The following is a 48,509-nucleotide window of genomic DNA, read 5'->3' as shown; positions in this document are numbered from 1 at the left end:
GAGGACGTGTACAAGATCTACGCCGAGAGCTTTCGCAGCACCGACCACCTGCACCGCATCCAGCAGGAGGCGCAGGCGGGGCTGGCGAAGGTGTTCGCGGGCTGACGAACGCGGCTGGACGTGGGCTCGAAGGGGGCAGGCGATTTAGAATCTGGGAACAACCCCATGCACGGCGGTCTCGGAGGATGGCTTGCCCGGAGAAACCGAGGGAGCGACCGTCGGCCACGGAAGAAACGGGCTATTGCCTGCCTTCCACACTGCGGCCAAGCCGTCTATATATCTGGGCAGCGGATTCAGCCGTTTTGCCACAGGAAAACGACCATGGCCGATATCACGGTCCATCTCGACGACGAACTCTATGACAAGGCTTCGCGGGTCGCCAGACTTGATAATTTGAGCGTGAAAGAACTCGTCGAGGACGTCATGCGCCGTCATCTGGACTACGTTGAGGTCGTGGCGGATTTTTCGAAAATGCCGCCGCTCTCGCTCGGGAACTATGAACTTCATCGCGATCCCGATGAAAGCGATGAGGATTACGCATTCCGGCGCTCACTTTTTCAGTGAGTCGTGAATGTCTCCGCCCTTTCGTCGCGGCGACATGGTCTGGAGCTACTTTCCTTTCGCCGAAACTCCCGACATGCCTGCGCGGACGCGTCATGCGGCGATCATCATCGGCGCCTTCTCGGCGACCGACGCCTCCAACACGTTGAGACGCCCAGTGCCGGCGTATGGGGCCGCGGTCGCGGTTTACACTTCCTCAAAAGGCAGGAAATTCGACGACAACCTGCCGATCGGAGTTATTCAGGTGTCCCTGGACAGGGTACGTCAGAACAGGAATAACGCAGCATTCTTCATCGATACCCGGGTCCGCGCATATCTTCCGATCCACACGGACTATTTTCCCGATCTGAATGCGCCTAATCATGGTCTGATCACGTCCATCGATCCGGGATTGTTCAGACGGATCATGGAGGAGTTTGCGCGAGTGAACGAGCGAGCGCGAGAGCAGATCGTGGCAGTCGGACCGCTTCGCCCTCGTTGATGTCCGAAACTCGAAGCCAGCAACCAACGACGAGAACCGCAAACGAGATGACCAGCGCCCATTCGTCACCATATCCCGAATTCGACTACATCGTCGTCGGCGCCGGTTCCGCCGGCTGCGTGCTCGCCAACCGGCTGTCGGCCGATGGCAGGCATTCGGTGCTGCTGCTCGAGGCCGGGCCGAAGGATTCCAACATCTGGATCCACGTGCCGCTCGGCTATGGCCGGCTGTTCAAGGAGAAGAGCGTCAACTGGATGTACCAGACCGAGCCGGAGCCGGAGCTCGGCGGACGGCAGGTGTTCCAGCCGCGCGGCAAGACGCTCGGCGGCTCGAGCTCGATCAACGGTCTCTTGTACGTGCGTGGCCAGCACGAGGACTACGACCGCTGGCGCCAGCGCGGCAATGCTGGCTGGGGCTATGACGACGTGCTGCCCTATTTCAAGAAGGCGGAGAACCAGGCGCGCGGCGCCGATGCGTTCCACGGCACGGGCGGCCCGCTGCCGGTGTCCGACATGGTGCAGGTCGAGCCGCTGTCAAAAGCCTTCATCCAGGCGGCGGTCGAGACCGGATTGCCCTACAATCCCGATTTCAACGGCGCCTCGCAGGAAGGCGTCGGCTTCTTCCAGACCACGACGCGCAACGGTCGCCGCGCATCCACCGCGGTCGCCTATCTCGGCCCCGCGAAGGGCCGCGACAATCTCAGGATCGAGACTTCTGCGCAGGCCTGCCGCATCCTGTTCGAGGGCCGTCGCGCCGTCGGGCTCGAATATCGGCAAGGCGCGGATGTGCGCCGCGCGCGGGCGCGCAAAGAGGTGCTGGTGTCGAGCGGCGCCTACAACTCGCCGCAGCTCCTGCAGCTCTCGGGTGTCGGGCCAGCGGACCTCCTGCGCAAGCACGGCATCGACGTGGTGCTCGATGCGCAGGGCGTCGGGCACGATCTGCAGGACCACATGCAGGTGCGCATCGTCATGCGCTGCGCGCAGAAGATCACCCTCAACGACACGGTCAACCATCCGATCCGCCGCACGCTCGCCGGTGTGCGCTATGCGCTGTTCCGCCAGGGGTGGCTGACGATCGCGGCCGGCACGGCGGGCGCATTCTTCAAGACCAATCCGCGGCTCGCCTCGCCCGACGTCCAGGTCCATTTCCTCCCCTTCTCGACCGACAAGATGGGCGAGAAGCTGCACGATTTTTCCGGTTTCACGGCGTCGGTCTGCCAGTTGCGCCCCGAAAGCCGCGGCAGCCTGCGCATCAGGAGCGCCGACCCGATGGCGCCGCCAGAAATCCGCATCAACTACATGTCGACCGAGACCGACCGCACCACCCATGTCGAGGCGCTGAAACATCTGCGCAGAATCCTCAACGCGCCGGCGCTGAAGCCGTTCGTGGTCGAGGAGGTCGATCCCGGCGCCGGGGTCGCAAGCGACGACGAACTCCTGGACTTCTGCCGTCAGCGCGGCAGCACCATCTATCATCCGACCTCGACCTGCCGTATGGGCAATGACGCGCTGGCGGTGGTCGACCAGCGGCTGCGGGTGCGGGGGCTGGAGGGCCTGCGCGTCGTCGACGGCTCGGTGATGCCGGATCTCGTGTCGGGCAATACCAACGCGCCGATCATCATGATCGCCGAAAAGGCCTCCGACATGATATTGGAGGATGCGCGGTAATCCCCGCGCTTCCTCGAGAAGGAGCATACGGCTTGGCACCTCGATTCCGCATCGGCACGCGCAAGAGCGCGATGGCGCTGGCCCAGACCGAGGAGATCGCGCGTCGCCTCGTCGCCGCCGTGCCCGGCATCGACGTCGAGATCGTCAAGTTCGACACCACGGGAGATACCGACCAGACCAGCAAGCTGTTGCCGCATGGCGGCAAGGGCGGCGCCTTCGTGGCGCAGATCCGCGCCGCCGTCGTCGCGGGCGAGCTGCAGGCGGCGATGCATTCGCTCAAGGACGTGCCGGGCAACGAGGACACGCCGGGGCTCGTGATCGGCGCCACGCTGTCGCGCGACCCGCCGGGCGATGCGCTGGTGCTGCGCCAGGGCGTCACGCTGGACGCGCTCCGGCAGTCGCGCGGCAAGGGCTTCAAGCTCGGCACCAACGCGGTGCGGCGCGCGGCCTATGCACGGCGGCTGTTTCCGGACATCGAGGTGATTCATTTTCGCGGCGCCGCCGACACCCGCGTGCGCAAGCTCGACAATGGCGAGAAGCAGCGGCTGCCGGACGGCGGCGCAGTGGGACCGGCGGATGCGCTGATCATGGCGCGCTCCGGCCTCGACCGCGTCGGTCTCGCCGATCGCATCGCCTACGAGTTCACGCCCGACGAAATGCTGCCGGCGGCCGGCCAGGGCATCGTCGCGGTGGAATGCGCCGCGCGGGACTGGGGGAGCCGGGGCATTCTCGCGGCGATCGACGACCCCGCGGCGCATCTCTCCGCCGATGCCGAGCGCGAGGTGCTCTGGGTGCTCAACGGCCACTGCAATTCGCCGGTCGCGGGCTTCTCGACGATTGTGGGCGATCGGATGTCGCTGACCGCATCGGTGCTCGACCTCTCCGGCAACACCATCATCGAAGCCTCGCGCAGCGGTCCGGCCGACCGGCCGCGCGAACTCGGCCGCGCGGTCGGGCTCGAATTGCTCGCCAGGGGCGCCGCCGGGATCATCGAGCGCAGCCGGCCGCGCTGAGCTCTCAGCCGCGCAGGCGCTTCAGCATCCGCTCGACGTTGGCGATCGGCGTTTCCGGCTGGATGCCGTGACCGAGATTGAAGATCAGCCGGCCCTCGCCGTAATTCGCCAGCACGTCGTCGACCGCGCGATCGAGCGCTTCGCCGCCGGTGATCAGCACCAGCGGATCGAGATTGCCCTGGACCGCGACCTTGCTCTGCACCCGCTCGCGGATGAAGGACGGCTCCGCCGTCCAGTCGATGCTGACCGCATTCACGCCGGTCGTCTCGACATAGGCCGGCAGCAGCGCGCCGGCGCCGCGCGGAAAGCCGATGATCCTGGCATCCGGCGCCCTGGCGCGGACGCCTTCGACGATGCGCCGCGTCGGCTCGATCGACCAGCGGGCGAATTCGCGCGGAGGCAGCACGCCCGCCCAGGTGTCGAAGATCTGCAGCGCGTCGGCGCCCGCGGCGAGCTGCGCCAGCAAATAGTCGATCGAGCTGGCCACCAGCACGTCGATGATCTCGGTAAAGGCCCCGGGATGCCGGTAGGCCATGATCCGCGCCGGCGCCTGGTCCGGCGTGCCCTGGCCCGCGACCATGTAGGTCGCGACCGTCCACGGCGCGCCGCAGAATCCGATCAGCGCGATCTTCGGATCGAGCGCGTGCCGCACCCGGCGCAGCGCCTCGAACACCGGCTCGAGCTTGTCCATGTCGGCGCGCCGCGAAAGCGAGGCGAGCTTGGCGGGATCGTCCAGCGGATCGAGCCGCGGACCTTCGCCGACCTCGAAGCGCACGGAGCGTCCGAGCGCGTAGGGCACGACGAGGATGTCGGAGAAGATGATCGCCGCGTCGAAGCCGAACCGGCGGATCGGCTGCAGCGTCACCTCGGCTGCAAGCTCCGGCGTGAAGCAGAGATCGAGAAAGCCGCCGGCGCTGGCGCGCACCTCGCGATATTCGGGCAGATAGCGGCCGGCCTGCCGCATCATCCACACCGGCGGGATGCGCTGCTTCTGGCCCGAGAGCACGTCGAGGAAGGGTTTTGCGGGGGGCACGAAATGTCCTGGCTTGGGGAGCTGCGGCTCCTGATACACCGCCGCTGCGGCATGGCCAAGCGGAACACGGGAACCAGCCGAAACCGGCGGCGTTGACCAGCCAACGGAGGATTTTCGATGGTCCAGAAATTCAATCCCGCGCCGCACGACAAGCATGCCGAGGACCCGCGCGAGGCGCTTGCCGCGGACCTTGACGCGCATACCAGGCTTCAGACCGGGCTGGTCGACACCTTTCCGGCGTCCGACCCCGTCGCCGCCACCCAGCCGACGCCGTCCAAGGCCGACGCCGAGGCCGAAAACGCCTCGTTGTGGAACAAGGTTAAGGCCATCTTCAGCTGACGCCGGTCGACTCCGAATTCCGATAGAGCCGATAACGGATCGTTAGCGATCAAACGACCGCCGTGGCCGCAAGGATGCGCATGGGTCCGGAATCGGCGGCGCCCTTCAGGCTTCGATAAGGGAAGCGTTGGATTTTCCGCTCGCTCGGAGAACCCTGCGCGATGGACGTCACCACCCACAGAGCCGGTTTGAAGCGCCTGCCGTTGCGGGCCGCCGCGTTCGTCGCGCTGGCCTGCACCGCCATTCTCGGCATGAGCGGCTGGCGCGAGTGGAGCGCGCGCGACTCGCGGCTCAGGAGCGCCGAGGCGGAAATGGCGAACGTCGCGCGCTCGCTCAATCAGCACGCCGAGGACAGCCTCGACCTGCTCGATTCCGGCGTGGTCGGCGTCGTCAGCCGCCTGGAGATGGACGGCACCGATCCGGTCACGATCGCGAAGCTCAACAACGTCTTCGAGGCGCGCAAGAAAGCGATCGACCGTGTCCACAGCTTCGCCGTCGTCGACAGCCAGGGCAAGTGGCTGACGCCGTCGGGCGGGACGAGCAGCACGCTCAGCGATGATGAATTCTTCCGCTACCATCAGCTCTCGCCGCGGCGCGAGGCCTTTGTCGGTCATCCCGTCAAGAGCCTGATCGACGGCGTATGGGTCATCACACTGTCGCGGCGCTTCAACCGTCCGGACGGCAGTTTCGGCGGCGTGGTGCTCGCGACCATGAGCGCCGACTACCTGTCGCACTTCTATCAGCAGTTCGAGATCGGCCGGAAGGGCACGATCTGGCTCGCCCACGCCGACGGCATGATCATGGCGCGCACGCCGGACAACGCGATGCATGTCGGGCGCAGCATCGCCGACTCGGCGCTGTTCCGCGATCCGGGCCTGCAGCGGCCGGACGGGTCCTATCACTTCAAGTCGCCGGTCAATGGCGTCGAGCGCGTCAGCTTCTTCAAGCGCAGCAGCCGCTTTCCGCTCGTCCTGGTGGCCACCGTCGAGAAGGAGGAGTTGCTTGCGCCCTGGCGGGCGGCCGCGATCTCCAGGATGGGGTTCGTGTTCGCGCTGGTGCTGCTGATCGCCATCATCGGCGCGGTGCTGGTCCGCCAGTTGCAGAGGGGCCAGCGCATGGCGGCAGCGCTGGTGGAGAAGGAAGCGCATTTCCGCCTGCTCGCCGAAGGCTCGAGCGACATGGTGACCCGCATCGGACTCGACGAGCGAGTCCGCTACGTGTCGCCCTCGTCCATCCGCGTGCTCGGGTGGCGCTCCAGCCAGCTGGTCGGCACCCCGGTGCTGGCCGGCGTCAATCCGGAAGACCTGCCGGAGGTCCAGGCGATCGTCGACGCGATCAGGCGCGGCGAAAAGGAGGAGGCGCGGATCGTCTATCGGAACGCGCATCGGAGAAAGTCCGAGGTCTGGCTGGAATCGACGATGCGGGTGACGCGCAAGGTCGATGGCAAGATCGACGGCGTGGTCGCGATCACGCGCGACGTCACCGAGCACAAGAATCTGGAAAACAGGCTCGAGACGCTGGCCATCGAGGACGCTCTCACCGGGCTTGCCAACCGCCGCCGCTTCGACGAGCGCCTGACCGAGGAATGGGCGAGGGCCTACCGCGACCGCTCCAGCCTCGGGCTGCTGATGATCGATCTCGACCGTTTCAAGTCCTACAACGACCAGTACGGACATCCGGCCGGCGACGAATGCCTGCGCATCCTGGGCGGCATCCTCGCCCGCGAGGCGCACCGGACCACCGATCTTGCCGCGCGCTACGGCGGCGAGGAATTCGCCGTGTTGCTGCCCAACACCGACGCGGCCGGCTGCGTGCGGATCGGCGAGCGCATCCTGCAGGCCATCCGCGACGCCGGCATCGCCCATCCGTCCAACCTGCCGTCGGGACACGTGACCGCCTCGATCGGCGCCACCGCCTGCCGCCCGGCGCTCGAGCGGACGGCGGGACAGGGCTCTCTGGTCCACGCCGCCGATCAGGCGCTCTACAAGGCGAAGCAGGGCGGGCGCGACCGTCTCGTGGCGTCGGGCGAGCTCAGAAACCTGATGGCGGTAGCCTCAGGCCGGTAGCCGGCGCATGGCGCGTCAATAATGCGGCGGACGCTCATTGGCGGGGCCGGGTGCGTTGGCTTCGGCCTCCTGCAGGCGATCCCTGAGCTCGGAGATATGCCGCGTCAGGGCGTCGATCTGCTTCCATTGCGCGGTGATGGTCTCGTTCAGGGTCTCGATGGTGTCGTCCTGATAGGCCAGCCTCGCCTCCAGCGCATCGATGCGCTCGCCGAGCGCCTTGATCTCATTCATTATCGGCGCCTTCCCTTGCTCGCTCGCGCAGCCCGTGGCCGAGCGCGACCCGTTCGTCGAACACGAAGCATTCGCCGCGCCAGCGGCTCTGCGCTTCCGGCACCTCCTCGAGATATCTGAGAATGCCGCCCTTGAGGTGGTAGACCTCGGCAAAGCCGCGCGCCAGCAGATGCGCGCTCGCCTTCTCGCAGCGAATGCCGCCGGTGCAGAACATCGCGATCCTGCGGTGCCTCGCCGGGTCGAGATTTTGCGCGGCAAAATCCTTGAACTGGCCAAAACTGCGCAGGCCGGGATCGATCGCGCCCTCGAACGTGCCGATCGCCACCTCGAAGGCGTTGCGGGTGTCCAGCAGGACCGTGTCGGGCTCCGCGATCAGCGCGTTCCAGTCGGCCGCATCGATGTAGATGCCGACCTGACGCGTCGGATCGGCGGCGGCGTCGCCGAGGGTGACGATCTCCTTCTTCAGGCGCACCTTGAGCCGTCCGAACGGCATCGCTGCACTGGTCGAGAACTTTAATTCGAGATTGTCGAGCCGGCCGCCGAACAGGGCGCCATGGGCAAGCTCATGGGCGAGGGCGTCGATCGCCGCATCGGTGCCGGCAAGCGTGCCGTTGATGCCCTCCTGCGCCAGCAGCACGCTGCCTTTCAGGCCGAGGCCATCGCAGAACGCACGGAGCGGTTCGCGCAGTTCGCGAAAATCGGGCAGTGCGGCGAATTGGTAGAAGGCGGCGACCTCGTAAGCCATGGGTCCGTTTAGCAGGCGGGTGGCAGCGGGAAAACCCGCGTGACGCTGGGGCCCCGACGCGGTCCCATTCGCCGGGCGGATGGCAGCCATTTCCCTGGTATGCCAGCCATTGCCCCGCCGGGCCTGAATGTGCCATGTAGACGCCGGTTTTCGAAGACCGCGCACGGCGCGCGGCAGGGGCAAAGAGCAGAAACGGCATGAGAAGCTTCCATTTTCCCGGCAGGTCCACGGTCCACGCCCAGAACGCGATGGTGGCGACCTCGCATCCGCTAGCCTCGCTCGCCGCGATCGAGGTGCTGCGCGAGGGCGGCACCGCGGCGGACGCAGCCGTCGCGGGCTGCGCGCTGCTCGGTGTGATCGAGCCGCAATCGACCGGCATCGGCGGCGACTGCTTTGCGCTGATCCAGCCGCGCGGTGAGGGCAAGATCACCGCCATCAACGGCTCCGGCCGCGCGCCCAAGGCGGCGAACTGCGAATGGTATCTCGAGCGCAAGATCCATGCGGTGCCATTGACCTCGGCGCATGCAGTCTCGGTCCCCGGCGCGGTCGATGCCTGGGCCACCATCCTGCGCGACCACGGCAAGCTCGGGCTCGACCGGCTGCTGCAGCCGGCGATCAAGGCGGCGGAGGAGGGCTATGTGGTCGCGCCGCGCGTCGCCTTCGACTGGAAGAACCAGTTCGAGAAGCTGAAGAACGGCACCAACACCCAGCGCTATCTGCTGCCGCACGGCAAGCCCGCGGTCGCCGGCGACGTCATCCGCCAGCCGGAGCTCGGCAAGACGCTGCGCACCATCGCCAAAGACGGCCGCGACGCCTTCTACAAGGGCGCGGTCGCCGAGGACATCGTCGAGACGCTGCGCGGAATCGGCGGCCTGCATACGCTCGATGATTTCGCCGCCCACACCACCGAGGTGACCACGCCGATTGGCACCCTCTACAAGGGCCACGACGTCTGGCAGTGCCCGCCGAACGGACCCGGCATCACGATGCTGGTGATGCTGAACATCCTGTCGCGGTTCGACCTGACGAGGTTCGCCCCGCTCAGCGTCGAGCGCTTCCATCTCGAGGCGGAAGCCGCCCGCATCGCCTACATGATCCGCGAGCAGCACGTCGCCGATCCCGCCCACATGAAGATCGACGTCGCAAAGATCCTTGCGAAGGAATATGCCGACGAATACATCGGCAAGATCCGCATGGACGGCATGCTCGATCTGCCGAATGTCGCCCCGCCGATGAATCCATCGACCATCTACATCACGGTCGTGGACAAGGACCGCAACGTCTGCTCCTTCATCAACTCGATCGCGCACTCCTTCGGCTCGGCGATCGTCTCGAACGGGACCGGCGTTCTGCTGCAGAACCGCGCCGGCGGCTTCCGCATCCAGCCCGGCCATCCCAACTGCATCGCCGGCGGCAAGCGCCCGCTGCACACCATCATCCCGAGCCTCGTCACCAAGGGCGGCCGCGCGCTGATGCCGTTCGGCGTGATGGGCGGCCAGTACCAGCCGGTCGGTCAGACCCGCGTACTGACCAACATGCTCGACTATGGCTGCGACGTGCAGGAGGCGATCGACATGCCGCGCGGCCTGCACTACGAGGGCGTCTATCAGCTCGAGGACGGCGTGCCGGCCGCGATCGTCGAAGGCCTGAAGAAGCTCGGCCACAAGACCACGAGCGTGGTCAGCCCGCTCGGCGGCGGCCAGGCGATCTGGATCGACTGGGACAAGGGCACGCTGACCGGCGGTTCCGATCCGCGCAAGGACGGCTGCGCGCTCGGCTATTGAGCGGGAATGCGCCAGGCGAAGTTCCTCGCGCGATCAGAAAAAGTTGACGACAGCGCGCGGCGGCCCTCAGGTCGCCGCGCGATGCCGCGCGGAACGGAGTTCAGCGCCCCAAGTTAACGGACGATGAGCGGTGCAGGCATGCGCCGCTTCTTCTCGAAAGCGGCGGAGGCCGTCATGCCCGACAAATCAGGTTCCCGACATCACGGATTCGATCGTCGCACCTTCATGGCCGGAGCGGCCGGCAGCGCGCTCGCCCCGTTGACGGCGCGGGCAGCCGCGCAGGACGCGCGCTCGCCCGTCGTGCAGGATCCCGTATTGCCGGTCGACGTGACGTTGCGCGTGAACGGGGAGGATCGGCATCTGCGCATCGACGCGCGCACCACCGTGCTCGATGCGCTGCGCGAGCATCTCGGCCTCACCGGCAGCAAGAAGGGTTGCGACCACGGCCAGTGCGGGGCCTGCACGGTGCTGATCGGCGATCGGCGCGTGGTGTCGTGCCTGACCCTGGCGCTGTCGGCGGAGGGGAGGGAGATTACTACCATCGAAGGTCTCGCCAGTGGCGAGCGGTTGCATCCGATGCAGCAGGCCTTCATCGACCAGGACGCGTTCCAGTGCGGCTATTGCACGCCCGGGCAGATCATGTCCGCGGTGGCCTGCGTGAAAGAAGGGCATGCCGGCAGCGAGGCCGATATCCGCGAATACATGAGCGGCAACATCTGCCGCTGCGCCGCCTATCCCAACATCGTCGCAGCCGTGAAGCAGGCCGCGCCCGAAATCATGAGGGGCTAGGCCATGCGATCCTTTTCCTATCAGAAGGCCACCGATCCCGGTGCCGCGCTCCGCGCGTTGAACGCCGCCGCCACGGACAGCAGGCCGTTGACCGAAGCCGCGGCCCAGCCGCTCGCCGGCGGCACCACGCTGCTCGACCTGATGAAGCTCGACGTGATGCGGCCGGCGAGCATCGTCAACATCACGCCGCTGGCGCGGACGTGGTCGGCCGTCGACGCCGGCGTCGACGGCCTGCGCCTCGGCGCGCTGGCGAAGATGTCCGACGTCGCCGCCCATCCGGAGGTCCAGCGCAGCTATCCGGTCGTCGCCGATTCGCTCAAGCTTGCTGCGAGCCCGCAGCTGCGCAACATGGCGACGCTTGGCGGCAACGTCCTGCAGCGAACCCGCTGCAGCTATTTTCGCGACGTCAGCTACGCGAACTGCAACAAGCGCAACCCCGGCTCGGGCTGCGCCGCCATGGACGGCGTCAACCGCATGCATGCGGTGCTCGGCACCTCGAACCAGTGCATCGCGACCTACCCCGGCGATTTCGCTCAGGCCCTGATCGCGCTGGATGCGATGGTCGAGATCACCGGCGCCTCCGGCACGCGGAGCATGCCGTTCGCACAGTTGCACAAGGCGCCCGGCAACTCGCCGCAGATCGAGACGTCGCTGCAACCGGGTGAGCTGATCTCCGCCTTCACGGTCTCCGGCCGCTGGCCGCGCTCGCTCTACCTCAAGGTCCGCGACCGGCAATCCTACGAGTTCGCGCTGTCCTCGGCCGCGGTCGCCCTGGACGTCCAGGACGGCGTGATCAGCGATGCCCGCGTTGCGCTCGGCGGCGTCGCCACGGTGCCCTGGCGTGCGCGCGAAGCGGAAGCGCTGCTGAAGGGCCGCAGGTTCGATGATGGCCTCGCGCAGCGCGTGGCGGAGGCCGCCTTCGCGGATGCGACTGGAAGGCGGCACAACGGCTTCAAGATCGCGCTCGGCCGGCGCGTGGTGGCCCGCGCGCTGCAGCAGGCCGTAACGATGGAGATCTGACCATGACCACTGCCGCTCCCGAACCGAAGGGCAATATGGGTCAGCCGGTGCCGCGCTACGACGCGGTCGCGAAAGTCACGGGGAGGGCGACCTATGCCTCCGATACGCCGCTCGCCAATCCCGCCTATGCGTTCCTGGTCACCAGCGCGATCGCGAAGGGGCGCATCGACGGTTTCGATCTCGCCGACGCCCGGCGGGTGCGCGGCGTCATCGAGATATTCACTCACGAGAATGCTCCGAAGCTGAAGGAGTCGAAGCTGTTCAGCAACGGCGGCTATGCCTCGACCACCATCCAGCCGCTGAAATCGGCCGACATCGCCCATGACGGCCAGATCATCGCCGTGGTCGTGGCCGACAGCTACGAGGCCGCGCGCGAGGCCGCCTACCGCGTCAAGGTGAACTACGCGGCGGCGATGCCGGCGGCGACCTTCGACTCGCCGGGAGCGACGGCGGCGGCGGCGAAGGGGCAGAACGGCCAGTTCAAGGAAGATCCCAGGGTCGGGGACTTCGCCAGGGCTTTCGACGAGGCCGAGGTCAAGCTGACGGCCGCTTACGAAACACCCACCCAGCACCACAATCCGATGGAGCTGTTTGCGACCAGTTGCGCCTGGACGGGCGACGATCTCGTGATCTACGAGCCGAGCCAGTACGTCCACGGCCTGAAGAATGGCGTGGCGGGACAGCTCGGCATCGACGCCGACAAGGTGCGTGTGGTCAATCCCTATGTCGGCGGCGCCTTCGGCTCGAAGGGCTCGATGACGCCGCGCACCGCCATCATCGCCGGCATCGCGCGGCGACTGAACCGGCCGGTCAAGCTGGTTCCGACCCGCGACCAGGGTTTTACCATCGCGACCTATCGCGCCGAGACGCGCCACGAGATCCAGCTCGGTGCCAGCCGCGACGGCCGGCTGCTGGCGCTGCGCCACGAGGGCATGGAGGTATCGTCGCGTCCGGACCCCTATTGCGTCGGCGGCACCAAGACGACGACGCGGCTCTATGCCTGTGCGAACGTCGACAGCCTGGTATCGATCGTGCGCGCCGACCGCAACACGCCAGGTTTCATGCGCTCGCCGCCTGAAGTGCCGTATCTGTTCGCGCTCGAAAGCGCGATGGACGAGCTCGCGGTCAAGCTCGCCATGGATCCGATCGAGCTCCGCCGCATCAACGACACCGCCAACGAACCGATCGACGGCAAGCCCTACACGTCGCGTTCGCTGATGGCGTGCTTCGACGCCGGCGCCAGGGCGTTCGGCTGGTCGCAGCGCTCGCCCGCGCCGGGCTCGATGAGCGACGGCGACTGGCTGGTCGGCTATGGCTGTGCCGCGACCTGCTATCCGACCCAGATGGCACCGGCGGCCGCGCGCGTGCGGCTGCAGCGCGACGGGCGCACCCGCGTCGAGATCGCCGGTCACGAGATCGGCAACGGCGCCTATACGGTGATCGCGCAGGCCGCCGCCGAGCGGCTCGGCGTGCCCCTGGAGAAGGTCACGGTCCATATCGGCGATAGCGACCTGCCGCCGGCTCCCGTTGCCGGCGGCTCGAACTCGACCGCCAGCACATGCTCGGCCGTGATGATGGTGTGTGACAAGGTGCGCCAGCGCCTGTTCAGGGCGCTGTTGCCGAACGAAGGTCTCGCGGACAGGGCCAAGGAGACCGTGGGCATCGGCCAGACTCCGGCAACGCAGGCGGCGAGAAGCGGCCAGCCACTCGATCGCGACAAGGCGTTCGAGGCGCTCGGCGCCGACGTGGTCGAGGACTACGGCGAATGGAAGCCGGACGGCGCGCCGCTCGATTCCTTCCACGCCATGCACCAGGGCCAGATGCGCATGGTCGGCGGCGACAAGATGAAGGGCGCGATCGCCTATGCCTTCGGCGCCGAGTTCGTCGAGGTCAGGGTCAACCGCTTCACGCACGAGATCCGCGCGCCGCGCCTGGTCGGCGCCTTTGCCGCCGGCCGCATCATGAATCCGCGCACCGCGCGCAGCCAGCTGATGGGCGGGCTGATCTGGGGCATGTCGTCGGCGCTGCTGGAATCGACCGAGATCGACGCCCGCACCGCGCGCTACGTCAACGACAATTTCGCCGACTATCTCGTACCGGTGAATGCCGACGTGACCGACGTCAAGGTCATCATGCTGCCGGAGCAGGACCATCGCATCAATCCGGCCGGCGTGAAGGGGCTCGGCGAGCTCGCCAATGTCGGCACCAACGCCGCGGTCTGCAACGCGCTCTACCATGCCACCGGCCAGCGCATCCGCAAGCTGCCGGCGCGGCTGGAAAATATCGAGATTTGACCGCTGGAAACTCCCGACGCGTTGCGCTAGACAGCCTTCCGCTTCGAACGGAAGGTGTCAAATGCAGCGTTTTCGGTGCGCGCTTCTCGCCATCGCCTCGGCCCTCGCGATCAGCGGAGTGTCCGATTTCGTCTCCACCACGGCGTCGGCCCAGACCGCAGGAAAGACCATGACCACAGCCTCAGGCCTCCAGATCATCGACAGCGTCGTCGGCACCGGCGCCTCCCCCAAGCCCGGCCAGATCTGCGTGATGCACTACACCGGCTGGCTCTACGAGAACGGACAGAAGGGCAGGAAATTCGATAGCTCCGTCGACCGCAACGAGCCGTTCGAGTTTCCGATCGGCAAGGGCCGCGTGATCGCCGGCTGGGACGAGGGCGTCGCCAGCATGAAGATCGGCGGCAAGCGTACGCTGATCATCCCGCCGCAGCTCGGCTACGGCGCCCGCGGCGCCGGCGGCGTCATTCCGCCAAACGCGACGCTGATGTTCGACGTGGAATTGCTGGGAGTGAAGTGACGGCGCAGCCGTAACAAAATCACACGGAAAGACCGGCTCTTCGGCCGGTCTTTCCATTCCGTCCCGCATCAGCCGTCAATCGGCCGCGCGCTTGGCGGCGCCGGCGGCACGATCGATCGCCTCCTTCGCGGCGTCCTTGGCATCGCCCATGGCCTGCTGGCCCTTGCCCTTGATTTCCTGCACGATGCCTTCGCCCTTCAGGCGGTCGGAACCCGTGGCTTCGCCGACGCCCTGCCTGGCCTTGCCGATGGCCTCGTTGGCTGCGCCCTTGATCTTGTCGCTCGTGCTACCCATGAAACTCTCCTTGCAGTTTGCTCGGCAGGACAACGCTGGAGGCCCGACGAGGTTTCGTTTTTGCCGTGGTCCGAAGCTGCCGGATTGGCTAGCGTGCGGCACGAGCGTGCAGGACAGGAATACGAGACATGAGCGGTCATCACGGCCATTCCGACCACAGCCATGATCATGGCCACGACAACCTGTTTTGAACCGAGCCGGAACATGAAGATCATGGTGGCGGGCGCCGGTATCGGCGGCCTTGCGGCGGCCCTGTGCCTCGACGAGAAAGGATTCGAGGTCGAGGTCTTCGAGGCCGTCGATGAATTGCGGCCGCTCGGCGTCGGCATCAACGTCATGCCGCATGCGTCCGGCGTGCTGCACGCCCTGGGGCTTGGCGCCGCCCTTGACGACATGGCGATTCGGACCCGCGCGATCGAGTACCGGACGCGGTTCGGACATTTGATCCAGTCGGATCCGCGGTCGGTCGAGGCGGGATTTGCCTATCCGCAATATTCGGTGCACCGGGGCGAGTTGCAGTTTCTGCTGCTCGATCAGGTGCGCGCGCGGCTCGGCCGTGATGCGGTCAGGGCCGGGAAGGCCGTGAGCGGATTTTCACAAGGTGAGCGCGGGGTGACCGTCGCTCTTGCGGACGGTACTTCGCGCGAAGGGGATCTGCTGATCGGCGCCGATGGCTTCCGCTCCAGGGTCAGGCAGCAGCTTCATCCCGCAGAGGGGCCCGCCCACTACGAAGGCACCATGATGTGGCGCGGCGCGCATCTGCAGGCGCCCTTTGCCGACGGCCGCACGATGTTCATCGCCGGCGACCATGATGTGAAGTTCGTCTGCTATCCCATCAGCAATCGCGCGGCGCGCGACGGCAAGGCGCTGGTGAACTGGGTGGCCGAGGTGCGCGACGACCGGCCGCGCCCGGCGCAGGAGGCGGACTGGACGCGCGAGGGCGACAGGAACTTCATCGCGCGCTTCGCCGATTTCCGGATGCCGGACATGGACATTACCGCGCTCGTCAACGCGACGGAAAGGATCACTCTCTATCCCATGATCGACCGGGATCCGCTGCCATGGTGGACGGAGGGACGCGTGACGCTGCTCGGCGACGCCGCCCATCCCATGTATCCGATCGGCGCCAACGGTGCGTCGCAGGCCGTGATCGATGCGCGGGCGCTCGCGGACGCGCTGGCATCCCAACCCGGACCGGACGGGCTTCTCGCTTATGAGGCGCAGCGACGCCCAACCACCGCGAACGTGGTTCTGAACAACCGTGGGTCAGGACCGGAGCGGGTGCTCGACATTGCCGCGGCGCGCGTGAAGGGGCCCGACGACCGCATCGAGGATCTGATTTCCGCCGCCGAACTGGAAGAGGTCGCTGCGAGCTATCGAGCGGTTGCAGGTTTCGAGAAGAAGCCGGTCTCGGCCGCATAATGTGCGGCATCCACTGCCGGCTGATGTCGAGGCGGCTTTAGTAGTTGATCCGCAGGCCCACGCCGCCGTGGATGGTGTTGCCGACCGGCTGCGGGCCGAGTGTGCCGTTGACGAAGAGGTCGGCGATCCAGCCCTTGGCGAAGCGGAAGCCGAGCCGGCCGCCATATTCGAACCAGCCCTGGTTGCCGATGGTCGGCACGACGACGCCGTTGCCGGTGACGGTGGCGACGATGCCGGAATGGGTGGCGAAGGATTGCACCCAGCCGCCGTTGACGTTGGCCTCGACCGAGCTGCCGTAGAGATGCGTCCACTGGCCGCCGATCTTGACCAGGCTGGTGCGGTCGGTGCCGTCAGCGATCGTGGCGTCGAACGGATTGAAGGCTGCGGCCGGATCGGTGTAGCCGGAGACGCGCTGCCACAATTGCCAGACCTCGATGGAGCCCGCGACCTCGTCGCGTGGCGACAGCCGGCTGATCCAGCCGGCGCGGCCATAGACTGCGTAGTTGGAGCTGTTGGTCGCGCTCGTCACCATCACCGGGCCGAAGCTGGTATTGTAGCTGCGGGTGTAGCGCACCTTCTCCCAGGGCGAGAGCACGGTGCCGATGTCGAAGAACGGCCGTGACGAGCCCCAGTCGGTGAAGTCATAGCGCAGCGCGAAGGCGCCGATCGGCGCGCTGGTGACGTGGTAGCCGCCCTCGTCGTACTGCGTATAGGCGATGCCGGCGAGCAGCGACAGATTGCCGGTGAGCTCCTTGCGGCCGTGGATGCCGGCCGAGAACGATCCCGCCGAGCCGAAGGCGCTGAAGCAGTCGCTGCAGTTGACCTGCTCGTTGACGCCGAGCAGCACAGAGCCGAGCACCCGGTTGGTGATCATCTGGTTGAAGCGCTGGTTGGCGAGGTCGCCGATCGAGCCGCCGCTGGAATCGGCGCCGGTCGGCGTTGGCGATGACGAGGGGTAGGGCGAGGGGCTTGGCGCCGGTGTCGGACATTCGCCGTCGCAGGCCGCTTGCGCCGCTGCGGGGCGCGTGTCGGCCGCGGTCAGCGCGAGGCTGGCCGCTGCGGCCAGCACGGCGGCGAGAAGCAGGGAGCGGAGCTGGATCTTCGCCATGGTCAGCGCCCGCACAGCATGCCGTCGTCATGGACGGCGGGCGCGATGGTCGGCGAGGCATCCGCGTACTGGTTGACGGAGCAGAGCCCCGCCGCGGCGGTGCAGGTCGCGGCAAAGGTCCAGGGCGGCGTGCCGGTCTTGGCGATCGTGATCTTGCCGCCCACCGAGGTGATCACCGCGGTGTCGCCGGGCTGGGTGAGCTGGATGCACTGCAAGCTCAGCGTGCAGACCGTGGAAAGACCGTCCTGCAGCACCACGATCGTTCGGCCGCGCTGGGACAGGATGTCCAGCGTGGTGCCGCGCACGCCGATGGTGGCGAGCGGCGTCGTGATCTTGTAGGCCGCCTTCTCCGAATGTCCGGTGACGAAGCGGAACGCGCCGGTGGTCATGCGGATCGCGACGTCGCGATAGCTGTGCTCGTCGTCGAACACGGTGCGGTCGAGCTTGAGCGTAGCGCTCGGTCCGAGCGACAGGTTGGTGCTGTCGGCCATGACGAAGCGCGCGGCGCTGTCGGCGCCGGTGCGCACGGTCTCGTCGCGCAGCATGCCGTCGCCGACATTGATCCGGGTCGCGGCCGATCCGGCGAGGCGCACCACCTCGTTCTGGATCACCACGGCTTCGCCGACGCGCGTCTGCGCGAGGGCGGGTGCGCAGAGGACGACGGCCAACGACAACAATGCAGGGAAAAAGGTGCAGTGACGCAGGTTCATTTCACGACCGATCGATCTGTCCCGTATCGTACCGGATCACGTGCGCCAACGTTGTTGTAATATTATCACAAGCAGGGCCGGACGCGCGCGATGGCTAGTGACAGCGGTGCCGGAATGCGTTCAATGCGCAGGCCAGAGAATTTTTCGTCCGCGGTGACGCAAATTTGCCACGCAAGGTTTCCCCACGGCCAGCGCCGGATCTGCCTTCGCCGCCCGAGATGTCGCGAAGCGCCGTGATCGCTGTCGCGATTTTCCTATGCGCGCATCTGATTCTGCTGATCGGCGTCTCGACGCCGGAAAAGTTCGTGTTCGACGAGGTGCATTACGTTCCGGCGGCGCGGCAGATGCTGGAGCCGTCGAGGCCCAGGCCGGTGCTCAATCCGATGCATCCGCCGCTCGCCAAGGAGCTGATCGCGCTCTCGATCGCGGCCTTCGGCGACAATGCGCTGGGCTGGCGCTATCCGGCGACGCTGTTCGGCGCGCTCGCGATCGTCGCGGTCTATCTCGGCGGGCTCGCGCTGTTTTCCGCCCAGGCGCCGGCGATCGCGGCGGCGCTGATCGCCTTCCTCAACCAGATGCTGTTCGTGCAGTCACGCATCGCGATGCTCGACGTCTTCGCGCTCGCTTTCGGCCTGCTGGCCTCGGCGGCTTTCATGCACGGCTTTCGCCAGAGGCGGCCGCATCGCCTGTTCGCGCTCGCAGGCGTCCTGTTCGGGCTTGCGGCCGCCTGCAAATGGAGCGGATTGTTTCCGCTCGGCGTCTGCATCGTCATCGTCGCGACGATCCGCCTGATGCAGGCCTGGCGCACGACCTTCGCCGACGCGCGGCCGGACGACTGGTATCGCCCCGACCTCTGGCCGGAGTTCAGGGCGCAGCACTTTGCGCTGTGCTTCGCGCTGCTGCCGGCCGCCGCCTATCTCGCGACCTTCGTGCCGCTCTACGGCCTGTCGCCGGCCGACCTGATCGAGGCGCAGCGGCGGATCTTCGCCGACAACACCACCACCGCGATTGCGGGCCACACCTATATGAGCTCGTGGCCATCCTGGCCGTTCCTCGCACGCCCGGTCTGGTTCCTGTTCGACAAGACGGCGGAGGATCGCATCGCCGCGGTCGTATTCCTCGGCAACCCGCTGGTGTTGTGGCCGGCGCTGCTCGCGCTCGCGGTCTGCCTGCGCGACTTCATCGTCGCGCGGCGATGGGACGCGTTCCTGATCCTGGCGTTCTATTTCGGGCCGTATCTCGCCTGGGCGCTGCTGCCGCGCACGCTCGGCTTCATCTACTACTATCTCCCGTCGGCGACCGCGGCGTCGTTCGCGCTGGTCCATGCCCTGCGGTGGGGAAATCTTCCGCGCTGGCTATTGTGGGCCTATGTCGCGGTCGCAGCCATCGGCTTTGCCGCGATGCTGCCGATCTCGGCGGCCTTCGTCGGCACCTCGATGCAGACGTTCAACCGCCTGATGCTGTTCCAGGGCTGGATATGACGATGCGTCCGCCGCGAGCATGATCCCGGAAAAAGCGTGTAGCAGTTTTCCGAAAGGATCATGCTCGAATGGCAGGCGCGGCAGGCGGAGCATCGCTGCCGCGATCACTGCGACGCCGCCGTCTTGGTGTCCATGTTCACGACCTGGACGCGGCGGTTGATCGGATCGGCGCCGTTGGCGGCGTCCTTCAGCTTGGTCTTGCCGTAGCCGACGGTGACGAGGTCGCTGCCGGTGAGGCCGTACTTCTCGACCAGGTAGCGCTTGATGGTGTCGGCGCGCCGCTCGGAGAGATCCTGGTTGAACGGATCGCTGCCGATCGCGTCGGTGTGGCCGGCGACCACGAAGGTCGAGCCCTTCAGGGCCGGATCGGACAGCGCCTTGCCGAGCGCCTGCACCGAGGCCATCGAGCTCTTGCTGATGCTGGCCGAGTTGTAGTCGAACTGGATTTCCAGATCGATCTTCGGCTTGCTCGCGGCGAGCTCCGCGATCTCTTCGCGCTCGCCCAACGACAGCGAGCGGGTCTGGCGGTTGCGGACGGTGTTGAGGAAGGTCGATTCCCTGGCTTGCGCCGCCGGATCGACTTGCGGACCTGCGGACAGGCCGCGGGTCAGCGGCGCCTTCGGCTTCAATGCATCCAGGATCTGGCCGGAGGTCACGTTGTCGCCGGCGAGCGCCAGGCCCGCTGTCATCGACAGCGCGGCCGTGAGGGTCATTGCCTTCAGTGCAAAAAACCTATCAAAACGGGTCATGGTCGTATCCTCGCTGTAACGCCTGATGGCGATTTGATGCCGCGAGCATAGGGCGGGTTCAAAGGCTCCGATGTGATACCGGTCACATTGGAAACAGCCTGTTTTCCGGCGCAATCCTAGCGCCTGGACGGAAAACCGACCAATCGGACCTTCTAGCGCCCCGAAAACCTGGCTGCCTGCACAGGCCAAGGGAGGCGGTCGCGTCAGCCTCGGTGTCCGTTCGAGCCGCCGTTCTCTGCTCCGTGACCGCCGCCACATTCCCGATTTGCGGAGAGGACCGCGCGGTCCCGGCGAGGACCATCGCGGGTCGCAAAGCCGTCGCGCCGCGGCCCGGGTGCGGCCAAGAAATCGGCCAGATGCGCCGCTAGCCATGGCCTTCGCCGACAAGAGCACGACAAGCAAGAGGGGCGGGCTTCATCCAGTGCCAAGGCCGAGTGAGTATCAGTTCTATCGTGGCGGCACGCCGGATCGGACAGCTTCCCTGAGTTCAATGCCCATCTACATCGGCGCGGCGATGATTGCGGCTGCAATCCTGCTGTCGACCCTGATCAGCGGGCTCACCAGCCGCTATGTCGGTCTCGGGGCTCCCACCGACGAGACCATGTGGCTGGTCGACCGCCTGACCGGCGACGTCTACCGCTGCCAGGCGGCCGAACGCGGCAAGGCGGCCTGCGAGGCCGAGATCGCCACCGGAAGCGTCGGGTCGAGGGACGTTCAGAAGGGTGCGCATTGAATTTCTGTCGCGTCGCAGCAATGACATCGCCGCGAAACTCCGGCCGCGCCGCCCGGACCGGCGACGCGGCCACTTCGTGAGGCCGCGCGAATCCGGCTACACTGCGCTCCGCAATGCCCCGCGCGCCCAAACCGCTCCCGCTCACCAGCACACAGGCCCGCCGGCTCTGGCTCAGCGCCCAGCGGCTGGACACGCGCGCGCCGTTCGGCGCGGGCGCGCCGGCGGTGGCGGAAGCGATCGCCCATCTCGGCTATGTGCAGATCGACACCATCAACGTCATCGAGCGCTGCCACCACCACATCCTGTTCAGCCGCATCCCGTCCTATCGCCGCGCCGACCTGCACCGGGCCCAGAGCGTCGACAGAAGCGTGTTCGAATACTGGACCCACGCGCTGTCCTACGTGCCGACGCGGGATTTCCGTTTCTTCCTGCCCTTGATGCGCCAGCACCAGCGCGAGCGGCACGCCCATCGCTGGTTCAAGTCCGTGACGCCGTCGGCCTATCGCAAGGTGCTGCGGCTGCTCCGGCAGGGCGCGCTCACCATCCGCGACATCGACGACGACGTGCTGGTCGAGAAGGAGCACCTGTGGGCGAGCCGCAAGCCGTCGAAGCGGGCGCTGCAGCTCGCCTTCTACAGCGGCATCGCCGTCGTCAGCGAGCGCGAGGGCATGCTCAAGACCTACGAGCTGACGCTGCGGCACTTCGGCTGGGACCGGCTGCCGAAGGCGGCCACACCCGTCGAGGTCGCGAACTATCTGCTCGACCGCGCGCTGCGCGCCCAGGGCCTCGTCAGCCTCGATTCGATCTGCCATCTCGACGCGCCGAGCAAGCCGGCGGTTCTCCGCGCGATCGCAAGCCGCGTGCGGCGTGGCGAACTCGTGCCGGTCGCGCTCGAGGGCGCCGGCAAGCAGGCGCACTGGGCGGCGCCCCTCGCGCTCGAGCAGGACGGCGAGGGCGCGCCCGGCGATCTCGTCCACATTCTCTCGCCGTTCGATCCCCTGATCATCCAGCGCAGGCGCACGCATCTGATCTTCGGCTACGAGCACCGCTTCGAGGCCTATGTGCCGAAGGACAAGCGCAAGTTCGGCTATTTCGCGCTGCCGGTGCTGGTCGGCGACGAGATCGTCGCCGCGCTCGATCTCAAGACCGACCGGCAGGGCAGGAAGCTTCTGATGCAGAAGTGGAACTGGGTCGGCAAGGGCGCGGCGCTTGGCGCCCGCAAGACGTTGAAGCAGGCGATCGAGGAGGAATTGCACCGCTTCGAGCGATTTCAACTCGCGGAGTGAAGAGGCGCCGTTGCTCTGGCCTTCCCAGGGCAACGAAGATCGTCTCGATCCGCGTTTGCGGCCCCACCTGCATCGCGCGCATTGCTCGCTCCATTGACTCTCTTGCCGCGATGCTCGAAACCGCGGGCTCGACCCACAAGAGCAACAAACGGGGGAAGCCATGAGCCAGACCACGACCCTTGCCGGTCCCGCGAGCGCCAGGAGCGCCATCGAGACCTCCACCATCCGCGCCATCTCCTGGCGCCTGATCCCGTTCCTGGTCCTGGCCTACTTCTTCTCCTACCTCGACCGCGTCAATCTCGGCTTCGCCGCGCTGACCATGAATGCGGAGCTGAAATTCACGCCGCTGATCTTCGCCTGGGGCGCCGGCATCTTCTTCATCGGCTATTTCATCTTCGAGGTGCCGAGCAATCTCGCGCTGGAGAAATTCGGCGCGAGCCGCTGGATCGCGCGCATCATGGTGACCTGGGGCATCATCTCGGCCCTGATGGCGATGGTCGGCGGCGTCCGGAGCTTCTACGTCCTGCGCTTCCTGCTCGGCGTCGCGGAGGCCGGCTTCTTTCCCGGCATCATCCTCTATCTCACCTACTGGTATCCGGCCGAATACCGCGCGCGCTTCCTCGCCGCCTTTGCCATCGCCGTTCCCGTCTCGACGGTGATCGGCGCGCCGATCTCGGGGTTGCTGCTCGGGCTCGACGGCGCGATGGGCCTGAAGGGCTGGCAGTGGCTCTTCATCATCGAGGGCATCCCCTCGATGCTGCTCGGCATCGTGACCTGGTTCTATCTCACGGACAGGCCGGAGAAGGCGGATTGGCTGACGTCCGAGCAGAAGGCCTGGCTCGAGGCGCGGCTCGATTCCGAAATCGCGGCGAAGCAGGCGGTGAAGCACCTCACGCTCGGTCAGGCCTTGTCCTCGCCGAAGGTGATTGCACTCAGCCTGATCTATTTCGGCTTCGTCGGCGCGCTCTATGGCATGCAGTTCTGGCTGCCGCAGATCGTCAAGGCGTTCGGCCTCACCAATGCGCAGACCGGCTTCGTCACCGCGATCCCGTATCTGTTCGGCACCATCGCGATGATCCTGTGGGCGCGCCATTCGGACGCCACGCGCGAGCGCGTGATGCACGTCGGAGCGCCGCTGCTCGTCACCGCGGTTGCGCTCGCCGTCTCGTCCTACCTGACCGATCCGACCATGACGATGGTAGCGCTGACGGTCGCCGCGATCGGCGTGTTCTGCTGTTTCGGCGTGTTCTGGACGCTGCCGACCGCCTGGCTCTCGGGCACGGCCGCTGCCGGCGCGATCGCGCTGATCAACTCGATCGGCAACCTCGCGGGCTTCGGCGGACCGTACCTGATCGGCTGGGTCAAGGAGGCGACCGGCCAGACCTCGACCGGCCTGCTGGTCCTCGCCGTCCTGCCGCTGATCGCCGGCATCCTCGTGTTCATCGGCGGCCACGAGAGCAAGCACGAGTTCGCGGAGGAGGCGAGGTAGCCTGCTCCAAGAGTGTCATTCGGGGGCGCGCGAAGCGCGGACCCGGAATCCTTCGGATCCCGGGATGACGCATAACAAGGACCTTCGGCAGGGCAACGAAGAGATGCGCGATGGCATCTCGCTATTCCCTTCCGGCGGTTCTTGGCGAACCCGCCAACCCAAGAAAGACCAGAATCGCGCGATTGAGGTTCAGCAGATCCTCGTCATCGAGACGTCCAACCCGTATTCCGAGCTTGGACTTCGGCACGGTGCTGATCTTGTCTACCATCAGGCGGGAAGGGGCTCGCAAACCATTGCGTTCCGTCGGCCCGACCGGCAGGCGAAACATTGGCGCGTCCGTCTCGTTGGTTGTGAAGACGCAGACGGTGACGGAGTTCGTGACGTCAAAACTGTCATCTTGCACGATGACCACGGGACGCGGCTTTCCGGTGTAGTCTTTGCCGCCAGCGAGTGTCCAGATCTCGCCGCGCTTCATTCGTCATTCAAAGTGGAGACGGCATCGATGAAGGCTTGATCGTCGCGTTCCTGAGCGCTGGTTGCAACCGCCAGCGACTGCCGATGCGCTTCCGACTTGAAGGATGGCGAACGCACGTCAGGTACCCAGATCTGGATCGGCCGGAGCCCCTGCTCACGCAGGCGATCGCGATGCTCTTGCACCTTCACGCGCGAGGGCTTGGTCCTCGAAGACTTCGTCTTTGCGGGCTTGGAACGAGAGGACATGCATCCCTCCGTATCGTTGGTTACATGTAACCTATCTCGAGTTGATGCAGATGGCGAGCCGAGTCGCATCCCTCCACCCCTTTGAAAAACCACCATCCGTTAACGCTCACGATCTTCTGATGATTGACGATTATTGACTTTTGTCAGTAATTACTCGACATTCCCTGGCACAGCAGCCGAAGGAGTATCCCGATGCTGGTCCGATGGATTTTGTCGAGCTATTCCAGACTGTTGGCAGGCATGGCGCTGGCGGGCATCGCCGTGGTGCTGGCGGGGTGCGACAATACCGTCGCCCAGAAGGCCGAGCCGTCCCGGCCGGTCCTGGTCGCAACCGCCCATTACGAGGCTGAAACGCCGGAGCGCAGCTTCGTCGGCACCATCAAGCCCCGGATCGAGAGCGATCTCGGCTTCCGCGTCGCCGGCAAGGTGGCAAGACGCCTGGTCGAGGTCGGCCAGACCGTCGAAATCGGCCAGCCGCTCGCGACGCTGGACGAGGTCGACCTGAAGCTGCAAGCCGAGCAGGCCCAGGCCGAGTTGTCGGCCGCGACCGGCGTGCTGGCGCAGGCCGCCGCCGCCGAGCAGCGCGCCAAGGAGCTGCGCGCCAAGGGCTGGACCACCGATGCCCAGATGGACCAGAGCCGCGCGGCTGCCGATGAGGCCCGGGCGCGGCTGAACCGCGCCGAGCGCTCGGTCGAGCTCACGCAGAATTCGTTATCCTATGCGACGCTCGTCGCCGACGCCCGCGGCGTCGTGACCGCGACCCAGGTCGAGCCGGGCCAGGTGGTGGCGGCGGGACAGGGCGCAATCCGCGTCGCCCGTTTTGCCGAGAAGGAAGCGGTCGTTGCGGTTCCCGAGACGCTGGTCGGACGCGCCAAGTCGGGTACGGCCAGCGTCACTCTCTGGTCGGAACCCAACAGGAAGTATGCGGCAAAGCTGCGCGAGATCGCGCCCACCGCCGATCCCGCCACGCGCACCTATCTCGCGAAGTTCTCGCTGCCGGAGGCCGACGACAAGGTCTCACTCGGCATGACCGCGACGCTGACGCTCGCGGACGCCGCGACAGCCCGGGTCGCGCGGCTGCCGCTGTCGGCGCTGTTCAACGAGGGCGGCAAGCCGTCCTTCTACGTCGTCGACGACAAGGGCGCGGTGACGCTGCAGCCGGTCGTGGTGAAGTCCTACGAAAGCAATGACGTCGTCATCACAGGCGGCGTGGAGGAGGGCGCGAAGATCGTCGCCCTCGGTGTGCAGAAGCTCGATCCCGGCCAGAAGGTGCGGATCGTGTCGTCCTTGTCCTTCTGATTCGCGATTCCGTCATTGCGAGGATGTCCGCTTCCCGCGCGAATGCGAGGGCGGAAGCGGCGAAGCGATCCGGCACTGCCCAGCCCCCCGGGTCGCTTCGCTTCCTCGCAATGACGGGTTCTCACGGGGACTGGTCGCGGCAAATGGATCTTCCGGAGAGAGTGCCATGAAGCGCTTCAACCTGTCCGCCTGGGCCGTCAGCCATCCGACGCTGGTGCTGTTCCTGATGCTCGTGCTCGGCGTCGCCGGCTTCTTCTCCTATGAGAAGCTCGGCCGCGCCGAGGATCCGTTCTTCACGGTGAAGGTGGTCAACGTCTCCGTGATGTGGCCGGGCGCGACCGCGCAGGAGATGCAGAGCCAGGTCGCCGATCCCATCGAGAAGAAGCTGCAGGAGCTCCCTTATTTCGAGAAGGTGCAGACCTACTCGAAGCCCGGCTTTGCGGCGATGCAGGTGACCTTCCGCGACTCCACGCCGCCGAAGGAGGTGCCGCATCTGTTCTATCTCCTGCGCAAGAAGCTCGACGACGTCGCGGGCCAGTTGCCCTCCGGCATTCTCGGCCCGGTCGTCAATGACGAGTTCTCCGACGTCGATTCCATCCTCTACATGATGACCGGCGACGGCGCCGACTACGCGCAGTTGAAGAAGACCGCGGAGGGTTTCCGCCAGCGCCTCCTCAAGGTGCCCGGCGTCACCAAGGTCGATCTCTACGGCACCCAGGACGAGCGCATCTTCGTCGAGTTCAGCCACGCGAAGCTCGCGACGCTGGGCATCACGCCGCAGGCGCTGTTCGATTCGCTCGCCAAGCAGAACAACGTCACTCCGGCCGGCACGGTCGAGACCTCCTCGCAGCGTGTGCCGCTGCGCGTCACCGGCGCGCTCGACGGCGCCAAGGCGGTCGCCGAGACGCCGGTCGAGAGCAACGGGCGGGTGTTCCGCCTCGGCGACATCGCGACCGTCACCCACGGCTTCGTCGATCCGCCGAGCTTCAAGGTGCGCCAGGAGGGCAAGCCCGCGATCGGCATCGGCGTCGTCACCGCCAAGGGCGCCAACATCCTCGAGCTCGGCAAGGACGTCGAGAAGGCGACGGGCGAGTTCATGAAGACGGTGCCGCAGGGCATCGATGTCGAAATGATCGCCGACCAGCCCAAGGTGGTCGAGCACGCGGTCGGCGAGTTCGTGCACTCCTTCATGGAGGCGCTCGTCATCGTGCTGTTCGTCTCCTTCCTCGCGCTCGGCTGGCGTACCGGCATCGTGGTCGCGCTCTCGGTGCCGCTGGTGCTCGGCATCGTCTTCATCGTCATGAATGCGATGTCGCTCGATCTGCACCGCATCACGCTCGGCGCCCTGATCATCGCGCTCGGCCTGCTCGTCGACGACGCCATCATCGCGGTCGAGATGATGGTGGTGAAGATGGAGCAGGGCTGGGACCGCGTCCGCGCCGCGTCCTTTGCCTGGGAATCCACCGCATTCCCGATGCTGACCGGCACGCTGGTCACCGCGGCCGGCTTCCTGCCGATCGGCTTTGCCAATTCCGCGGTCGGCGAATATGCCGGCGGCATCTTCTGGATCGTGGCGATCGCTCTGGTGGCGTCCTGGTTCGTGGCGGTGATCTTCACGCCCTATATCGGCGTCAAGCTGCTGCCCGACATGAAGGCGCATCGCAGCCACGGTTCGCATGCGGTCTACGACACGCGGATCTATCGCGGCCTACGCGCCGTCGTGCGGTGGTGCGTCGACCGCCGCATCACGGTGGTGGCGGCGACCGTCGGCGTGTTCGTGGCCGCGATCGTCGGCTTCGGCCACGTGCAGCAGCAGTTCTTCCCGCTGTCGGAGCGGCCCGAGCTGTTCCTGCAGCTCCGCCTGCCGGAGGGCACCGCCTTCAACGTCACCGAGAAGTCGGTGACGCGGGCCGAGGAACTGCTGAAGGACGACAAGGACATCGCGACCTACACCGCCTATGTCGGCCAGGGCTCGCCGCGTTTCTGGCTCGGCCTCAATCCGCAGCTTCCGAACGAGGCCTTCGCCGAGATCGTCATCATCGCCAAGAACGTCGCCGCGCGCGAGCGCATCAAGGCGAAGATCGAGAATGCGGTCGCCGACGGTGCGCTCTCGGAGGCGCGGGTGCGCGTCGATCGCTTCAATTTCGGCCCGCCGGTCGGCTTCCCCGTGCAGTTTCGCGTGATCGGCCCCGACGCCAACAAGGTGCGCGACATCGCCTACCAGGTGCGCGACGTCATGCGGCAGAACCGGAACGTCAAGGACGTGCAGCTCGACTGGAACGAGCAGTCGCCCTACCTGAAGCTCGTCGTCGACCAGGATCGCGCCCGTGCCATGGGCCTGACCCCGCAGGAGGTCTCGCAGGCGCTGGCGATGCTGATCTCGGGCGCGCAGGTGACCACCGTGCGTGACGGCGTCGAGAAGGTCGGCGTGGTCGCCCGCGCCATTCCGTCCGAGCGGCTCGACCTCGCCCATGTCGGCGACCTCACCATCACCTCGCGGGGCGGCGTGGCCGTGCCGCTGCAGCAGATCGCGAAGATCGAATATTCGCATGAGGAGCCGATCCTGTGGCGGCGCAACCGCGACATGGCGATCACGGTGCGCTCGGACGTCGTCGACGGCGTGCAGGCGCCCGACGTCACCAGCCAGATTTCGCCGAAGCTGCAAGGCATCCGCGACCGGCTCGAGCCGGCCTACCGGATCGAGGCGGGCGGCGCGTTCGAGGAATCGGCCAAGGGCAATGCCTCGATCTTCGTCCTCTTCCCGGTGATGGTCATGGTGATGCTGACGCTCCTGATGGTCCAGCTGCAGAGTTTTTCGCGCCTGTTCCTCGTCTTCCTCACCGCGCCGCTCGGCATCGTCGGCGCCTCGTTCGGGCTCAACGTCGCCAACGCGCCGTTCGGCTTCGTGGCGCTGCTCGGTCTGATCGCGCTCGCCGGCATGATCATGCGCAACACGGTCATCCTGGTCGACCAGATCGAGACCGACGTCGCCCACGGCCTGACCCGGCGGGAGGCGATCGTGGAGGCGACCGTCCGCCGTGCCCGCCCGGTGGTGCTCACCGCGCTCGCGGCCATCCTCGCCATGATCCCGCTATCGCGCTCGGCGTTCTGGGGCCCGATGGCGATCACCATCATGGGCGGGTTGTTCGTCGCGACCTTCCTGACGCTATTGTACCTGCCGGGCCTCTATGCCCTGTGGTTCCGCAGGAGTCTGGACGAGGCCGGCGCGGCCCCGCAAGGGGAAGGTGCACCGCAGCATGGGAGCGATACCCAGCTCGCATTTCCGCTTGCTGAGGCGGCGGAATAAATGAACAGTGCGTGGTAACGAGTCCTGACAATGGCGCTGGTTTCCGATCATATCGAAGGCGACACCCGGGAACGGATTCTCGAGGTGGCCGAGCGGCTGTTTCGCCAGATCGGGTACCAGAAGACCACGGTCGGGGACATCGCCAAAGAGCTCCGGATGAGCCCGGCCAACGTCTATCGCTTCTTCGAGTCGAAGAAGGCGATCCATCAGGCCGTGGCGCAAGGCCTGATGAGCGAGGTCGAGCTTGAGGCGCAGCGGATCGTGGCCCTGCCGGGCACGGCGCGCGAGCGTTTTCGGGCGCTTCTGACGACCGTCAACCGCATGAACACCGAGCGCTTCGTCGGCGATTCCAAGCTGCACGAGATGGTCGAGATCGCGATGCAGGAGGACTGGGAGGTCTGCGTCGCCCATATCCACCGTGTGACCGAGACCATTGGCGCGGTGATCGCCCAGGGCGTGGCCTCGGGCGAGTTCGAGGCGCCGGACGTGTCGCTTGCGGCCGTCTGCACCTGCACGGCGATGATCCGCTACTTCCACCCGCAGATGATCGCCCAGGCCGAAAAGAAGCCCGGCCCCTCGATCGATCAGATGGTCGATTTCATCATCGCCGGCCTGTTGCCGCGGACCTGACGCGCGTTCGAATTGTCCCTATAAGCGTAGGTCTCGTAGCCCGGATGGAGCGAAGCGTAATCCGGGATGGTTCGACCTTCCGCGGCTTCCCGGATTACGCTTCGCTCCATCCGGGCTACGAAGAGCAAGAAAGACTCCAGCGTGACCGAAAACGACCTGCACTATTACGAGCCCGCCAAGGGCCACGGCCTCAAGCACGACCCCTTCAACGCCATCATCGCGCCGCGGCCGATCGGCTGGATCTCCTCGCGCGACGCCAAGGGGCACGTCAATCTGGCGCCCTACAGCTTCTTCAACGCGTTCTGCTATCACCCGCCGATCATCGGCTTCTCATCCACGAACTGGAAGGACACGGTGGAGAACATCAAGCAGACGAAGGAGTTCGTCTGGAATCTCGCCACCATGGATCTGGCCCAGCAGATGAACGCGACGGCGGCCCACGTCGCGCCGGAGATCGACGAGTTCGAGATCGCTGGCCTCACCGCCGTGCCCTGCCGGCTCGTCAACGTGCCGCGCGTCGCCGAAAGTCCGGTCGCGTTCGAATGCCGCCTGTCCGACATCATCCGCCTCAAGGGCGCCGACGGCAAGGAGGCGGAAGCCTGGCTGACGCTCGGCGAGGTCGTTGCCGTCCACATCGACAAGGCCTTCATCAAGGACGGCGTCTACCAGACGGGCCTGGCGCGCCCGATCGTGCGCGCCGGCCGGCGCGGGGATTATTTCGAGATCAAGCCGGAGAACATGTTCGAGATGGTCCGGCCGGATTGATCCTGCGATCGGTAGATCGGGAGCCCGGATTGCGCTGCGCTCCATCCGGGCTACAGAACGAAAATCTGCGAGCGAGAAACGCATGAGCGAGCAAGCCAACACCGGGCCGGACGGCGATCTCTGCATCCGCACGCTGGCGATGCCCGCCGACACCAACGCCAACGGCGACATCTTCGGCGGCTGGCTGCTCAGCCAGATGGATGTCGGCGGCGGCGTGTTCGCCTCCAAGGTCGCTAAGTCGCGCACCGTGACGGTCGCAATCGAGGCGATGAATTTTCGCAAGGCGGTCTATGTCGGCGATCTCGTCTCGGTCTACGCCAGCCTCGTGCGGATGGGGCGCACCTCGATGACCGTGCATCTCGAAGCCTGGGCGCTGCGCCGCAAGGAACTCGAGCCGATCCTGGTGACCGACGGCAACTTCACCTATGTCTCGATCGACGATCAGGGCCGCCCGCAGGCGATCACGCCGGGCACGCCGCCGATTCCGGCCTGATTCCGCCCGCCCCCGCGGCGACACGATTTCGTCATTCGGCGTCCGATGCCGACGCATTCCCGAAACAATCGCTTCAAAATGCTGACGCGGACGAGGGGCATAAGCCCGGTGTTCTGCGAGGAACGATTCGTATTCGACTCGCGTTATATGGCCCGCAAGAGGGGATTGAGGAAACGCAATGCCGGACAGCTACGTCATTGAAGTCGATTCGCAGACTGCAGGAATCGTGGTTCGCAACACCGGAGGCTACCTCTTCTTCGCCTCCTCCCGCCGCTTCGACAGGCTGGAAGGCCGGCTCTTCCGCAACGCACGCGAGGCGGAGCGCGCGGCGCGCCGGCTGGTCAGCGGCGAGGTGCGGGCGGCCGCCTGATTGGCGCTCCGGCCGCGTCGAGCCCCACGTGTGTCATTCCAGCGCGTGCGAGCGCGAACCCGGAATGACACGAAGGTTGCGATCACGGCTTCGTGGCCGATCTTGTCGAGCGCGCCTGCCGCACCGCCGTTAACTTTACTCCGCTCTCTCGTTGACCTCGGCGGCGAACCGCCGCACCATGGACCGCTCCGAGCCAAGGTGCCGACGTGACCGGACTGACCCATCGCCAAGCCGAAATCCTCAACATCGCCCGCGCTTCCGGCCGCGTGATGGTGGAGGAGCTGGCGCGGCGCTTCGAGGTTTCGGCGCAGACCATCCGCAAGGATCTCAACGATCTCTGCGAGCGCCGCTCGCTGACCCGCATCCATGGCGGCGCGATCATCGCTTCCGGCGTCGAGAATCTCGCCTATGAGGCGCGGCGCTTCGTAGCGGCCGACGAGAAGAAGGCGATCGGGGCGGCGGCAGCCTCCCTGATCCCGAACGGCTGCTCGCTGTTCATCAACATCGGCACCACGACGGAGGAGGTCGCGAGCGCGCTCACCTCGCACGAAGACCTGCTCGTCATCACCAACAACCTCAACGTCGCGATGCTGCTCTACCGCCATCCCCGCATCGAGGTGGTGGTGGCCGGCGGCACGGTGCGGCGCGCCGACGGCGCCGTGGTCGGCTCGACCGCGACGCAGCTGATCGGGCAGTTCAAGGTCGACTACGCCATCATCGGCGCGTCCGCGATCGACGAGGAGGGGGCGCTCTTGGATTTCGACTATCGCGAGGTGCAGGTGGCGCAGGCCATCATCGCCAATGCCCGCAGCGTCATGCTGGTCGCCGACTCGACCAAGCTTCGCCGCAGCGCGCCGGTGCGCATCGCCCATATGAGCCAGATCCAGACCTTCGTTACCGACCAGGCGCTGCCCGAGCGCCTCGCCTCGATCTGCCACAGCAAGGGCATCGAGGTGGTCGAGGCGATGCCGAAGGTCGAGGGCGAGGACGATGCCGCGCCGGAGCGGGTGCAGGATGCGGCGCCCGAAGCTGCGTCGGTGGTGCGGCTGAGATAGGGGCTGGCCCAGCCGCTGCTTAGCCCTTCCATGGATCGAGCAGGGACACTCCGAATGGCGCAAAATCTCTCACGTTGCGCGTGACCAGCGTGAGATCGTTCGCAAGTGCGGTTGCCGCAAACAAACCGTCCATCGCCGACAGCGCCGTGCCGCTGCGCCGGCTCTGCGCCATCAGGTCGCCCCAGCGCTCCGCCACCGCCCGATCCATCGTCAGGATGCGCCCGGCGAAGCGCACCGGAAGATCGTCGGCGAGCCAATCGGCGAGTGTGTCGCGGCGGCGGCCGCCGTCCATCAGGGCGATGCCGCGCTTGAGCTCGGCGATCGAGGCGACGCTGATGAAGACGCGGTCCTCATCGACCGCATCGAGCCAGCCGAGCACTCTTGCGTCGGGCGCCGGCCGCTGCACCTCCGACAACACGTTGGTGTCCAGCAGGTAGTTCACAGCGCGTCGTCGCGCGGCGCGTCGCGCTGGCGCTCCAGCTCGAGATCGGCGCCACGCAGGGGCGAAGCGAGCAGGAATTCGGCGAGCGTGCCCTTGCGCACGGTCTTGCGCGCCCACTCCTCGGCCGAGACGATCACCGCGCTGGGCTTGCCGTTGCGCGTGATGGTTTGCGGGCCGTCCTGGGCGCGATCGACCACCTCCGATAGCCGCGCCTTGGCAGTCGCGAGCGTCCAGGTGCCTGCTGCAGGTGGTGTTTTGTCCGGCTTTGCCATGCGCAATACCTATGTGACCAATGTGACTATTTTGACCATATTGCGTTTACGAGCCTCCCGGCAACGGGACCGGTCTCATCGGTCCGTACAAAAATGACCTCACGAAAAGTCACATTTTCGTTTTCTTTCACCTTGCTTTCGTTTTGCGTTCTGTTTTAATCCAAAAGCGAAAGTCAAATCGCCCAAACGAATGGGCGATCGCCGGGGGAAGCGTTTTTGGAGCGGATTTTCGACCTCGCCATCATCGGAGGCGGCGTTAACGGCTGCGGCATCGCGCGCGATGCGGTCGGGCGCGGCAACACGGTTTTCCTCTGTGAAATGAACGATCTGGCGAGCGGGACCTCATCCTGGTCGACCAAGCTCGTGCATGGCGGGCTGCGCTATCTCGAATATTATGAGTTCCGCCTGGTCCGCGAGGCTCTGATCGAGCGCGAGATCCTCTGGGGCATCGCGCCCCACATCATCCACCCCTTGCGTTTCGTCCTGCCGCACCATGCGGGCCTGCGCCCGGCCTGGCTGCTGCGGCTCGGCCTCTTCCTCTACGACCATATCGGCGGCCGTCATCTGCTGCCGGCGACGCGCTCGGTCGACCTCACCAGGGATGAGGTCGGACGCCCGCTGATCCCGAACCGCTACACCCGCGCCTTCGAATATTCCGACTGCTTCGTCGACGATGCCCGGCTCGTCGTTCTCAACGCGCGCGATGCCGCCGACAAGGGCGCCGAGATCCGCACCCGCACCCGCGCCGTCGAGCTCCGGCAGGCCGATGGTCTCTGGCACGTCACGACGCTGAACACCCTGACCGGCGAGCGCGCGACCATCCAGGCGCGCACGCTGATCAACGCCGGCGGCCCCTGGGTCGAGGACGTGCTGGCGCGCGGCGCCGGCGTCAACGCCAGGGCCAAGGTCCGCCTGGTACAGGGCTCGCACATCGTGGTGAGGAAGCTCTACGACCACGACCGCGCCTACATGTTCCAGAACGCGGACGGCCGCATCATCTTCGTCATTCCCTATCAGGACGATTTCACGCTGATCGGCACCACCGACCGCGACTATGACGGCGATCCCGCCAAGGTGAAGGCAACGACGGAGGAGATCGAATATCTCTGCGCGGCGGCGAGCGAATATCTGGCCAAGCCGGTCAAGCCCGACGAGGTGGTGTGGACCTATTCCGGCGTGCGGCCGCTCTATGACGACGGTGCGAGCGAGGCCAAGGCCGCGACCCGCGACTACGTCTTCGAGCTCGACACGCCCGGTGGCGCGCCGCTGCTGTCGATCTACGGCGGCAAGATCACGACCTACCGGCGGCTCGCCGAGGAGGCGCTGGAACGGCTGGCGCCTTACCTGCGCAGCGCCAAGGCGCGCGAGGGCTGGACCGGCAAATGGCCGCTGCCCGGCGGCGACATGGACGTCTCCGCGGTCGATGCGCTCGTCGCCGAGCTCAAGCGCGGCTATCCCTTCCTCAGCCACGAACATGCGCGGCGGCTGGCGCGCGCCTACGGCACCCGCGCCGTCAAGCTGCTGGGCGAGGCGAAATCGGCAGCCGATCTGGGCCAGTCCTTCGGCGCCACGCTGACCGAGCGCGAGGTTCGCTACCTCATGGCCCATGAGTGGGCCGTGAGCGCCGAGGACATCGTCTGGCGCCGCTCCAAGCTCGGCTTGAGACTCTCCGCCGATCAGATCGCCGCACTCGACGGCTGGATTGCGACCCATGGCATGCAGCAAAGTCCCCTGCTCGAAGCAGGAGGACGTTCATGACCGTGACCCTCGATCACGTAAGCCGCGAGGTCGACGGCGTCCCGCATATCACGGACGTCTGGCTCACGCTCGAACGCGGCACCCTCAACGTGCTGCTCGGCCCGACGCTGTCGGGCAAGACCTCGATCATGCGGCTGCTCGCCGGCCTCGACAAGCCGACGTCCGGCAAGGTGCTCGTCGACGGCAGGGACGTCACCGGCATCGACGTGCGGCAGCGCTCGGTTGCCATGGTCTACCAGCAGTTCATCAATTATCCCTCGCTCACCGTCTATGAGAACATTGCTTCGCCGCTGCGCGTGCAGGGCCGGCCGCGCGAGGAGATCGAGACGCGGGTGGCGGAGGCCGCAAGACTGTTGCGGCTGGAGCCGTTCCTCAAGCGCACGCCGCTGCAGCTCTCCGGCGGCCAGCAGCAGCGCACCGCGATCGCGCGCGCGCTGGTGAAGGGCGCCGACCTCGTGCTGCTCGACGAGCCGCTCGCCAACCTCGACTACAAGCTGCGCGAGGAGCTGCGCGCCGAGCTGCCGCGTATCTTCGAGGCCTCCGGCGCGATCTTCGTCTATGCGACGACCGAGCCGACCGAAGCGCTGCTGCTCGGCGGCAACACCGTCTGCATGTGGGAAGGCCAGTCGCTGCAGATGGGCGAGACCGCCAACGTCTATCGCCGCCCCCAGACGCTGCGCGTCGCGCAGGTGTTCTCCGATCCGCCGCTCAACCTCGTCGGCATCGAGAAGAAGAACGGCCAGGTCGCCTATCCCGGCGGCATCGCGGCGCCGGCCTCGGGCCTCTATGCGGGCCTTGCCGACGGCGCCTATCGCGTCGGCTTCCGCGCCCATCAGCTCGGCCTCGCCAACGGCGAGGCGGACCGCCACGCCTTCCACGCCACGGTGACGGTGACGGAGATCACCGGCTCGGAGAGTTTCGTGCACCTGACCCGCAATGGTTCGAACTGGGTCGCGGTGCTGCACGGCGTGCACGAGTTCGAGCCGGGCCAGACGCTCGACGCCGTGCTCGATCCCAACAATGTCTTCGTGTTCGACGCGGCCGACCGACTGGTCGCCGCGCCCGGCCAGTCGTGAGGAGAGCGCGACATGGCCCGCATTGACCTCGTCGATCTCGCCCATTCCTACGGCGGCAACGACGCCGCGCCGGAAAGCTTTGCGCTGAAGCCGGTGACGATGACCTGGCGGCAGGGCGGTGCCTATGCGCTGCTCGGGCCGTCGGGCTGCGGCAAGACCACGCTGCTGAACGTCATCTCCGGCATCATCACGCCCTCGCGCGGAAAAATCCTGTTCGACGGCAACGACATCACGCCGCTGTCGACGCAGAAGCGCAACATCGCCCAGGTATTCCAGTTCCCGGTGATCTACGACACCATGACGGTGGGGCAGAATCTGGCGTTTCCGCTGAAGAACCGCGGCGTGCCGAAGGCGGAGATCGACAAGCGCGTCAGCGAGATCGCGCGGCTGCTCGATCTCGAGCCGTATCTCAACCGCAAGGCGACGCGGCTCACCGCCGACGCCAAGCAGAAGATATCGCTCGGCCGCGGCCTGGTGCGCTCCGACGTCGCGGCCGTGCTGTTCGACGAGCCTCTCACCGTGATCGATCCCGAGCTGAAATGGCAGCTCCGCTCCAAGCTGAAGGCGCTGCATCGCGAGCTCGACCTCACGATGATCTACGTTACCCACGACCAGACCGAGGCGCTGACCTTCGCCGACACCGTGGTGGTGATGCACGACGGCCGCGTGGTGCAGAGCGGCACGCCGGCCGAATTGTTCGACAGGCCGGCGCACACTTTCGTCGGCTACTTCATCGGCTCGCCCGGCATGAACATCCTCGCCGCCGAGGTGAGGGGGCGCGAGGCGCGGATCGACGGTCACGTGATCGGCCTGAAGCGCAGCTATGACGGCCTGCCTTCGGGAGCGAAGATCGAGATCGGCGTGCGGCCGGAATTCGTCGAGGTGGCGCAGCCCGCGCCCGGCCTGCTCTCGGTACGGATCGAGCGAATCGACGATCTCGGCCGCATCCGCTTCGCGCGTGTTCGTGTCGGCGACGTCAAGCTCGCCGCCAGGGTGCCGGCCGGCTTCACCGTCTCCGACGGGACGGCCGCGCTGAAGTTCGATCCGTCGCACGTTCACGTCTATGCCGACAGCCGTCTGGTCGAGGGAGCCGCCTGATGGACAAGACCGTCAACCAGAAGGCCTGGTTCCTGGTGCTGCCGGTATTCTTGGTGGTGGCGTTCTCGGCGGTGCTGCCGCTGATGACGGTGGTCAACTATTCGATGCAGGACACCTTCGGCAACAACCAGTTCTTCTGGAACGGGGTGGGCTGGTTCAAGGAACTGCTCGACCCCTCGACCGATCTCGGCGGGCGATTCCTGGCTTCCCTCGGCCGCAACCTGTTCTTCTCCTTCGTCATCCTTGCGATCGAGGTGCCGCTCGGCATCGTCATCGCGCTGTCGATGCCGCGCCAGGGCTGGCAGGTCGCGGCCTGCCTCGTCATCCTGGCGCTGCCGCTGCTGATTCCGTGGAACGTGGTCGGCACGATCTGGCAGATCTTCGGCCGGCCCGATATCGGGCTGCTCGGCTATGTGCTCAACGGCATCGGGCTCAATTACAATTACGTCTCCAACGATCTCGACGCCTGGGTCACCGTCATCGTGATGGACGTCTGGCACTGGACGAGCCTCGTCGCGCTGCTCTGCTACGCCGGCCTGAAGTCGATCCCGGAGGCCTATTACCAGGCGGCGCAGATCGACGGCGCCTCGCGCTGGGCGGTGTTCAAGGCGATCCAGCTGCCGAAGATGAACCGCGTGCTGCTGATCGCGGTGCTGCTCCGCTTCATGGACTCCTTCATGATCTACACGGAGCCGTTCGTCGTCACCGGCGGCGGTCCGGGCAATTCCACCACCTTCATCTCGATCGAGCTCGTCAAGATCGCGCTCGGCCAGTTCGACCTCGGCAAGGCCGCAGCGCTCTCGCTGGTCTACAATCTCATCATCCTGATCGTGTGCTGGATCTTCTACACCGTCATGACCAATGCCGGAGCCGAGCGCCGGCCTGCGGAAGGAGGCGCGTGATGCATTCGATCCCCGGCCGCCGCATCATCATCTCGCTGTTCCTGATCTTCCTGCTGTTGCCGATCTACTGGCTCGTCAACATGAGCTTCAAGACCAACAGCGAGATCGTCTCGACCATGACGCTGTGGCCGCATACGCCGACGCTGCAGCACTACCGCCGCATCTTCAGCGACGAGAGCTGGTATTCCGGCTACATCAACTCGCTGGAATACGTCGTGCTCAACACCATCATCTCGATCTCGGTGGCGCTGCCGGCGGCCTACGCCTTCTCGCGCTACCGCTTCCTCGGCGACAAGCACCTGTTCTTCTGGCTGCTGTCGAACCGCATGGCGCCGGCCGCGGTCTACGCGCTGCCGTTCTTCAATCTCTATTCGGCGATCGGCCTGTTCGATACGCCCTGGGCGGTGGCGCTCGCGCACTGCATCTTCAACGTGCCGCTGGCGGTGTGGATCCTCGAAGGCTTCGTCTCCGGCGTGCCGCGCGAGATCGACGAGACCGCCTTCCTCGACGGCTATTCGTTCCCGCGCTTCTTCATGAAGATACTGATTCCGCTGATCGCCAGCGGCATCGGCGTCGCCGCGTTCTTCTGCTTCATGTTCTCCTGGGTCGAGTTGTTGCTCGCGCGCACGCTGACCTCGGTGCAGGCCAAGCCGATCGCGGCCATCATGACGCGCACGGTCTCCGCCGCCGGTATGGACTGGGGACTGCTCGCCGCCGCCGGTGTGCTCACCATCATCCCGGGCGCGCTCGTGATCTGGTTCGTCCGCAACTACATCGCGCGCGGTTTCGCGCTCGGCCGGGTGTAACGGAGGCATCTCATGGAAAGCATCGCATGGATGGCCTGGACGCTGCCGACCGCGATCTTCTTCGCGAGCCTCGCCTGCACGCTCGCGGTCATGACGTGGCTTGGCGTCGCCTATCCCGAGGCCGAGCGCGTCGGCGTGTTGCGCATCCCGACGACGCGCGGCGACCGCCTCTTCATCTCGCTGATATCAGCCGCCGTGATCCATCTGTTGTGGATCGGCCTCGTCGGCACCGACGCGATCGCGACGCTGCCGATCGGGGAGGAGGGTTTCGAAATTTCGAGCCTGTGGCTCGCAAGCGGAATTTCGCTGGTCATGGCCGTGGCGGTTTTCCGCACGGTCTGAAGCTCGCGAATACCACCAGATCCGGGATCAACCCGGACCTGTCTGAGGTTTGTCGCTGCAACGGAGGAACAACATGCGACAGTTTAGGAGAAGGAAAGGTCCATTGACCAAGACGAACTTTCTGACCATGTCCAGCGCCGCCGCGCTCGCCGCGGTGTCCCTGACCCTCTCGGCGCCGGTTCGCGCCGCCGACGATGCCGTGATCCAGAAGTGGGTCGCGGAATTCCAGCCCTCGACCCTGTCGAAGGAGGACCAGAAGAAAGAGCTGCAGTGGTTCGCCAAGGCCGCCGAGCCCTTCAAGGGCATGGAGATCAACGTGGTGTCGGAAACGATCACGACCCACGAATACGAGTCGCAGACGCTGGCGAAGGCGTTCTCCGAGCTCACCGGCATCAAGCTCAAGCACGACATCATCCAGGAAGGTGACGTCGTCGAGAAGCTGCAGACCCAGATGCAGTCCGGCAAGAACGTCTATGACGGCTGGATCAACGACAGCGATCTGATCGGCACCCACTTCCGCTACGGCCAGACCATTGCGCTGTCCGACTACATGACGGGCGAGGGCAAGGACGTCACCGATCCCATGCTCGACGTCAACGACTTCATCGGCAAGTCGTTTGGTACGGCGCCGGACGGCAAGCTCTACCAGCTTCCCGACCAGCAGTTCGCCAACCTCTACTGGTTCCGCTACGACTGGTTCACCAATCCCGACTACAAGGCCAAGTTCAAGGCCAAGTACGGCTACGAGCTCGGCGTGCCCGTGAACTGGTCGGCCTATGAGGACATCGCCGAGTTCTTCACCAACGACATCAAGGAGATCAACGGCGTCAAGGTCTACGGCCATATGGACTATGGCAAGAAGGACCCCTCGCTCGGATGGCGCTTCACCGATGCCTGGCTCTCGATGGCCGGCAATGGCGACAAGGGCATTCCGAACGGCCTGCCGGTCGACGAATGGGGCATCCGCATGGAAGGCTGCCGTCCGGTCGGCTCGTCGGTGGAGCGCGGCGGCGATACCAACGGTCCCGCCTCGGTCTACGCCATCACCAAGTATCTCGATTGGCTGAAGAAGTATGCCCCGCCGCAGGCCCAGGGCATGACCTTCTCCGAATCGGGTCCGGTGCCGGCGCAGGGCAACATCGCCCAGCAGATCTTCTGGTACACCGCCTTCACCGCCGACATGGTGAAGCCGGGCATCGCCGTGATGAACGCCGACGGCACGCCGAAGTGGCGCATGGCCCCGTCGCCGCACGGCGCATACTGGAGGGACGGCATGAAGCTCGGCTATCAGGACGCGGGTTCGCTCACGCTCTTGAAGTCGACCCCGCCGGATCGCCGCAAGGCGGCCTGGCTCTACCTGCAGTTCATCGTCTCCAAGTCGGTGTCCTTGAAGAAGAGCCATGTCGGTCTCACCTTCATCCGTGAATCCGACATCTGGGACAAGTCGTTCACCGAGCGTGCGCCCAAGCTCGGCGGCCTGATCGAGTTCTACCGCTCGCCCGCGCGCGTGCAGTGGACCCCGACCGGCAACAACGTGCCTGACTATCCGAAGCTCGCGCAGCTCTGGTGGCAGAACATCGGCGATGCCTCGTCCGGCGCCAAGACGGCGCAGGCCGCGATGGACTCGCTCGCTGCCGCACAGGACTCGGTGCTCGAGCGTCTGGAGAAGTCGGGCGTGCAGGGTGCCTGCGGTCCGAAGCTCAACAAGAAGGAGAAGCCGGAGTACTGGTTCGCGAAGGCCGAGAAGGACGGTCACATCGCGCCCCAGCGCAAGCTCGCCAACGAGAAGCCGAAGGGCGAGACGGTCGACTACGACACGCTGATCAAGTCGTGGCCGGCCACCCCGCCCAAGCGCGCGGAAGCGAAGTAAGCCTCGCGTCGTCCCCCAACTGCGAAAGGCCGGGAGCAATCCCGGCCTTTTTTCTTTTCACTGACGCTGCGGCATCGTCATTGCGAGGAGCGTTAGCGACGAAGCAATCCAGACTGTTTCCTCGGACGCATTTCTGGATTGCTTCGCTCCGCTCGCAATGAGGCGTGGCGGGGGCGAGTGCTCCTTACTCCACAGGCTCCGCCTTCGCCAGGGTCGGGTAGTCCGTATAGCCCTTGGCGCCGCCGCCGTAGAAGGTGTTCTTGTCCCAGGGATTGAGCGTCGCGCCCGTCTTCAGCCGTTCGACCAGGTCTGGGTTGGAGATGAAGGCCTTGCCGAACGCGATCAGGTCAGCGGCGCCCGCCTCCAGCACCTGGTTCGCCAGCGCGAGATCGTAGCCGTTGTTCGCCATATAGGCGCCGGAGAAGCGCTTGCGCAGGCTCGCATAGTCGAACGGAGCGTTGTCGCGCGGGCCGCCGGTGGCGCCCTCGATGACGTGGATGTAGACGAGCTTCAGCGCGTTGAGCTGATCTACGATGTGGTCGAACAACGGCTGCGGATTGGAATCCGAGATATCGTTGGCCGGCGTCACCGGCGAGATGCGGATGCCGGTGCGGTCGGCGCCGGCTTCGGCCGCAACCGCCTTGGCGACCTCCAGCATCAGCCGCGCGCGGTTTTCGATCGAGCCGCCATAGGCGTCGGTGCGCTTGTTGGCGCCGTCTTTCGCGAACTGGTCGAGCAGATAGCCGTTGGCGCCGTGAATCTCGACCCCGTCGAAGCCGGCCGCGATCGCGTTGGCGGCGGCGCGCTTGAAGTCGTCGATGATGCCGGGAAGTTCCGCAAGCTCCAGCGCCCGCGGCTCGGAGACGTCGGCAAAGGTGCCGTTGACGAAGGTCTTGCCCCTGGCGCGGATCGCGCTCGGTGCGACCGGCGCGGCGCCGTTCGCCTGCAGCGCAACGTGGGAGATGCGGCCGACATGCCAGAGCTGGATGAAGATGCGCCCCTCCCGCTCGTGCACGCGATCGGTGACCTTGCGCCAGCCGGCGACCTGGTCCCTGGAGTAGATGCCGGGCGTGTCCTGGTAGCCCTGGCCCTGCTGCGAGACTTGGCTCGCCTCGGTGATGAGGAGGCCCGCGGAGGCGCGCTGTCCATAATATTCGGCGGCGAGCGGGCCCGGCACGAGGCCGGCGGGCACGGCGCGGTTGCGCGTCAAGGGCGCCATCGCCACGCGGTTCGCCAGCGTGATCGGACCGAGCTTGTAGGGCTCGAAGAGTTTAGTCGGTCGGCTCATGTCGGGGATTCTTTCAGGCAGTGAGAGGTGAGGGGAGAGTTGTGCATTGCCGCCATCGGTGCAAGGCGCAAGCCATTCCGAACGTGCAGGCGAGCTCCGCGCGATACCTCCAGAGGATATTTATGGCGCAGTTGGCACGTGCGGCAGCGGGTTTGATCTATCGCGGGCTCGACTCTTGGACCCTTGTCCCGAGGAGCGCGGAACGCCGAACGATCCTCTACCGCACCATCCCGCCCGGCTGCGCCTGCGCGGTGCCGCCGCGCATGCGGGCGAGCAGTTCGGCGGTCGGCCAGGAATCGGCCGGCAGTCCGAACTTGACCTGCATCGCCTTCACCGCGGTGCGGCTCTGCTGGCCGAGCACGCCGTCGATCTTGCCGACGTTGAAGCCGGCCCGCACCAGGAGCTGCTGCAACTCCTTCAGCTCGTTGAACGGCAGTTGCGCCACCGGCTGGGCGGGTTTGCGCATCGGTGCTGCGCCCGCAATGCGCGAGGCGAGATAGCCGGCCGTGGTCGAATAGATCAGCGAGTTGTTCCATTCGGTGTAGGCTGCGAAATTCGCATACGCCATGAAGGCCGGTCCGGACCTGCCCATCGGCAGCAGCACGGACGCGGCGAGATTGTCGCTCGGCAGCGCGCGGCCGTCGGGATAGGTGACGCCGAGCTGCACCCATTTCGAGCGCGGCTGCTTGACCGTGAGGTCGGCCTGCTCCCAGGGGAAATTCGTAGGCACCCTGATCTCTTCCAGCCACGGTTCGCCGCGCCGCCACTTCAATCCGGTGGCGATGTAGTTGGCGGTCGAGCCGATCACGTCGGGACCGCTGCGCAACAAGTCGCGCCGCCCGTCACCGTCATAGTCGACGGCGTAGTTGACGTAGTGCGTCGGCAAGAATTGCGTCTGCCCGAGCTCGCCGGCCCAGGAGCCGATCATTTCGCCGGGATGAAGATCGCCGCGGTCGATCACCTTCAGCGCGGCGATGGTCTCGCCCACGAACATCTCCGAGCGGCGGCAGTCATAGGCGAGCGAGACCAGCGATTTCAGCGTCGGCAGATTGCCCATGTTGGCGCCGAAATCGCTCTCCAGTCCCCAGAACGCGGCGATCACCGCCGGCGGCACGCCAAACTCCTTCTCGGCGCGCGCGAAGGCTGCGGCGTAGGTCTTGATGTGCCGCTGGCCCTGCTGCATGCGATACGGTGCGGCCATACGGCCGGCGAACTCGGTGAAGATCTGGCCGAACACGCGCTGGCCGCGGTCGCGGTTGACGATGCCCTGGTCGTAGACGAGGTAGGGCGAGGTCTCCGCGATCGTGCGCTGCGACACCCCGGCCGCGACCGCCTGCTGCTTCAGTTCGGAAAGAAAGCGGTCGAAGCTCGCGCCGTTGTGGCACGACGCCGCGCGCGGCGACGGTGCGGCGGCCTTTGGCGCGGCCGGCTTGCCGGGCGGCGGCAGCAACTGGGCAGAGGCGGCGGAGGCGAGGGAGGCCGCAATCGTCGTGATTGCAACCTTGAGACCAAAACGGCTGATCGGCATTGGAATCTCTGGTGCTGGTCGGGCGCGCGCTATGCCGCGAGGACGGCTCGTCTCACGGACTGCGGCAAGGCCACGGTGCGGAAGAAGGCCTTCGGATAGAGGTAGTCCTCGCCTGACTCATCCACGATCCGCAGCATGTCGTGCTTTTCGGCGGAGGGATCGCGCAGGGCGACGTAGATTTTGCGCTTCTCGAGAGAGGCCGCATAGCCCTCGTTTTCCACGCAAACCACCAGTTGCTTGCCTCGTGTCTTCGTCATGATGTTCAAAGCAGGTGTTTGATCTTGAATTCCTTGCGGCCGATCCCGGCAGCCTCATACCAATGTATCTCAGCAAGATGGATCGAGCCATCAGATAATCGCACGCGGGCGATCCCCTTGCGCTTCCGCCAGCGTCCGCGTCCGTAGATCCGACGTAGCCGCGCAAGCTCGCGAATGCCCGATCCGCTGGCAAAGGTTTCGACCTCGGTCATTTCGCCGAGAATCTAGAATTGCATGGATTGATCGTGCCGGGCGCGCAGGTCGGGGTCAATAGAGACGCCCCAGGAGGCGCCACCCGCCGCCTCCGATAAAGAGGCGCTTACGCGGTCCGCCGCCGCTCGCTAGACTGACGGGTGCGGGTGTCTATTGAGGGGATGTCCCCAATGAGCCTTTTTGGCCAGCAAAAGCCGCCGCCGCCGGACGATGTGCTCGATGTTGCCGCCGGGCCCGATGCGCTGTTGCAGGGTCTCGACCGGGCCGCGACGCGCTATCTCGAAAAGACCGACCGTGGCGAGCTCGTCTATCCCGCCTGCACGCGGGCACCGGATGCCGCCGGCGGCGGTGCCCGGGCGATCTGGCGCGACACGCGGCTGGAGGCGCTGCGCTATCTCGCCCTGATCCCGGGGCGCGAGTCCGCGCTGCTCGTCTCCCCGTCGCGTCAGGCCGAGATGATCGAGGGCTTCTTGCGCCTGAAGCCGCACGACGACATCGTGATCGATTTCACCGGCCGCGCCGCCGACGACGTCGCCATCGCCATTGTCGCCGGCCTGAACTGGTTGAATCATTGCGCCGGCCTCGCAAAGGTCGACCGCGCCAGGGTCACCGGCATCCTGCGCAACTTCCGCAGGGTGGTGGTGGTGGCGGAACGCTGGTGGGCGACGGAGGGCGCGGCAGCGCGCTGCGCGGAGATGCTGGCCGCGCACGAATATCCGCCGTTGATGCTGCACCTGGTCTGGTTCGAATACACCCAGCTTGCCAAGGAGATTGCATCGGCCGTGGCGTTCCCGAGCGAAGCCGTGCGCGCGGGCGATGCCTGGTCCCGTTTCCGGGTGGCGCGCGATCCCGAGGAATTGACGACGTAGTCCCCTCACCGGCGCGGCGCCGCGACGCGGGCCGCACCCCTTGCGGCGCCGGGGGCGGGATGACTAGCTGAACCGTGCGGCAGAGGCCTTCCTCCACGGCAATCGGGACGTCGCCATGAATTACCTTCGCACGGCCATCTTTCTCGCAGGCCTCACCGCCCTGTTCATGGGGGTGGGCTATCTCATCGGCGGCGCCTCCGGCGCCATGATCGCGCTTCTGGTCGCGGCGGCGACCAACCTGTTCGCCTACTGGAATTCGGACCGCATGGTGCTCGGCATGTACGGCGCCCATGAGGTCGATCGTTCGAGCGCGCCCGAGCTGGTCGGGCTCGTCGCCGAGCTCGCGGGCCGCGCCTCCCTGCCGATGCCACGCGTGTTCCTGATCGACGAGGCGCAGCCCAACGCGTTCGCCACCGGCCGCAACCCCGAGAATGCCGCGGTCGCCGTCACCGTTGGGCTCATGCATCAGCTCAGCCGCGAGGAGCTCGCCGGCGTGCTCGCGCACGAGCTCGCGCATATCAGGAATCACGACACGCTGCTGATGACGATCACCGCCACCGTCGCCGGCGCGATCTCCATGCTGGCGCAGTTCGGCATGTTCTTCGGCGGCCATCGCGGCAACAACAATGGACCCGGCCTCGTCGGCTCGATCCTGATGATGATCTTGGCGCCGCTCGCCGCCATGCTGGTGCAGATGGCGATCAGCCGCACGCGCGAATACGCCGCCGACGATCTCGGCGCGCGCATCGTCGGCCAGCCGATGTGGCTCGCCTCCGCACTGGTGAAGATCGAGAACGCGGCGCATCAGGTGATGAATCCGGAAGCAGAGCGCAACCCGGCGACCGCGCATATGTTCATCATCAATCCGTTGTCGGGCCATGGCGTGGACAGTCTGTTCGCCACCCATCCCTCGACGGAGAACCGCGTCGCGGCGCTGCGCCAGCTCGCGGCCGAGTTCGGCGCCGGCGCGGCTCCCTCGCTCGGCGCCAACGAGAACTATCCACCCGCCAGTCCCTGGGGACGCCCCTCCTCGCGCGGTCCGTGGGGATGATGTCCCGGGAGCGGCGCCCCGGGGTGTGGGAGGCGGCGCGACTGGAAGGAAGTCCGTTCCGACACGCGATGTTTAGCGGGGTTTCTTCCTGGCGGGCTTCGCTCTTGCCGCCGCTGGCCCCGCCGACGGCTTCTTCTCCGGCTCTTGCGCCGCCGATTCGGCTGCCGCGAGCCGCATCGATCTGGCGTAGCTGTCGGCGACGTTGTCGGCCGACATCTGCAGGCGCCGCGCGGCGGCGGTGCCTTGCTCCATGGTGGCCTTCGCCATCCGCTTGTAGCGGTCGCGGACCTCCTTGCCCTTGGCCTTGGCCGCGAGCGCGGTGAACTTGTCGCGCCGCTCCTTGGCGCGGGCCATCAGCCCCGCATGAAGTTGCCTGGCCAATTGCCGGATCACGACGTCCAGGTCGGCATCCGCCATCTCATCGTCCTTTTCGCAAAGTCGCGTCAAATCAGTGCGCGCGACTATGCAGATGCGGCTCGCGCTTGGCAATCGCCGAAGGCCGCCGGCCGGCGTTCATCCAGAACGCGCATTCCGCGCTCCTCAGGATCGAGAACCTGGCGTAGGATCGCGACCGGGGCTCGAGGGCCCTGATCACGCAGCCGGAAGGAGGATCCCATGTATGCCGCCATCCGTCAGGCCAAGGCGAGAAGCGGGACGGCCGAGGAGCTCGCGCGCCGCATCAAGGACGGCGCCGTCCCGATCATCAGCGACGTCGAAGGCTTTCGCGCCTATTACGTCGTCTACGCCGGCGACGACACCGTCACGGCGATCAGCATCTTCGACAAGTTCGAGCAGGCGGAGGAGGCGAACCGGCGCGCGATCGCCTGGATCGAGAAGGACCTCGGCCCGCTGCTCGCGGGCGACGCGAAGGCAGTGGCGGGTCCGGTGATCGTGCATACGCTGGCGTGAGGTCATTTGGGACCGTGTGCCGACCTCTCGCTCACAGCTCGCGCGCATTCGAGAACGCGAACGAGCTCACCCGCCGCGTGGTCTCGTCCAGGATCAAGGTGCGCGTGATCGGGGGCTCGGCGCGCTGCGCGCAGTTCTCGCGCTCGCAGAGCCGGCAATTGACGCCGATCGGCGTGCCTTCCGCCTTCTCCAGGTCGAGGCCTGCGGCATAGACCAGCCGCGCGGCGTGGCGGATCTCGCAGCCGAGGGCGATCGCAAAGCGCGGCTGCGGCAGCGGATGCGGCGCGACGGGCCGGCGCACCATCTGCGCGATCGAGAAATACCGCGTGCCGTCGGGCAGTTCGATCACCTGCTTCAACAGCCGGTCCGGCGTGTCGAATGTCGAATGCACGTTCCAGAGCGGACAGGTGCCGCCGAATTTCGAGAACGGGAAGGTGCCGGAGGAGAAGCGTTTCGAGACGTTGCCGGCATTGTCGACCCTGAGCAGGAAGAACGGGATGCCGCGCGCGTTCGGCCGCGACAGCGTGGTCAGGCGGTGGCAGACCTGCTCGAAGCCGGCATTGAAGCGCTGCCCCAGCACGTGGATGTCGTAGTTGAGGCTCTCCGCCGCTGCGAGGAAGACCGGGTAGGGCATCATCACGGCGGCGGCGAAATAATTGCCGAGCGTGATGCGGAACAGCCGCCGCGGCGTGTCGTCGAGCGGGCCGGCGCGGCTGATGATGGTCTCGAAATGGCCAGCGCATTCGCCGAGCGCGATCTGGAAGGCGAGCTGGAAGGTGCGGCCGGGCAGGTCGACGAGTTCGGAGATCAGGAGCTGGCGGCGATGGCGGTCGAAGCGCCGCAAGGTTTCGCGCATCACGTCGACCGGCATGATACGGGTCGTGACCGAGTGCTTTTCGCGCAGCCGCGCGGCGAGCGCGGCATAGAGCCCCTCGGCCGGCACGTTGAGCTCGTCGCGCAGGTTCTCCGCGGCCTGCTCGAGCTCCGGAAAATAGTTGCGGTTGGCCTCGATCAGTTCGCGCACGCGCTCGACCGGATTGCCCTCGAAGCGCGAGCCGGTGTCGCGGTCGGCCATTTGTGCGGCGGCAAGCGTCTCACCCTGGCGCGCCTCGGTGTAGGCGGCATAGAGCCGCTGCAGGGCGTGCGTCACGCCGGGGCAGAGCTCGGCGAGGTCGCGCAGCTCCTGCTTGGGCACGTCGATCTGGCGAAACAGCGGATCGGAGAAGATTTCGTTCAACTCGGCGAAGAAGCGGTCCTCGTCGGCGGTCGCGAGATCGCGCAAATCGAGGTCGTAGGTCTCCGCGAGGCGCAAGAGGATCTGCGCGGTGACCGGGCGCTGGTTGCGCTCGATCAGGTTGATGTAGCTCGGGGAGATGC

50 protein-coding genes are annotated in these 48,509 nt (G+C 66.2%); 33 read left to right on the top strand and 17 right to left on the bottom strand.

The window, feature by feature from the left end:
• Positions 1-321 precede the first annotated feature (321 nt).
• From KGM94_RS03370 to hemC, 4 genes are read left to right on the top strand one after another with little or no spacing between them, the layout of a single operon-like run.
• A complete protein-coding gene (locus KGM94_RS03370) occupies positions 322-564 on the top strand; it encodes a hypothetical protein (protein WP_300254987.1) in 243 nt (80 codons plus the stop codon).
• Positions 565-571: 7 nt separating this feature from the next.
• Entirely contained in the window at positions 572-1,042 is a 471-nt protein-coding gene (locus tag KGM94_RS03365) for a hypothetical protein (protein ID WP_300254985.1), read from the top strand.
• 47 nt (positions 1,043-1,089) lie between these two features.
• Positions 1,090-2,709 carry a choline dehydrogenase gene (locus KGM94_RS03360; RefSeq protein WP_300254983.1) on the top strand — a complete coding sequence of 540 codons (1,620 nt, stop codon included), beginning with the start codon at positions 1,090-1,092 and terminating at the stop codon, positions 2,707-2,709.
• A gap of 32 nt (positions 2,710-2,741) precedes the next feature.
• Positions 2,742-3,722, top strand: a complete 981-nt coding sequence (gene hemC, locus KGM94_RS03355; protein WP_300254981.1) for a hydroxymethylbilane synthase — start codon at positions 2,742-2,744, stop codon at positions 3,720-3,722.
• A 4-nt stretch (positions 3,723-3,726) separates the two neighbouring features.
• On the opposite strand, the gene hemE is transcribed toward hemC, so the two are convergent.
• Complete coding sequence (gene hemE, locus KGM94_RS03350; protein ID WP_300254979.1) at positions 3,727-4,755, bottom strand: uroporphyrinogen decarboxylase; 1,029 nt, start codon at positions 4,753-4,755, stop codon at positions 3,727-3,729.
• A 117-nt stretch (positions 4,756-4,872) separates the two neighbouring features.
• On the opposite strand from hemE, the gene KGM94_RS03345 reads away from it, so the two are divergent.
• Together KGM94_RS03345 and KGM94_RS03340 are read left to right on the top strand one after the other, a co-directional pair.
• Positions 4,873-5,094, top strand: coding sequence for a hypothetical protein (locus tag KGM94_RS03345; RefSeq protein ID WP_300254977.1), 222 nt, complete (start codon positions 4,873-4,875; stop codon positions 5,092-5,094).
• A gap of 161 nt (positions 5,095-5,255) precedes the next feature.
• Positions 5,256-7,160 (top strand): diguanylate cyclase, encoded by a 1,905-nt coding sequence (locus KGM94_RS03340; RefSeq protein ID WP_300254976.1) that lies wholly within the window; start codon positions 5,256-5,258, stop codon positions 7,158-7,160.
• Positions 7,161-7,175: 15 nt separating this feature from the next.
• On the opposite strand, the gene KGM94_RS03335 is transcribed toward KGM94_RS03340, so the two are convergent.
• Together KGM94_RS03335 and KGM94_RS03330 are read right to left on the bottom strand one after the other, a co-directional pair.
• Positions 7,176-7,394: a SlyX family protein gene (locus KGM94_RS03335; protein WP_300254991.1), complete on the bottom strand. Its 219-nt coding sequence runs from the start codon at positions 7,392-7,394 to the stop codon at positions 7,176-7,178.
• Positions 7,384-8,136, bottom strand: coding sequence for a rhodanese-related sulfurtransferase (locus tag KGM94_RS03330; protein WP_300254975.1), 753 nt, complete (start codon positions 8,134-8,136; stop codon positions 7,384-7,386). The genes KGM94_RS03335 and KGM94_RS03330 overlap by 11 nt, the downstream gene beginning before the upstream one ends.
• A gap of 197 nt (positions 8,137-8,333) precedes the next feature.
• On the opposite strand from KGM94_RS03330, the gene ggt reads away from it, so the two are divergent.
• The 5 genes from ggt (at position 8,334) to KGM94_RS03305 (ending at position 14,540) form a co-directional block, all read left to right on the top strand.
• Complete coding sequence (gene ggt / locus KGM94_RS03325) at positions 8,334-9,920, top strand: gamma-glutamyltransferase (RefSeq protein ID WP_300254973.1); 1,587 nt, start codon at positions 8,334-8,336, stop codon at positions 9,918-9,920.
• Positions 9,921-10,094: 174 nt separating this feature from the next.
• Entirely contained in the window at positions 10,095-10,709 is a 615-nt protein-coding gene (locus KGM94_RS03320; protein WP_300254971.1) for a (2Fe-2S)-binding protein, read from the top strand.
• A 3-nt stretch (positions 10,710-10,712) separates the two neighbouring features.
• Positions 10,713-11,729: a xanthine dehydrogenase family protein subunit M gene (locus KGM94_RS03315; protein WP_300254969.1), complete on the top strand. Its 1,017-nt coding sequence runs from the start codon at positions 10,713-10,715 to the stop codon at positions 11,727-11,729.
• Positions 11,730-11,731: 2 nt separating this feature from the next.
• Positions 11,732-14,023: a xanthine dehydrogenase family protein molybdopterin-binding subunit gene (locus KGM94_RS03310; protein ID WP_300254967.1), complete on the top strand. Its 2,292-nt coding sequence runs from the start codon at positions 11,732-11,734 to the stop codon at positions 14,021-14,023.
• Between the two features lie 61 nt (positions 14,024-14,084).
• Entirely contained in the window at positions 14,085-14,540 is a 456-nt protein-coding gene (locus tag KGM94_RS03305; protein WP_300254965.1) for an FKBP-type peptidyl-prolyl cis-trans isomerase, read from the top strand.
• Positions 14,541-14,615: 75 nt separating this feature from the next.
• Here KGM94_RS03305 and KGM94_RS03300 read toward each other — a convergent pair whose 3' ends face one another.
• A complete protein-coding gene (locus KGM94_RS03300) occupies positions 14,616-14,834 on the bottom strand; it encodes a CsbD family protein (RefSeq protein ID WP_300254963.1) in 219 nt (72 codons plus the stop codon).
• Between the two features lie 204 nt (positions 14,835-15,038).
• Here KGM94_RS03300 and KGM94_RS03295 point away from each other — a divergent pair, with 204 nt between their 5' ends.
• Positions 15,039-16,256 carry an FAD-dependent monooxygenase gene (locus KGM94_RS03295; RefSeq protein WP_300254961.1) on the top strand — a complete coding sequence of 406 codons (1,218 nt, stop codon included), beginning with the start codon at positions 15,039-15,041 and terminating at the stop codon, positions 16,254-16,256.
• A 37-nt stretch (positions 16,257-16,293) separates the two neighbouring features.
• Here the strand turns inward: KGM94_RS03295 and KGM94_RS03290 are convergent, their stop codons facing one another.
• Together KGM94_RS03290 and KGM94_RS03285 are read right to left on the bottom strand one after the other, a co-directional pair.
• Entirely contained in the window at positions 16,294-17,364 is a 1,071-nt protein-coding gene (locus KGM94_RS03290) for a hypothetical protein (RefSeq protein WP_300254959.1), read from the bottom strand.
• A 2-nt stretch (positions 17,365-17,366) separates the two neighbouring features.
• On the bottom strand, positions 17,367-18,074 hold the full coding sequence (locus tag KGM94_RS03285) for a FecR family protein (RefSeq protein WP_300254958.1): 708 nt from the start codon (positions 18,072-18,074) through the stop codon (positions 17,367-17,369).
• A gap of 218 nt (positions 18,075-18,292) precedes the next feature.
• Here KGM94_RS03285 and KGM94_RS03280 point away from each other — a divergent pair, with 218 nt between their 5' ends.
• Positions 18,293-19,555: a phospholipid carrier-dependent glycosyltransferase gene (locus KGM94_RS03280; protein WP_300254956.1), complete on the top strand. Its 1,263-nt coding sequence runs from the start codon at positions 18,293-18,295 to the stop codon at positions 19,553-19,555.
• A 104-nt stretch (positions 19,556-19,659) separates the two neighbouring features.
• Here the strand turns inward: KGM94_RS03280 and KGM94_RS03275 are convergent, their stop codons facing one another.
• A complete protein-coding gene (locus tag KGM94_RS03275) occupies positions 19,660-20,304 on the bottom strand; it encodes an OmpA family protein (protein WP_300254953.1) in 645 nt (214 codons plus the stop codon).
• 490 nt (positions 20,305-20,794) lie between these two features.
• Between KGM94_RS03275 and KGM94_RS03270 the strand changes: the two genes are divergently transcribed.
• The 3 genes from KGM94_RS03270 to KGM94_RS03260 all read left to right on the top strand — a co-directional run bounded on the left by KGM94_RS03270 (position 20,795) and on the right by KGM94_RS03260 (position 23,812).
• Complete coding sequence (locus KGM94_RS03270; protein WP_300254952.1) at positions 20,795-21,037, top strand: hypothetical protein; 243 nt, start codon at positions 20,795-20,797, stop codon at positions 21,035-21,037.
• Positions 21,038-21,150: 113 nt separating this feature from the next.
• Positions 21,151-22,323 carry a crosslink repair DNA glycosylase YcaQ family protein gene (locus KGM94_RS03265; protein WP_300254950.1) on the top strand — a complete coding sequence of 391 codons (1,173 nt, stop codon included), beginning with the start codon at positions 21,151-21,153 and terminating at the stop codon, positions 22,321-22,323.
• A gap of 160 nt (positions 22,324-22,483) precedes the next feature.
• Positions 22,484-23,812, top strand: coding sequence for an MFS transporter (locus tag KGM94_RS03260; RefSeq protein WP_300254948.1), 1,329 nt, complete (start codon positions 22,484-22,486; stop codon positions 23,810-23,812).
• Between the two features lie 121 nt (positions 23,813-23,933).
• Here the strand turns inward: KGM94_RS03260 and KGM94_RS03255 are convergent, their stop codons facing one another.
• The gene (locus KGM94_RS03255; RefSeq protein WP_300254946.1) at positions 23,934-24,287 is read right to left on the bottom strand and encodes a type II toxin-antitoxin system PemK/MazF family toxin; all 354 of its coding nucleotides are present in this window, start codon (positions 24,285-24,287) and stop codon (positions 23,934-23,936) included.
• Positions 24,284-24,532: an antitoxin MazE family protein gene (locus KGM94_RS03250; protein ID WP_300254944.1), complete on the bottom strand. Its 249-nt coding sequence runs from the start codon at positions 24,530-24,532 to the stop codon at positions 24,284-24,286. Before KGM94_RS03250 ends, KGM94_RS03255 begins: the two co-directional genes overlap by 4 nt.
• Positions 24,533-24,724: 192 nt before the next feature.
• On the opposite strand from KGM94_RS03250, the gene KGM94_RS03245 reads away from it, so the two are divergent.
• From KGM94_RS03245 to KGM94_RS03215, 7 genes are all read left to right on the top strand, one after another.
• Complete coding sequence (locus tag KGM94_RS03245; protein WP_300254942.1) at positions 24,725-25,831, top strand: efflux RND transporter periplasmic adaptor subunit; 1,107 nt, start codon at positions 24,725-24,727, stop codon at positions 25,829-25,831.
• 166 nt (positions 25,832-25,997) lie between these two features.
• On the top strand, positions 25,998-29,138 hold the full coding sequence (locus KGM94_RS03240; RefSeq protein ID WP_300254940.1) for an efflux RND transporter permease subunit: 3,141 nt from the start codon (positions 25,998-26,000) through the stop codon (positions 29,136-29,138).
• A 30-nt stretch (positions 29,139-29,168) separates the two neighbouring features.
• On the top strand, positions 29,169-29,768 hold the full coding sequence (locus KGM94_RS03235) for a TetR/AcrR family transcriptional regulator (protein WP_300254938.1): 600 nt from the start codon (positions 29,169-29,171) through the stop codon (positions 29,766-29,768).
• Between the two features lie 141 nt (positions 29,769-29,909).
• Positions 29,910-30,533, top strand: coding sequence for a flavin reductase family protein (locus KGM94_RS03230; protein ID WP_300254936.1), 624 nt, complete (start codon positions 29,910-29,912; stop codon positions 30,531-30,533).
• A gap of 82 nt (positions 30,534-30,615) precedes the next feature.
• The gene (locus tag KGM94_RS03225; protein WP_300254934.1) at positions 30,616-31,026 is read left to right on the top strand and encodes an acyl-CoA thioesterase; all 411 of its coding nucleotides are present in this window, start codon (positions 30,616-30,618) and stop codon (positions 31,024-31,026) included.
• Positions 31,027-31,204: 178 nt separating this feature from the next.
• Positions 31,205-31,396, top strand: a complete 192-nt coding sequence (locus KGM94_RS03220) for a hypothetical protein (RefSeq protein WP_300254932.1) — start codon at positions 31,205-31,207, stop codon at positions 31,394-31,396.
• 206 nt (positions 31,397-31,602) lie between these two features.
• Positions 31,603-32,451 (top strand): DeoR/GlpR family DNA-binding transcription regulator, encoded by an 849-nt coding sequence (locus KGM94_RS03215; protein WP_300254930.1) that lies wholly within the window; start codon positions 31,603-31,605, stop codon positions 32,449-32,451.
• A 19-nt stretch (positions 32,452-32,470) separates the two neighbouring features.
• Here the strand turns inward: KGM94_RS03215 and KGM94_RS03210 are convergent, their stop codons facing one another.
• Complete coding sequence (locus tag KGM94_RS03210; RefSeq protein ID WP_300254928.1) at positions 32,471-32,893, bottom strand: type II toxin-antitoxin system VapC family toxin; 423 nt, start codon at positions 32,891-32,893, stop codon at positions 32,471-32,473.
• Complete coding sequence (locus KGM94_RS03205; protein ID WP_300254926.1) at positions 32,890-33,165, bottom strand: type II toxin-antitoxin system Phd/YefM family antitoxin; 276 nt, start codon at positions 33,163-33,165, stop codon at positions 32,890-32,892. The genes KGM94_RS03210 and KGM94_RS03205 overlap by 4 nt, the downstream gene beginning before the upstream one ends.
• 216 nt (positions 33,166-33,381) lie before the next feature.
• Between KGM94_RS03205 and glpD the strand changes: the two genes are divergently transcribed.
• The 7 genes from glpD (at position 33,382) to KGM94_RS03170 (ending at position 41,017) form a co-directional block, all read left to right on the top strand.
• Positions 33,382-34,923 (top strand): glycerol-3-phosphate dehydrogenase, encoded by a 1,542-nt coding sequence (glpD, locus tag KGM94_RS03200; protein ID WP_300254924.1) that lies wholly within the window; start codon positions 33,382-33,384, stop codon positions 34,921-34,923.
• A complete protein-coding gene (locus KGM94_RS03195) occupies positions 34,920-35,999 on the top strand; it encodes an ABC transporter ATP-binding protein (RefSeq protein ID WP_300254922.1) in 1,080 nt (359 codons plus the stop codon). Before glpD ends, KGM94_RS03195 begins: the two co-directional genes overlap by 4 nt.
• 12 nt (positions 36,000-36,011) lie before the next feature.
• On the top strand, positions 36,012-37,097 hold the full coding sequence (locus KGM94_RS03190; RefSeq protein ID WP_300254921.1) for an ABC transporter ATP-binding protein: 1,086 nt from the start codon (positions 36,012-36,014) through the stop codon (positions 37,095-37,097).
• A complete protein-coding gene (locus tag KGM94_RS03185; RefSeq protein WP_300254919.1) occupies positions 37,097-37,999 on the top strand; it encodes a sugar ABC transporter permease in 903 nt (300 codons plus the stop codon). Before KGM94_RS03190 ends, KGM94_RS03185 begins: the two co-directional genes overlap by 1 nt.
• Entirely contained in the window at positions 37,999-38,805 is an 807-nt protein-coding gene (locus KGM94_RS03180; RefSeq protein WP_300254918.1) for a carbohydrate ABC transporter permease, read from the top strand. Before KGM94_RS03185 ends, KGM94_RS03180 begins: the two co-directional genes overlap by 1 nt.
• Before the next feature lie 12 nt (positions 38,806-38,817).
• Positions 38,818-39,147, top strand: coding sequence for a DUF2160 domain-containing protein (locus tag KGM94_RS03175; RefSeq protein ID WP_300254916.1), 330 nt, complete (start codon positions 38,818-38,820; stop codon positions 39,145-39,147).
• Between the two features lie 127 nt (positions 39,148-39,274).
• Positions 39,275-41,017, top strand: coding sequence for an ABC transporter substrate-binding protein (locus KGM94_RS03170; RefSeq protein ID WP_300254989.1), 1,743 nt, complete (start codon positions 39,275-39,277; stop codon positions 41,015-41,017).
• A gap of 184 nt (positions 41,018-41,201) precedes the next feature.
• Here the strand turns inward: KGM94_RS03170 and KGM94_RS03165 are convergent, their stop codons facing one another.
• The 4 genes from KGM94_RS03165 to KGM94_RS03150 form a co-directional block, all read right to left on the bottom strand.
• The gene (locus tag KGM94_RS03165; protein WP_300254915.1) at positions 41,202-42,305 is read right to left on the bottom strand and encodes an alkene reductase; all 1,104 of its coding nucleotides are present in this window, start codon (positions 42,303-42,305) and stop codon (positions 41,202-41,204) included.
• Between the two features lie 217 nt (positions 42,306-42,522).
• Positions 42,523-43,833, bottom strand: a complete 1,311-nt coding sequence (locus KGM94_RS03160; protein WP_300254913.1) for a lytic murein transglycosylase — start codon at positions 43,831-43,833, stop codon at positions 42,523-42,525.
• Positions 43,834-43,862: 29 nt separating this feature from the next.
• On the bottom strand, positions 43,863-44,090 hold the full coding sequence (locus KGM94_RS03155) for a hypothetical protein (RefSeq protein WP_300254911.1): 228 nt from the start codon (positions 44,088-44,090) through the stop codon (positions 43,863-43,865).
• A gap of 5 nt (positions 44,091-44,095) precedes the next feature.
• Positions 44,096-44,302 carry a hypothetical protein gene (locus KGM94_RS03150; RefSeq protein WP_300254909.1) on the bottom strand — a complete coding sequence of 69 codons (207 nt, stop codon included), beginning with the start codon at positions 44,300-44,302 and terminating at the stop codon, positions 44,096-44,098.
• Between the two features lie 171 nt (positions 44,303-44,473).
• Here KGM94_RS03150 and KGM94_RS03145 point away from each other — a divergent pair, with 171 nt between their 5' ends.
• Both KGM94_RS03145 and htpX read left to right on the top strand, forming a co-directional pair.
• Complete coding sequence (locus KGM94_RS03145; RefSeq protein WP_300254907.1) at positions 44,474-45,172, top strand: hypothetical protein; 699 nt, start codon at positions 44,474-44,476, stop codon at positions 45,170-45,172.
• Between the two features lie 115 nt (positions 45,173-45,287).
• Positions 45,288-46,223 (top strand): zinc metalloprotease HtpX, encoded by a 936-nt coding sequence (gene htpX, locus KGM94_RS03140; RefSeq protein WP_300254906.1) that lies wholly within the window; start codon positions 45,288-45,290, stop codon positions 46,221-46,223.
• Positions 46,224-46,295: 72 nt separating this feature from the next.
• Here htpX and KGM94_RS03135 read toward each other — a convergent pair whose 3' ends face one another.
• Positions 46,296-46,640: a hypothetical protein gene (locus KGM94_RS03135; RefSeq protein WP_300254904.1), complete on the bottom strand. Its 345-nt coding sequence runs from the start codon at positions 46,638-46,640 to the stop codon at positions 46,296-46,298.
• 198 nt (positions 46,641-46,838) lie between these two features.
• On the opposite strand from KGM94_RS03135, the gene KGM94_RS03130 reads away from it, so the two are divergent.
• Positions 46,839-47,132, top strand: coding sequence for an antibiotic biosynthesis monooxygenase (locus tag KGM94_RS03130; RefSeq protein ID WP_300254902.1), 294 nt, complete (start codon positions 46,839-46,841; stop codon positions 47,130-47,132).
• Between the two features lie 31 nt (positions 47,133-47,163).
• Here KGM94_RS03130 and KGM94_RS03125 read toward each other — a convergent pair.
• Positions 47,164-48,509, bottom strand: a 1,346-nt coding sequence (locus KGM94_RS03125; RefSeq protein WP_300254900.1) for a short-chain fatty acyl-CoA regulator family protein, incomplete at its 5' end; no start/stop codon positions are given.

This window comes from Bradyrhizobium sp., from assembly GCF_028868675.1.
GTDB lineage: Bacteria > Pseudomonadota > Alphaproteobacteria > Rhizobiales > Xanthobacteraceae > Bradyrhizobium.
This window is presented reverse-complemented; position numbering and strand designations above follow the sequence as displayed.

Coding starts and splice junctions, on each gene's coding strand:
- KGM94_RS03275 (WP_300254953.1), bottom strand. CDS start 20,304: ATGACCCGTTTTGATAGGTTTTTTGCACTGAAGGCAATGACCCTCACG.
- KGM94_RS03270 (WP_300254952.1), top strand. CDS start 20,795: ATGCCCATCTACATCGGCGCGGCGATGATTGCGGCTGCAATCCTGCTG.
- KGM94_RS03285 (WP_300254958.1), bottom strand. CDS start 18,074: ATGAACCTGCGTCACTGCACCTTTTTCCCTGCATTGTTGTCGTTGGCC.
- KGM94_RS03365 (WP_300254985.1), top strand. CDS start 572: ATGTCTCCGCCCTTTCGTCGCGGCGACATGGTCTGGAGCTACTTTCCT.
- KGM94_RS03250 (WP_300254944.1), bottom strand. CDS start 24,532: ATGTCCTCTCGTTCCAAGCCCGCAAAGACGAAGTCTTCGAGGACCAAG.
- KGM94_RS03225 (WP_300254934.1), top strand. CDS start 30,616: ATGAGCGAGCAAGCCAACACCGGGCCGGACGGCGATCTCTGCATCCGC.
- KGM94_RS03330 (WP_300254975.1), bottom strand. CDS start 8,136: ATGGCTTACGAGGTCGCCGCCTTCTACCAATTCGCCGCACTGCCCGAT.
- KGM94_RS03190 (WP_300254921.1), top strand. CDS start 36,012: ATGGCCCGCATTGACCTCGTCGATCTCGCCCATTCCTACGGCGGCAAC.
- KGM94_RS03265 (WP_300254950.1), top strand. CDS start 21,151: ATGCCCCGCGCGCCCAAACCGCTCCCGCTCACCAGCACACAGGCCCGC.
- KGM94_RS03185 (WP_300254919.1), top strand. CDS start 37,097: ATGGACAAGACCGTCAACCAGAAGGCCTGGTTCCTGGTGCTGCCGGTA.
- KGM94_RS03130 (WP_300254902.1), top strand. CDS start 46,839: ATGTATGCCGCCATCCGTCAGGCCAAGGCGAGAAGCGGGACGGCCGAG.
- KGM94_RS03310 (WP_300254967.1), top strand. CDS start 11,732: ATGACCACTGCCGCTCCCGAACCGAAGGGCAATATGGGTCAGCCGGTG.
- KGM94_RS03370 (WP_300254987.1), top strand. CDS start 322: ATGGCCGATATCACGGTCCATCTCGACGACGAACTCTATGACAAGGCT.
- KGM94_RS03220 (WP_300254932.1), top strand. CDS start 31,205: ATGCCGGACAGCTACGTCATTGAAGTCGATTCGCAGACTGCAGGAATC.
- KGM94_RS03340 (WP_300254976.1), top strand. CDS start 5,256: ATGGACGTCACCACCCACAGAGCCGGTTTGAAGCGCCTGCCGTTGCGG.
- KGM94_RS03255 (WP_300254946.1), bottom strand. CDS start 24,287: ATGAAGCGCGGCGAGATCTGGACACTCGCTGGCGGCAAAGACTACACC.
- KGM94_RS03165 (WP_300254915.1), bottom strand. CDS start 42,305: ATGAGCCGACCGACTAAACTCTTCGAGCCCTACAAGCTCGGTCCGATC.
- KGM94_RS03280 (WP_300254956.1), top strand. CDS start 18,293: ATGTCGCGAAGCGCCGTGATCGCTGTCGCGATTTTCCTATGCGCGCAT.
- KGM94_RS03155 (WP_300254911.1), bottom strand. CDS start 44,090: ATGACGAAGACACGAGGCAAGCAACTGGTGGTTTGCGTGGAAAACGAG.
- ggt (WP_300254973.1), top strand. CDS start 8,334: ATGAGAAGCTTCCATTTTCCCGGCAGGTCCACGGTCCACGCCCAGAAC.
- KGM94_RS03135 (WP_300254904.1), bottom strand. CDS start 46,640: ATGGCGGATGCCGACCTGGACGTCGTGATCCGGCAATTGGCCAGGCAA.
- KGM94_RS03320 (WP_300254971.1), top strand. CDS start 10,095: ATGCCCGACAAATCAGGTTCCCGACATCACGGATTCGATCGTCGCACC.
- KGM94_RS03235 (WP_300254938.1), top strand. CDS start 29,169: ATGGCGCTGGTTTCCGATCATATCGAAGGCGACACCCGGGAACGGATT.
- KGM94_RS03290 (WP_300254959.1), bottom strand. CDS start 17,364: ATGGCGAAGATCCAGCTCCGCTCCCTGCTTCTCGCCGCCGTGCTGGCC.
- KGM94_RS03305 (WP_300254965.1), top strand. CDS start 14,085: ATGCAGCGTTTTCGGTGCGCGCTTCTCGCCATCGCCTCGGCCCTCGCG.
- KGM94_RS03240 (WP_300254940.1), top strand. CDS start 25,998: ATGAAGCGCTTCAACCTGTCCGCCTGGGCCGTCAGCCATCCGACGCTG.
- KGM94_RS03300 (WP_300254963.1), bottom strand. CDS start 14,834: ATGGGTAGCACGAGCGACAAGATCAAGGGCGCAGCCAACGAGGCCATC.
- KGM94_RS03345 (WP_300254977.1), top strand. CDS start 4,873: ATGGTCCAGAAATTCAATCCCGCGCCGCACGACAAGCATGCCGAGGAC.
- KGM94_RS03360 (WP_300254983.1), top strand. CDS start 1,090: ATGACCAGCGCCCATTCGTCACCATATCCCGAATTCGACTACATCGTC.
- KGM94_RS03180 (WP_300254918.1), top strand. CDS start 37,999: ATGCATTCGATCCCCGGCCGCCGCATCATCATCTCGCTGTTCCTGATC.
- htpX (WP_300254906.1), top strand. CDS start 45,288: ATGAATTACCTTCGCACGGCCATCTTTCTCGCAGGCCTCACCGCCCTG.
- KGM94_RS03175 (WP_300254916.1), top strand. CDS start 38,818: ATGGAAAGCATCGCATGGATGGCCTGGACGCTGCCGACCGCGATCTTC.
- KGM94_RS03160 (WP_300254913.1), bottom strand. CDS start 43,833: ATGCCGATCAGCCGTTTTGGTCTCAAGGTTGCAATCACGACGATTGCG.
- KGM94_RS03150 (WP_300254909.1), bottom strand. CDS start 44,302: ATGACCGAGGTCGAAACCTTTGCCAGCGGATCGGGCATTCGCGAGCTT.
- KGM94_RS03315 (WP_300254969.1), top strand. CDS start 10,713: ATGCGATCCTTTTCCTATCAGAAGGCCACCGATCCCGGTGCCGCGCTC.
- KGM94_RS03205 (WP_300254926.1), bottom strand. CDS start 33,165: ATGGCAAAGCCGGACAAAACACCACCTGCAGCAGGCACCTGGACGCTC.
- KGM94_RS03295 (WP_300254961.1), top strand. CDS start 15,039: ATGAAGATCATGGTGGCGGGCGCCGGTATCGGCGGCCTTGCGGCGGCC.
- KGM94_RS03170 (WP_300254989.1), top strand. CDS start 39,275: ATGTCCAGCGCCGCCGCGCTCGCCGCGGTGTCCCTGACCCTCTCGGCG.
- KGM94_RS03195 (WP_300254922.1), top strand. CDS start 34,920: ATGACCGTGACCCTCGATCACGTAAGCCGCGAGGTCGACGGCGTCCCG.
- KGM94_RS03245 (WP_300254942.1), top strand. CDS start 24,725: ATGCTGGTCCGATGGATTTTGTCGAGCTATTCCAGACTGTTGGCAGGC.
- KGM94_RS03145 (WP_300254907.1), top strand. CDS start 44,474: ATGAGCCTTTTTGGCCAGCAAAAGCCGCCGCCGCCGGACGATGTGCTC.
- KGM94_RS03260 (WP_300254948.1), top strand. CDS start 22,484: ATGAGCCAGACCACGACCCTTGCCGGTCCCGCGAGCGCCAGGAGCGCC.